The sequence below is a fragment of the Acinetobacter sp. CIP-A165 genome (genome assembly GCF_000367985.1).
GTDB lineage: Bacteria > Pseudomonadota > Gammaproteobacteria > Pseudomonadales > Moraxellaceae > Acinetobacter.
The window spans coordinates 523,354-568,837 of the sequence record NZ_KB849202.1; the positions used below are offsets into that span (position 1 = coordinate 523,354).

The following is a 45,484-nucleotide window of genomic DNA, read 5'->3' on the forward strand; positions in this document are numbered from 1 at the left end:
TGCGGTATGGCACTTGAACCCATGCAACCGACTTTAGATGAAGGTCCAAATCCTGAACTGGTTGATTTTAGTCGGCGTTTTTGGACAACCTTACCTTTAAGTTTATTGGTGATGATCTTAGCGATGGGCTCACATATTCACGCTTTTATCTCACCGCATATTCAACCGTGGATTGAGTTGGTTCTCAGTTTACCTGTGGTGTTATGGGCAGGTTATCCGATTTTACAGCGTTGCTTAATTTCCTATAAAACCGGTCATCTCAATATGTGGAGTTTGATCGGTGTCGGTGTGTTCGCGGCATTTATTTATAGTGTAGTTGCAACGGTCTTTCCCTCTGTCATTCCTGTTGAAGCCAAGACAGGACATGGGGTCGCTGTGTATTTTGAAGCGGCCTGTATGATTGTTTCCTTAAGTTTACTCGGACAGGTTCTTGAGCTTAAAGCACGTTCCCAAACGGCCAATTCATTAAAAGCACTGTTACGTTTACAACCTGCCAAAGCTAAATTGGTGCAGCACGATCAAGTTGTGGATGTTGATATTGCCATGGTCAAACAAGGCGATATTTTGCAAATTTCATCGGGTGAACAAATCCCTTTAGATGGTGTTGTGGTTGATGGAAAAACCTATGTCGATGAGTCGATGATGACAGGCGAACCTGTACCTGTGAAAAAGCAAAAAGACGATCAGGTCATTGGTGGAACAATCAATCAACAAGGTTCTATTCGTATTCAAACCACAGCTGTCGGAACCAATACCACTTTAGCCAAAATGATCCAGACCGTAGCGGATGCACAGCGTTCTAAAGCACCATTGCAACGTATCGCGGATGTCGTGGCAAAATACTTCGTGATTGCGGTACTCACGATCAGCGTGTTGACCTTCATCGCATGGATGGTTTTTGGTCAAGCACAGTTTGATTTGGCTTTGATGTGTGCGGTAGCCGTTTTAATTATTGCCTGTCCATGTGCTTTAGGGTTGGCGACACCAATGTCAGTGATGGCAACCACAGGTCGCGCAGCGCAAAAAGGGGTGCTATTCAAAGATGCTGAAGCGATTGAAGCATTAAGCAAAGTAAACACCCTGATTATTGATAAAACAGGTACATTGACTGAAGGTAAACCAAGTTTAAAAGAAATTCAGCCATTATCGACAACGTATACTCAAGCCCAAATTGAACTGTGGATTGCTTCGATTGAACAATGTTCTAGTCACCCCATTGCACACACTTTGACTAAATTGGTGGATGCAAATCAATTGCTTAATGTGACTGACTTTGAAGATGTGACTGGTTTTGGTGTAAAGGGCATTATTAATGGCAAAACACTATATATTGGCAGTCAGAAATTAGTTGAGCAGCTTGATTTAACACTCAGTGATGACTTAAGCAAAATGCTAGACCAAAAACGCTCACAAGGCGATGTGATTAGTTTCCTGATGTCAGAACAGGAGCTGATTGCTTATGTTTCGATTCATGATGCGATTAAACAAAATGCCAAAGCGGTGATCGACCAACTCCATGCCGATGGCATAGAAGTGATTATGGCGACAGGTGATCATGAGAAAAATGCACAAATGGTCGCTAATGCTTTAGGAATCAAACAGGTTCATGGCAATCTTGATCCGAAGCAAAAACTTGAAATCGTCAAACTGGCGCAAGCGCAAGGCAAGATCGTCGCAATGGCAGGGGATGGAATTAATGATGCACCCGCACTTGCACAGGCCAATGTTGGGATTGCAATGGGTACAGGCACTGATATTGCTAAACAAACGGCGCAAGTCACTTTAGTCAAAGGTGATATGCAAGGGATTGGTCAAGCGTTGCATATGGCGAAACTTGGTGTAAGAAACATGAAACAGAATCTTGCATTTTCTTTTGTTTATAATGGATTGGGTGTGCCCGTTGCAGCAGGTATCTTCTTTCCATTAACTGGGTTATTACTCACACCGATGTTTGCAGCAGTGGCGATGTCGCTGAGTTCATTGTCTGTTGTAGTGAATGCCTTGCGCCTAAACCGCTCTTAAGCTTTCTCTTTTCATTGTTGTAAGTTCGCTGTTTGGTTTTATAGCTAGACAGCTTTTTTATGGGCTAATATGACTATTCTGCCCAAAGCTAAAGTCATTGGGTCAATTTTATTTGCGTGTGATTTGCTTAGTGTCAAATGATAATTCACAGGAGTGAAAAAATGTTTGTGCGACAACAACAAAAATGGCAATACAACACTTTGATCCGATCATTCTCGCTTGCATCTACATTGGCAGCTTCATTACTGATCTCATCTACTTTACACGCTGCGCCACCAGCCGAGAAGCTTGATCTCACTTTATCTCAGCATTCGCAGAATAAAATCAAAACTTTGCTCAATGATCCAAAGATTTGGAAACAGATTCCCAAACAAGTGACTTTGTGTGTGTATTCACCGAATGGGGAACATGGTGAGGCATTTCAACAAGCCACCAGTTATATCAGTGAATTGCCACGTATTGTCAGAATCGCTAAACAATATGGGGTCAATATGAATATTACTCGACCTTCCAATTTACAGCTCAAGATTGATCTGGACTATCCGAAACTAAAGCAAAATGCATCGACCATGGTGACGCTCAAAGTTTATACCAATGAAGCTGTGTTAACGGAGGACTTTCGCAGCAAACGTTGTGATGGTGCAGGGATTAGTAATTTAAGAGCAAGACAATTTAATCCATTTGTAGGTAGTATTGATGCGATTGGCGCATTACAGAATTACAAGCAACTCACCTCAGTGATTCAATTATTAGCTCATCCTAAATTCGACGACAAAATGATCAATCATGATTATGAGGTCGTGGGCGTTGTGCCGCTTGGTGCTGCTTATATTATGGTGAGTGATCGAAATATTAATACACTCGCAAAAGCTGCTGGACGAAAAATCGCAGTATTTTCATTTGATCCAACACAAAAGAAGTTAGCTCAAAATGTCGGTGCACAAGCGATTTCAGTAGATTTAGCAACTGTTGGACCCAAATTCAACAATAGAGAAGTCGAAATCATGGCTGGCCCAGCGATTTTGTTTGATCCACTGGAATTGCATAAGGGCATGACGGATAAATCAGGAAAAATTGCAGGTGGGATTATTCGTTTTCCTGTTGTACAGGTTACAGGTACTTTGATCATGCATCGTAATAAATTCCCAGCTGGAATGGGACCGATTGCACGCGAAATCATCTCTAAACAGTTGCAGCCTGCCTTTGATTTTGTAGATAAAATTGAAAAAGATATTCCTGAAAAATACTGGATGGATATTTATGAGAGTGAAAAACCCGGTTATATGCGACTGATGCGAGAAGCACGTATTCAAATGACCAAAGAAGGTTACTACGATAAAGACATGATGAAGTTGCTGAAACAAGTCCGTTGTTCGCAGCAGCCGACGCATTATGAATGTGCATTGAATGATGAGTGATTTTTATAGTCAGAACAATGTCTAGAATTCTACGGAAAGAGTAGAGGTTATTTAGATATAAAATTTTATTAGCGAGCTGTTAGCTCATACGATCAGTAGTAATGTAAATGTTGGGATATGCCATAAAGCTTTCTGATGAGAGCTTTATGGCATTTTATTTAAGTGGTCTAGAGATTGTTGCCACTCCTTTAAAGCATGAAATTATAGCAAGACTAAGCAATCCATTGCTCAAACCATATTCGTCGCTCGTTATGATAAATTCAAGTAAAATAAGATATTAGCCAGTTTATTAATTTGACATTTTTGACATCAATTTGTCTTCCTCTTCGGTCAATTTTTTTATAGCTCTTTCTCTCATACTTAAAATGTCTTGATAAATTCAAGATGATGTTAACCCTTTAATTCGTTTTATTTTTGGTCAAATTTGTACTACAAAGCATGTTAGACATAAAGATATATGAGAGGGGGGATAGCTGAAATATTGAGTAAAGTTTAATAGAGGTTCTGAAATGTCACGATTATTCCCAAAACAAATTGTTGCTCCAAAACCATTGCATGAGATGATTGACTATTCAGGAAAAAGAAATGGTCGACCTTTTGATGTCGAAACGGAAACGCATACACCTCAAGGAAAATATACTTGTGTTCACTATGGTGTGATGATTCCTAATCTCCCTGCACCCTTTAATTTTTTGAACCTTTTAACCGTGGTTGGACAACCTCGAGTTAAAATTTTTCGAAATGAACATTTAATTAAAACTTCAAGTATTGATACAGCAAATGTATTAATTGGTACAGCTATAGGAACAAAAGACTATTTTAATGGCTATAGTGTCAAAAATGACTGTGCTTTAGTAAGTAATGGTTCATCTTTATGTTTTGGTCGAGATTTAGTGTTAGAAGGGACTTATCCTAATTTTCATGCTTATCGTGAAGGGCATGAATTTAATTTTGATTTGAAAATCACTGCAACTGATAAAGTTGCAAACTTTGCTGAGTTGACTTTCGGTTTATATAATCATTGGGCTTTACTCTGCCAATACGAAGGTTATCTCGAATATCAAGGCAAGAAAACCCACGTCGAAGGTTTGTGTACCTATGAATATGCACGTGCAATAGATATCAACTTGCATATGAACTATTTTACGTATCATATTTTAAATATCGATGAGAAAACTCAGGTTCTTTTAGTTGAGGTACTTGGTCCATTGAATCTTGTCTTACAACGCCGTGTGTATATTCGTGCGATTGATGATCATGGAAGTATTCATTCTGAAGACTTTAAATTGGAAGTTCATGAGTTTGAATCACAACGTTCTATAACGCCTAATGGTTTATCGATGCGTTTACCTCGAACTTTTTCATGGAGTGTGAATGATGAAAAAGGTAAGCTTTTAATGTGTGTTGATGGCTTAGCAAATGGCGATTTTCAGTATGGTATGGCAGGTGGTTACGCAGGAAGTTATCAATATAAAGGTACGTTTCGAGGTCAAACAATAGAAGGTACTGGTTATATTGAATATCTGGATACACGGACAAAATAATCTAAATTATGCAGCCGCAGCAAGCATTGATGAAATATCAACAGATGCTAGTTTAATCATAAGTCTAATATCTAAAGAATTGATCATTAAAATTACAGAAATGATTTATCTTATGAGAGATATTCTTTTATAAGGTAAATCATGAGTATTATTCTTGAACTCAAAAATAAACTACAAAAACAAAAGGTAATCTTGAATAAGCCTGCAACATGGCAACAAGTTTTGGCTTTTGAATATAAGTATCAAGTTAAATTATCACCAATTTTAAGAGCATACTTCTTAGAGTTTAATGGTATAGCTGACCGAGATCTGGATGATAACTATTTTACATTTTTGTCACTATCTGAATTCAGATTGGTGGAAAGTATTTTAACAAACAGTGATTCAGATAGGCTTTTATATCCTCACTGTTTTGTATTTTCAGATTATTTAGTGTGGTGTTGGGGATATGCAGTACAACTAGATCAAATAGGGTCTGATGGTGTTGTATATCAAGTAGGAGGTACGCTTAAAAGAAAAGTAGCGGATTCATTCACAGGGTTTTTACAACAATATCTGATTGATAGTGATGAAATATTATAAGAGAAAAACTATGGTGCAGAGGGAGATTTAGAAAAATAAAAAACACTCCAGAGATGCCGCTGCATGTCGTTACCCTTGAACCCTAAAGTTCAAGGTGGAGGGCGCCGCATACTTGCTGGGTTTTCTGCACGGGGCAGACATACACTCTAAATATACAGAACACCATCCTAAAGTGATGATATCGGCTCAGGGGAATCGGACCCGCTGGCGAACATCCTAGAGATAAACTTAGTATAACTGATCTTGATCTGATGACAATGCTTGCATGTAAAGATACTTACTAATTGATGAGGCTTTGTGCAATCACCATGTTTATTGAACAGTTTGCTCTACATCTTCCAAAATCGTTTGGAGTAGATGTTCACAGTGTGCGTATTGCTGTAAAGATTTATTTAAAGCAAATACTTCCTGAGCCATTTGTAGTGCAACCATAATGACTAACTTATTGTGTTCTACACGTGGCGCACTTCGACGCATGTCATGAAATTTTTGATTGAGCAATTCAGCAGCGCGTTCTAACTCTTCACGTTTATCTTCAGTCGTATTTAGGCGGAAAGTCTGTTCAATTAAACGTAGTTCAACAACGATAGGTTCACTCATGATTAAGATTCCTCGTGAGTTTCAGCAATCGGGTGGGCAAGCTGCTGAATCTCTTGTGCATGTTGATCTTGTGCTGTGCCTAAAATTGCGAGACGTTGAATAATTGCTTCAACTTTAGCCTTCGCTAATTCATTTTTTTGTAATAAGCGGTCACGATCTTGTTGTAGATCTTGGATTTCTTGCTGATTATTACGTTGCTGCGCTTGTAACTTTTCTTTCATTACTCGCAAATCATTACGCTCAGCCAAGATTTCTTGGAAACGATTTTTTAGATCAGTGGTACTTTTCTCTAAACGGCTATAGCGTTCAGCCAAAGTTGTTGCATCATTATTCAGTTGTTTAAATTGATCTTGTAACTGAGTCAGTTGTTCAGTTAAGTTATCAACTTCATCCTGTTTTTGCGTGATGATGCTATTCTTCTGCACAATTTGTGCATGATGTTCAGTTGCAGCTAATTGTTTAGCTTCAGTAAGCGATGTGTTTTCTCGCTCTATATGGCGTAGGCGTGTTTTTAAAACGCCAATATGCGCTTGTAGACGCTGTAATTGTTCTAACATAACGAAGGTCGCACAGAGTTGCAATCAAAGGTAATATATACAGCAGTATAGAGATTGGATAAACGAATGCAAGACGATATTTCAGGTTGGAACGAATGGAATGCTCATTTTAAGGGAATTGAAGAAATTTCAAGCCCAAGTGAGTTACATGGGTTGCTAACAGGTATAGTTTGTGTGACACAAGCGCCGACAACTGATGAATGGTCACAAATCTTAAACACCTTAAATGTACCTGCATTGACAGCAGAAGCATTAGAAAGTTTAACGGTTGAAGCAGAGGATGTATCGCATGCTTTATCTGATGATGAACTCGACTATTTACCAATGCTACCAGATGATGGTCATTCGCTTGAAGAACGTGTAAGCGCATTAGCAGATTGGTGTGCAGGGGTCGTATTAGGTTTTGGTTTAGCTTGCGGTCGTATTCGTGGAGATGAACAAGAGCTGATAGAACATTTACAAGAAGTTGCAGCCGTTGAGTTTGAAGATTCAGATAATGATGAAGAAGGTGAAGAAAGTTATCTGGAACTGTATGAATTCGTGCGTCTAATTCCTGTCAGTTTATCTATCGGTCGTGCAAAAACGCCTGTGGCTGAAAGTTCTTTGTTACAAAACTTTCACGCAAAGAGTCGAAATCAAGATACCGCAGTTGATCCGCAAACAGTCGTTGAAATGTTTACCCCACATCGTCCGAGTTAACTCGGGCGCTGCCTTGAAACTTTATCATTAAAGATACTTACAATCCTTCATCTTCATCAGTAGGGCGATATGAAACTCAATCAAGCAGATTTTAAACAACGCCGCGATCTTCTCGCTGAGAAAATGGGCAGTAATAGCATTGCCGTGATTGCGACCCGAGCAGAAATGTATCGTAATCGTGATGCTGATTATAAATATCGTGCAGACAGTAGTTTTTATTATCTCACTGGATTTGCAGAGCCAGAAGCAGTTGCCATTATCGAAACCTTTGAAGAAGGTGAAGAGTATAGCTATAGCCTGTTTTGTCGTGAACGTAACCGTGAAATGGAAATCTGGAATGGCTATCGTGCTGGAGTCGATGGTGCAGTTGAAATCTATGATGCAGATGAAGCTTATGCAATTGATTTATTAGATGAAGAAATTATCGAGAAGCTGTTAAATAAACAACGTCTTTACTATCGTATGGGGCAAAATGCTGAATTTGATGCGAAAGTAAGCCAATGGATTCAGAAAGTGGATGCACAACAGCGTCGTGGTGGTACTGCACCTGCTGAAATGATCCAACTTGATCGTATTGTCGATGAAATGCGTCTGAAAAAATCAGCGCAGGAAATTGAGCTGATGCAGATCGCATCGAATATCAGCGCAGAAGCCCATACTCGTGCCATGCAAACGGTTAAACCTGAGATGATGGAATACGCACTCGAAGCGGAACTGAATTATATCTTTGGAAAAAATGGTTGTGTGCCTGCATACAATAGCATTGTGGGTGGCGGTGAAAATGCCTGTATTTTGCATTATGTTGAAAATAATCAACCGTTGAAAGATGGTGATCTGGTTTTAATTGATGCAGCTTGTGAGTATGAATGCTATGCCTCAGACATTACCCGTACATTCCCTGTAAATGGTAAATTTAGTCCAGAGCAAAAAGCTTTATACAATATTGTTTTAGATGCCCAGCTTGCTGCAATCGATGCCACTTGTATTGGCAATAATTATAAATATCCGCATGAAGTCGCTGTAAAGATTTTAACTCAAGGTTTGGTTGATCTTGGTCTACTCAATGGTGATGTAGATGAGTTGGTTGAAAGCGAAGCTTTCCGTCAATTCTTTATGCATGGTACAGGGCATTGGCTTGGTATGGATGTGCATGATGTCGGTGCATACAAAATTGGGGAAGACTGGCGTGCTTATGAAGCAGGTATGGTGGTTACCGTTGAGCCGGGCTTATATGTTGCACCAGATGATGAAACCGTAGATTCCAAGTGGCGTGGTATCGGTATTCGTATTGAAGATGATGTTGTCGTGACTGAAAATGGTCCACTCGTTCTCACTAAAAACGTAGTGAAAACCGTTGAGGAAATTGAAAGTTTGATGGCAAGTCATTAAGTAGAGGTTGAGAAAAAGGCTTATCGATTGATAGGCCTTTTTATTTACCCTGGGTTTAACTTAAAATTTTTCTAACTTATTGAAAAAAATATCTTTGTGGAATCTTCTTGAGAAATTATCCAATTTTAGGATAAGCCTTCAGCTGGACCTACTTTTGTTTCGGCATGAGGAGCGAAGCTCCGCAAGGGCAACCATCTTGCGCAGCTACATCGCTGCTCACCGCAAAACTCGTTGATTGCCGTCAGCTAATTTAATGAGTCGCAGAAACAATACCTTATTAATGGAGTCCTGTCTCAAACAGTTGCGGATGACATTTCCGAGTATCATATTATTGTCGAACTCAAATTATTTAGTTTGATGCTCAAAATAACTTTTGACGATATTTTAAAAACACAGACCAAACAAAGTACAAATTCCCTTCCTGAGTTGAGTTAGAGTAAGATAGTCCCGAAACGTCAAATCATGAAAAACTGATAAGGAATAATATTATGCAGCAACAAGTCATCATTGTCGGTGGGGGTATGGTTGGACTCAGCCTTGCTTTAATGTTGGCAAAATCTAATATCGAGGTAAAGCTATTAGAAGCTGTGAAATATCCAAATTATGACGATGAAAACCTTGCGCCTTATCATTCTAGTTTTGATGCAAGAAATACTGCATTGTCACGCCGTAGTGTGCAGATTTACCAAAAACTAGGTTTATGGGATGCCTTGCAACAACATGCAACACCAATTCTTCAAGTCCATATCACTGAACAGGGCAGCTTTGGTAAGGCACGCTTAGTTGCAGAACAAGAAAAAGTAGAAAGCTTTGGACAAGTGATTGAGAACGCTTGGCTTGGTCGAGTATTGTTGACTGAAGTTCGTCAACACCCATTGATTGAATTGATTGATGGTGTCCAAGTGACTTCATTGACCCAAGATGCAGATCATGTACATATTGAAGCCATGCGTAATGGTGAATATATCCATTCATTGAAATCAAAATTAGTGATTGCTGCGGATGGTCGTGATTCGTTCTGTCGTCAAGCGATTGGTGTGGGTGTGGATGAACATGATTATGATCAAGTTGCGGTTGTCACCACCGTACAAACCTCTAAACCACATCAACAAGTTGGTTTTGAGCGTTTTAGTGCGTTAGGACCATTGGCGCTGTTACCTTTACCGGGTGAGTACCGCCGTTCAGTGGTTTTTCCAGTAAAGAAAGGCACAGAACAGCCATTCTTAGGTGAGGAAAATGATCAATATTTCCTTGATACCTTGCAACAAACCTATGGTGATCGTGCAGGAAAGTTTGAAAAAACAGGTAAACGTTTCTGCTACCCATTGTCACAAGTCTTAGCGCATAAACAAGCTGTCGGACGTGTGGTGTTGATGGGCAATGCGGCACATACCATTCACCCCGTCGCAGGACAAGGTTTTAACTTATGTTTGCGTGATGCTGATGTCTTGGTCCGCTTCTTAATGGAACAATTGGCGAAGTCTGATGATATTGGTCAGCCAGACAATTTACTCGCTTATGAACAAGCGCGTTTAAAAGATCAGCAACGTGTGATTAAGTTCTGTGATTCCGTGGTGCGTGGTTTTAGCAATCAAAATCCAATTTTAAAATTAATACGTAATACAGGATTGGTTGCCTTTGACGTGATTCCGGGAATTAAGCCCTTGGTTGCCAATTATGCAATGGGGCTGAAAGCATGAGTGAAATGTTAGATGTGGTCATTGTAGGAGGTGGCTTGGTCGGTGGCTTAACCGCCTTGCTATTGGCGCAAGGAGGCGTGCAAGCCACAGTGTTGGACGCTGCCCCTGTACTGGATCAACAAAAAACACTTGCGGTGATGAATCCTCGGGTACTGGCACTCAGTCAAGCCACCATTCATTTACTGAAAACGGTTAATGTGTGGCATGACTTGGCGCGTCAAATGCCGTATTCAGGCATGCAAGTCTGGAACAAAAATGGCTATGGTGAGATCAATTTTGGACATGCATCTGAGCAACCACCACAGCCTGATCAAGCGTTAGGTTCAATGGTAGAGCCAAGTGTTTTAAATGTTGCGATTCAACAAAAAATGCTACAGCAACTCAAAGACTACCGTACCCAAGTCAAAGTGATTCGGATTGAGCAAATTCCAAAAGGTTGGTCCATTGAATTGGCTGATGGGACTACGCTTAAAACCAAATTATTAATTGGCGCAGATGGTGCGAACTCATTTGTGCGTGAACAGGCTTATATCGATTTAGATGTACTGGACTATCAACAAGCTGCAATCAGTTGTGCGATTAAAACCACACAACCAAATCAATATGTCGCACGTCAAATTTTCTTGCCGACTGGGCCACTGGCTTATTTACCAATGGCAAGTCTTGATGCCCAAGAAAATGGCTATTGGCAGTCGATTGTCTGGACCTTGCCTGATGATTATGCCGATGAATATTCAGCATTCTCTGATCAAGAGTTTATGAAATTGCTGACTCGAGAAAGCTTACAAATGCTTGGTGAAGTGGTTGAAGTACGTTCACGCGCACAGTTTCCACTCAAAGCTCGTGCTGCACAGCGCTACATTAAATCAGGCTTGGCATTGATTGGGGATGCAGCACATGTGATTCATCCTTTAGCTGGGCAAGGCGTTAATATTGGTTGCTTAGATGCAGCAGTACTCTGTGATGTATTACTACATGATTTAAAACGTGGTGTGTGGGCAAATGAGCAGACTTTGTTGCGTTACGAGCACCAACGTAAAGGGCAGAATGACGCCATGATGCACAGCATGTCTGCGATTGGTTGGTTAGAAAGTTCAGAGTTATTTCCGTTCGTGTGGGCGAGAAACTTCGGTTTAAAACAGGTTGAGCAATTCGATTGGTTCAAAGATCGTTTTATGCAGCAAGCGAATGGTTTAAAGGCCTTACAAGCAACGAGATACGCTTGCTAAAAAATAGTAGATATTTTTTAAACAATCATTTATAAATCAGAGTGAATTTGGTCGAAAAAAATACAATTTAACAAATATTGTGCTTTGCGAAATGATGAGAGCTTGTTAAATTTCACCAAGTTCTGATGACCAAATAACGATGATGAAAGATCAGTCATTGTGGGGAGAGTAATATGACGGAAATGAATGATTACGACGAAAACACAGAAGACTCTGCTGTTGACGATGATGAGGCAAAAGCTGCCGAAAATGGTGCAGATAGTGAAGAATCTTCTGCTGCCAATGATATTGATCTTGCCGAAGCAGAAAGCCTAACCGTGACTGCCAAGCAGAAACAACGTCAAGCATTAGAGGATGAAGTTGCTGCATTCTTGGCACGTGGTGGGCGAATTGTCGAAGTGCCGCCAGGCGAACACGAAGATTAAGTTTTCATCTCCCTTGTGCTGTGGTTAACACAGTGCACCCAATCCCAATTACAGTGGGACTCCTCCCTTTCAGAAAGGGAGGTTGGGAGGGATTTCAATGGATATTATGCTTTCTTGTGTTGATGCGATTCATGTTCACACTCAAGCGGATGATTTAGTTCTTTTAAAATCCCACATTGTTCAATGGTACGATGCTGTGAACATTGCTGTTTGAGATGGGTTAAATCTTGCTTGAGATGTTCTAGGTTCTTAATTTTTTGGGAAACCTCTGCAAGGTATTGATCAATCAGATGATCAACTTCCTCACAGGTTTGATTTGGACTTTTTGCTAAATCTTTTAACTTTTGAATATCCTGTATGGTGATTCCGAGTTCTCGGCAATGTTTAACGAAAAATAAATCCGAAAGTATCTGTTCAGAATAATAACGATAATTTCCCGAGGTACGTTGTACTTTTTCTAAAAGCCCAATTTTTTCATAATAACGAAGTGTATCGACTGATACCCCTGACTTTTTTGCCAATTGTCCAATTGTAAAATTTGCCATTCTTGACTCTGGAGTTACTCTAGGGTTTTAAATCACTATAAAACATAGTGTGAGAAAAGTCATGGCAGGATGTGGATGTAATACAACACCTTCAACGCAAATCATTAGTCCAAGGTTTAGAAAAGCATTGTGGATTGCTTTGTTTCTGAATGCTGGGATGTTTTTTGTAGAAATTATTGGTGGTTCTCATGCACGTTCAGTTGCTTTATGGGCAGATGCGCTGGATTTCGCTGGTGACGCTGCAAACTACGCAATCTCTTTGGCAGTGCTTTCTATGAGTTTATATTGGAGAGCAACTGCGGCATTACTCAAAGGATTGACGATGGCGGCGTTTGGTATTTTTGTGATCGTAAAAGTACTTTGGTCATGGTGGCTTGGCGTGATCCCTGAACCGATGTTAATGGGACTCATTGGTGTGCTGGCGCTCGTGGTGAACGTAGCAGTAGCATTGATGTTGTATGCATTCCGCGATGGGGATGCCAATATGCGTTCAGTTTGGCTTTGTAGCCGCAATGATGCGATTGCGAACTTAGCGATTATTATCGCTGCAGTCGGTGTATTTGGAACAGGAACAATGTTTCCAGACTTAATCGTAGCATTTATTATTGCTTATCTAGGTGTCTCTTCAGGTTACTCTGTGATTAAACAGTCGCTGCGAGAAAGAAAGCAGTCCAAAGCTGTGTTAGGTCATAATGTATAAATCAATTTAGTCAGCAAAAAAGTATCATACCGCCATGATACTTTTTTGCTTCGAAAATGAATTAGAGCAGCAGAGATACTGCAATGCTCCACATCATACAGCCGATCATAAAATCTAAAACTTTCCATGCTTTCGGATTACTAAACAGCGGTTTCAAGAGTCTTGAGCCATAACCCAGACTAAAAAAGAAAATCCATGAAGCCACAATACTCCCGAGTGCAAAACTGATCTTATCTTCAAATTGAGTTGCAACTGATCCAATCAGTACGATGGTATCTAGATAGACATGTGGATTTAGCCAAGTAAAGGCAAGACCTGTTAAGAGGACCTGAGTCAAAGTCTGTTTATGGTTGCTCTCCAGTTGCATCGTTTGAGTCGTTTTAAATGCAGCGTAAAATGCTTTAGCACCATAAACCAATAAAAATGTTGCACCTAAATATTTGGCGATCGTAACTAAAAGCGGTGACGCCGTCATCAATTCAGCGAAACCCAACACACCAAGTGCAATTAAGATCGAGTCAGAGAGCGCGCACAGGAAACACAACCAAAAGACATATTGTTGCTTGAGTCCTTGTTTTAGAACAAAAGCATTTTGAGCGCCGATCGCAACAATGAGACCGCTGCCAATACCAAAACCTTTAAAAAAAACGCTAAGAGAGAGCATATCAATAAAACGAAAAAAACAGATGTGAGAATTATCTGACTTTTAAATACAAAATAAGTAAAATTAAGAATATTTAGGTTTAACTGAAAATAATTTAGGTTTGTCTATGTTAGATAGTAAGCAATGTGAAGCCTTTCTTGCAGTCGCAGAAGTAGGAAGTTTTGATGCTGCTGGCGAGCAATTATATATTACGCCTTCTGCCGTCTCGTTACGCGTACAGGCTTTAGAGAAATATTTAGGTCAGATTTTAATTATCCGTGGTCGACCAAGTGTGCTCACCAAAGCTGGGCAAACCCTGTTGCAGCATTTACGTCATACGCGGCTCATGGAACAAAATCTTTTACAAGGTTTGATGGGGAAAACATCTGACTCCGAATTTTATAAGATTGCGTTGGCTTCAAATGCAGATTCATTGGCAACTTGGCTTTTACCGAGTATTCAGCCCACACTGTTTAAAGAAAAAATCGTATTGGAATTAAAAATTGACGACCAGTCGCATACGCACACGTTATTAGAAACGGGACAGGTCAATGCCTGTATTTCGGCGGAAGAGCAGGTTATGTCAGGTTGTTTGGCTCAGCCATTAGGCAAAATGCGTTATAAAATGTTGGCTTCTGCAGATTTTGCTGCGTATTGGTTTCGACAGGGGGTGAATAGGGAAAGCCTAAGAAAAGCGCCCGCAGTGATTTTTAATCATAAAGATCTGATGCACTCAGAGATGCTATTGAAGTGTTTTGGATTGCCAATGCAAAGTTATCCTTATCATTTCATTCCGTCAACAGATGCATTTGTGAAAGCAATTCAACTCGGTTTAGGTTTTGGAATGGCTCCTGAAATTCAGGTTCATTCCTTATTAAGCAGTGGTGCATTTGTAGAGATCATGCCTGAAGCTCAACTCGACATTCCTTTATATTGGCATCACTGGAAACGGCAGTCTAAACAACTTGATCTGTTGACCGAAACAATTGTGCAGGCAGCTAAAAAATTATTGATATAGTTATTTGGGATTTTCTAAGAAATCTATGTTGTTTAAGAGAGATGCAAGGTAATGCTATGCAGTGTTCATCACCTTGCTCAAATCAAGACGACTACGCTTGGGTCAACTCCAAAGCACGTTGATAAGCGACTTTCTTTTTAATCCCTGTTAAATCCGCAGCCAATTGTGATGCAGCTTTAACCGAGAGATCTTGCAATAAACGCTTGAGCAACTCGTCTAATTTTTCTTGTTCCATGTCTTTAACTTCTAATGCCCCACCAACAACAACGACAATTTCACCTTTTTGTTGGTTATGATCATTTTCAATAAAGCTAACCAATTCTTTGAGGGTCATTTTCTTGATGGTTTCAAAGGTTTTAGTAATTTCACGCGCAAAACCAACGGGTCGATCTTCACCAAAGACCTGAGCCATATTTTTAATACTTTCTAAAATCCGATGTGGAGCTTCATAGAAAATCAAGGTTTGTGTTTCATTTTTAAGTTTTTCGAGTTGGCTGATGCGTTGCGATGCCTTTGACGGTAAAAATCCTTCAAAACTAAAACGATCACTTGGTAAGCCAACTGCACTTAAAGCAGCAATAGCCGCACATGCACCAGGTACAGGAATCACGCGAATACCATGTGCTTGGGCAGCGCGAACCAATTTAAAACCAGGATCACTAATAAGGGGTGTACCTGCATCACTGATTAAAGCAACTGATTCGCCTTTTAACATTTTTTGGAGAAGTTGATCAATTTTGTTACTTTCGTTGTGATCATGACACGCCGTAAGCGGAGTTGCGATATTATAGTGCTTGAATAACTGAGCAGATTGACGAGTATCTTCTGCTGCAACCACCGAGACTGATTTTAAAATATCGATTGCACGGAAAGTCATATCATCCAAGTGCCCAATCGGGGTTGCTACAACAAATAATTGAGCACTCATAAAAGGTAACTCCATAATGTATTTAAAAAAATATTGGCTGCTACTCAGTTTGGCAGCATTGATTAGCCCCGCTTATGCGGACGTGTTGGTGATTCTACCTGAATCTGGTGCAATGGCGCGAGCTGGTGACAGCATCAAACGAGGTTACTTGAGTGCTTATACAGCATCAGGCAGTAAAGAAAAAATTATTTTTGTTGATTCAGCAAAAAGTAGCATCGAACAGATTTTTAAGACAAGGGTGAATAAGAAGACGCGGTTGGTGGTTGGGCCATTGGCACGATCTGAAATTGAAACGGTGATAAAATTGAAGCCGAAAATTCCAGTTTTAAGCTTAAATGATGTCAATACGCAAGCAAACAATGTTTGGCAATTTAGCTTAGCCAAACAACATGATGCAGTGGCTTTAAACAAATTACTTGAAAAAGACCAGATCAAGAAACTATTGATCTTACGCCAAGCGGGAACAGAATCTGCTACTGAATTGCTTATGATGGCGCTGATGTCTGAATCTAGATCTGAGATCGAAGTTATCAATGAGCTGCCGAAAAAATTAGCAAAAAAAACAGGCCTGCTACTACTTGGTGATCATCAATGGATGGAGCAATTAGGTTCATTACCCAAACAAAATATTTATGCGACACCACTCAGCATCGAGCAGGGCAAGCATATACCAAACGGATTGCGTTTTTGCGATACTCCAGCTTTATACAATGGGCAATGGGCAGATTTAATTGAAGCCTATAAAGAACAACCTGAAAATATGGCATTTCAAAGACTACTTGCCTTTGGTGGAGATGCATGGACGATCAGTCAACAGTTTTTATCGAGTCCGATAGATCCGCAGTTTTCATTTGAGGGTCGGACGGGTGCAATCGATGTGAAAGCTGGGGTGATTAACAGACAGCCATTTTGTTATGAACAACAAAAAAATGGGATTCATATTTTAAAATAAGATCACTGAATGATGAAACAACAGTCAAATTTATTGGGGCAATGGGCAGAACAAACCGCCATGTCATTGCTCCGTTCACATGGTTATCAATGTGTAAATCAAAACTATCATTCACGGTTTGGCGAAATTGATTTAATTGTAAAACGTGGAAAAGAGCTTGTTTTTGTTGAAGTAAAAGCGAGGTCGGCAGGGAGTTATGCACAGGCTTTCGAAGTGATTTCAAACGCACAGCGACGTAAGATTATTAAAACTGCTCAGTTCTTTTTACAAAGATATCCGAGTTATGGAGACTTTGATTGTCGTTTTGATGTGATTTGTTTTGATTTTCCACAGAAAATTGCAAAAACAGTACAACCAGATTTTTCAAAATTGCAGTATGATCAGCAATGGATTGAACATGCATTTATTTTAGATTAATTGTGGCAATAACGGTCTGAAGATAAATGTGGAAGATTGAGAAAATGTGTGAATAGGGAGTCTGGCCAAGTGTTAAAACGTTTATCGATTACGCTGCTTTGTGCTGCAAGTTTATCGGGATGTGCAAGTTTTATTTCTGGTGGAACGGGAACGGCACCTGTTGGGACAAGTAGCGGTGAGCGTAGTCTAGGGCAGGTTTTTATTGATTCTTCAATCAAACGTACTGCAAATGTCAATTTATATAAACTCGATAATCGCTTTAGACAGTCTCGGATTAATATCGAAAGCTTCCATAGCAATGTTCTATTGACAGGCCAAGTGCCTGATCCTTATTTGAAACAATTGGCTGAAGACAATGTTCGTGCAATGACTGATGTCAAAGCAGTGCATAACTACATTACTGTCGGTGACAAAGTCGGTTATAGCACCATTATGCAAGATGGTACGGTGACTGCGAACACACGTGGTTTGCTCATGAGAGCACCAGTTGTCTCTGACAGTAAAGTTCTTGTGCATACTGAAAATGGTGTGTTGTATGTAATGGGGCGTTTAAATACTGCTGAGATCAGAGATTTAGACGACGTTTTACAAAAAGTTGGTAATGTGAGTAGAATTGTTACTCTGATTGACAATATTGACCAGTCTTCAGGAACAATGGCAAGCTCGACGGCTGCGATGCCGATGGTCGGTGCTGCGACAACACAACCTTTGGTTGAAACACCTGTGGCAATTGATCCAGATCAAGCTGAGCCAGTGACTATTACTCCAACTACTCCCTAATTTATGAAACAAATTATTCAACAAGTACAACAAAATGTAATGCGGGCGAAAAACTTTTATCAAGAGTTTCGCCTGTATGATTTTGCAAGTTATTCAATTAACTATTTGACGCCTAAAGATACCTTTGAAAAAGAAGTACATCTTGCTTATGGCTTGAAAGCGAGACAGCGTTTAGATTTATATCGCACCAAAAATCCGAAGAAACAGAGACCGTTGATTGTATTTGTTCATGGTGGTTCGTGGCAGCATGGCAATAAACGTGATTATCTGTTTATTGGAGAAACATTTGCGCGAGAAGGTTATGATGTTGCAGTCATTAATTATCATCTTGCACCTGAGCATATCTTTCCAACATTTATTGATGATATTGCACAAGCCATTCACTATTTAAATCAGAATCAAAGTAAGTTAAATATCTCTACGGAGAATTTGATTTTGATGGGGCATTCTGCTGGCGCTTTCAATGTCATGTCGGTGGTGTATTCTGCTCAAGCACAAAGTTTTAAATACAAAGATAAGATTAAAGCGATTATTGGATTGGCTGGACCTTATCATTTTGATTATGTCGGTGATCCTTTATCAGAACATGCTTTTAATTTAAATATTCCCTATCAACAAGTCATGCCTTGCTATTTTATTGAGCCAAACCAAATTAAGCATTATTTATTAATGGCAGAACAAGATCAGTTAGTCGGTAAAGAAAATAGTTATAAGCTTGATAATGCTTTAAGAGAAAAAGGCAACCATAGTCATATTGCCGTGATCCCAAAGACGGGGCATGTTACGATTTTGGCGACATTAGCAAGTCTGATGAGTCATTATTTTAAAACCAAGCGTACGATTTTACATTTTATGGAAGAGGCGTTAGAACCTTAAAGGAAAAGCATCATTAAGATGCTTTTTTATTTTCCATCATCTGCATAATCATGGCATGCGCAATACTGCCTTTGAACGGGATCTCTGGTAATTGATCAAATCTAAAGAATTGAGCATCACTGATCTCTTCAAGCTGTAATTCGATTTCACCAGAATCATATTCCGCATGGAACGCGATCATGAGATTACTCGGAAAGGGCCACGGTTGGCTTGACATGTAGCGAATATTTTTAAGTTTTAAACCCACTTCTTCAAATGTTTCTCGTTGTACTGCTTCTTCTAAGGTTTCACCAACTTCAACGAATCCTGCAATTAACCCATACATATTGCTTTTGTTATGCGCTGATTTCGCCAATAACACTTCATCATGACCTTTGGTAATGATGGTAATGATGCAAGGCTGTACACGCGGGTATTGATGATATGCACAAGCAGGGCAAACCATTGCATACTCTTTGGTATGAATATCGGTTGCGTGTCCACAATGACTACAGAATTTGTGATTGCGTCGCCACTCAAGTAGTTGAACGGCGCGACTTGCTTGTAAAAAATCTGCGGTTGACCATCTTTGGATCAGTTCCCGAATGGGGATAAGTTGATACCCTTCGGGAATTGATTCGCCGTCAAACAGATCACGTGCGACTACACGATCATTGTGGTGTATCGGCAAGTCACTTGCTAATTTTTCAACCTTGGGTAGTTGGAAGTTTTCATCTACTAAAAGTTTTTGATGTTGAAAAATATAAGCAAGTGATAGTTGAGACATTAGGCTGCTAAAGTTTGTAATTGCTGACTATTTGATAATGCCACATCGAACATAGATTGCAATACAGGCTGTTTGTTTCTTAAGTTATCAACAAGTAAATCTAAACCTGCGACGACATTCAGAATACAGTTGATTTGTTCCGCATCGAACACAAGGTTCTGTGCCAAACGATTTTCGGCAAAATGTGCTGCACCTAAGAGCGCCGTTTGTTGCGCAGAGCTTCCTAAGAATTGGGCAGCACCAGAAAGCTCTTTTAAGTATTTAGGCAAGGCTTCCAAGCTGTGCGCAGTTGGGTCTTGAACATAAAGGCTTAAAGTTTGCGTCAATGTTTCCACAAGTGACTTTGTCTCTGTCAACAAGGCTTTATGGGCTTCATCCAACCGATCTAGCGAGATATGCATATTATTGACGCGTAACTGTAGACGGCTAGAGGTGTAATTACGCTCCAAAATTCCAATTGAATTCATGGATGCTAAAATACTATTCATCAACTGCTGAACTGAGGTGGCATCAGTCAAGGTATTGGATTGGCTCAATTTCTCAGCTTGTTGTGTAAGTTCTCTTGATGCTTCATTTAAATTCAGCACCTTGAATACATTAGAAAGCTGATTTAATTTTTGCTGAATTTCTTGGGTTTTTTCATTCGACATATTTTGGTGATTGTACTCAATTTCATTGCGAATTTGAGCCATTTCATCCGTCATCAATTGGCTGATGGTATGAATGGTTTCATAGTCAGGGCCGTATAAATGACGACTTAAAACTTGAAGTTGTGTATCACTTAATAGCTCATCACCAATATTGAGTTGTTCTCGAATATGCTGTGAAATATGATCTTCTTGGCTAATACAAATCGATAAAATATCGGCGAGATCGACAATGTTACTTTGAAAAGCAGGCGGTGCTGCTAAGAACTTACCGATATTGGTTTCAATTTGAATCAGGGTACGCAGACGTGCTTCTGTAATCGAAAGTTCATCAATGAGACCTAAGCCAACATTTACCAATTGCCAGTACTGTTGACTAGGAAGGTTTGAAGCTAAGCCAGCAAGATAAACGCCAACCAGTTTAATTCCTTGCAAATCTAATGGTGTTTCGACTTGTTTAATCAGTTTATTTAAACATAGCTTATAAAGCTGATGAATATATTGGGATTGTTCTAAGCTTGGTGCTTTAGGAAGGTTGAAGCTCGGTGTGATAAATCCAAGTAAGGGTTGGATGGTTTGACCTTCTTTGGTCATCGGTTTGCCCAAAGCAAGCTCTAACCGATTGAGTGTATCCAGTAAGAATTGCGGAACTTTAACCTCGCGGAGACAGATAAACTCAATATAACGTCTCAACATCGTTGTTCCTTCACTGAGCGCAACGACATCACTGATCTTGATTTGTTCAGGTTGAGCCATGATTTTACGCATAAGCTCAGTAGAATATTGTGTAATTTGTGACAAATGCGGCATATCAATCAAGGCAAGTACTTGCGTACATTGTTCAAATTGATTGAGCGCGTCATCAATCCCAAAGGGTAGGGCTTGTTCTTCGGCAAGCGTATTTACTGCGGTTTCTACCAATTTAATCGAGTTATCGATCTCATTTTTTATTATTAATAATGCCGTTGGGTCGAAATGAATCGAGGTTTGGTAAGACATATGACCTACACCTTTCCTGAGTTGTTATATCCATGTACCTCCTTTTCAGGAGGTCTAAATCACTGACAGTTAATATAACTTAACTTTGAGCACTTAAAATATAAAAACCAACCTCGATCAAAAAAATTATTTGGCGAAAAGGCAAGCTTCTCCATGTTTTTCTTCATATTGTTTGACCCATGTCTCATGTTCATTTAACTCATGTTCTGATGGCTTGATAACAACTAAGTCAACTTGAACACTTTGACGGGTTATTTTCTTTTCATCTTGTTCTGCTTGGGTCAGGGTGTCCATATCAAATGCGACTTGCCCACCAGTCATCGCAAGATAGACATCTGCTAAAATTTCAGCATCGAGTAACGCACCGTGGAAGGTACGGTCACGTGCAGGAATCTCATAGCGCCTTACCAGTGCATCCAAGGAGTTTTTCTGGCCAGGATGTTTGTTTTTCGCTAATGCTAAGGTATCGGTGACTTCACAGACTTCTGAGAGTAAAGGCAAACCAACACGTTTAAACTCCATATTCAAGAAGTTCATATCGAATGCGGCATTGTGCGCGATAATTTCAGCACCTTTTAAAAAGGCAAATAGTGTATCGGCAATCTCTGCATATTTAGGTTTGTCTTTTAAAAAGTCATCGCTAATACCATGCACATTTTCAGAATCGCCGACAGGTTTTTCTGGGTTGATATAGATGTGAATCGAACTGCCAGTGAGTTTGCGATTGATCATTTCAATCGCGCCTACTTCGATAATGCGGTCACCATCTTGAAAATAAAATCCCGTGGTTTCTGTATCGAGAATAAGCTGACGAGGGCCTTGAAGATGTACTTTCGCCTCAGTAATCACAATATGTGGGTGCTGATTTGTGGATGGGGCATCCATTACAACTTCAGTAAATACTTCAGTTTCCTCTCCATTGTCTATAATTTCCTCAGATTCTGACGCTTCGATCATCTCATCTGTATCAGCTTCTAGATCTAAGCCAAAAGGATCATTTAAGAGCCAATCAGCTTCAGGCTTTTTTATATCAGCGTTAGCCTGTGTAGGTGATTTGAGTTGTTGAGCAATTTGTTCAGCACCTTGATTGGCTAACTGGTCTGCCATTTCATTGCCTTCATGTCCAGCATGACCTTTAATCCAGTTCCATTCGATATCACGATTGGCACAAACTGCATCTAATTTTTTCCACAAATCTGGATTTTTTACGTCTTTCCAGTTTTTCTTTTTCCAACCATGAATCCACTCGGTAATGCCTTGTTTGACATAGTTAGAGTCTGTCCAAATAATAAGATGAGCATCCATTGGACAAAAAGAAACGCCTTCAATGGCTGCTTGAAGCTCCATACGATTATTTGTGGTTTCAGGCTCACCACCATAGAGTTTATGTTCACCTTGTTCAGTAATGATGTATGCCCCCCAACCCCCGAGACCTGGGTTACCTTTACATGCGCCATCAACATAAAGCGTGATTGTCTGTGACATATTTGAACCTGAACAATAAAACGGATGAAAAGCTTGATGTCTTTCTCATGCAAATACGCAGAAGTAGACATTCAAGTGGATAGAGAATATTAGCATTCCCTCATGATAACTTGCATTGTAAATGCTAAATTTTGCTTGTGAGCGTTACAAAACTCATCTTTTTTAATTTCTTGTAACATTTCCATGCAAATCACGTTAAATTATTGCCTTGTCTAAGTGACATGCTTTACTACAATGGCAAATCAAAGTAATAAACTCGCGTAAGTGGACTGGAAGATTTTATGTATAAATCGAACACATTGGTGTGGCAAGCATCTGCAACATCATTATTCAAAATTACTGTACTTACTTCTGCTCTGGCTGCGTTGGGAATTACAACGGGGTGTTCCTCAACACCTCAATCAAATAAGGCTTCGTCTTCTAAGCAACTTGGCTCGGGTTATTTAGACGCAAGTAGTTTAGATTCACTTGAAGATTTACTTTCTGCGACGGACATGAGAGCAGTAGAAGGTGATCGTCTACTGGTGTTGAAACACGGTGATGTGTGGAAACGAATGACCGTAGGTTTCAAGATGGATTTGAATCGTCGGGACTCTCGAATTGAAGCACAACGTGGTTGGTTTATTTCTCGTCAGCCTTATCTAGATCGTCTAAGTGCACGCGCCAGCCGATATTTATATCACACTGTGAAAGAAGCAGAACGCCGGGGCATGCCAACCGAACTCGCATTATTGCCTGTGATTGAAAGCTCTTACGACCCTGCGGCGACCAGTAGTGCAGCAGCAGCAGGTTTATGGCAGTTTATTCCAAGTACGGGACGTATTTATGGTTTACAACAAACTAGTTTATATGATGGTCGCCGTGATGTTGTGGAATCTACACGTGCTGCATATGAGTTCTTAGGTAGCTTATATAATCAATTCGGTTCTTGGGAATTGGCTTTAGCCGCTTATAATGCAGGGCCAGGACGCATTCAACAAGCGATTAACCGTAATAAAGCCGCAGGTTTGCCAACTGATTACTGGTCTTTGAAACTTCCACAAGAAACCATGAATTATGTACCTCGTTTCTTGGCGGTCGCACAAATTATTAAAAATCCAAATGCTTATGGTGTTGCGTTACCACCGATTGCCAATCGACCTCACTTTCGTGAAGTTAACTTAGCTGCACCTTTATCATTGAATGAAATTTCATCGATCACAGGTCTAAGCCGTTCGGAATTATATGCCTTAAACCCTGCGCATCGTGGCGAGACGATGGATCCGATGAGTCCATTGCGAATCTTAATTCCAGCAGATCTAAGCCCTTCAATTGATGCAAGATTGCGTTCTAATAAAGCTGGTTCAGGTGGTTTTTGGGCAAGTAAAACGCCACCACCTGTGATGAACAATTCATCAGGTGCTTCAACCACGATTCGTACTACAACCAATCCAGCACAGACGAGTAGCACCACACCAAAGTCCTCAGCACCTTTGACCGCGAGTAATACCTCACGTCCAAGCTCAACGACAGCAGCAACTAATGTTAAGGTGAACACTCCGCGTGGATCTGATGCGTTGGCCTCGTTTGCTGCATCAGCGAATGTGCCAAGTGCGCCACGTATTCCTGTTGCCATCACTCCAGCGGCAAATGTAAAGCCTGTAAATATAGAGCCGCCAATTTCAAATCAAGAGCGTGAGCAAATTGTTGCAGCGATGAAAATCGAAGGTGAGCCGAAGTCTGCTACACAGGTATTAGAACCTCAAGCAACACAAGCTGAAAAGGATCAGGTTGTTGCTGAAATCAAAGCGATTGCGCCAAAAGGTACTGAAATCGTAGATCCATTTGACGGCAAGATTAAATTAACCGCGATTCAGACTAGCCAATCAGTTTCCGACGAAAAAGGTCAAGAAGTCAGTAAAGGTTTTGCTTATCCGAAAAACTTGGTTGAGGACAAAGCGACGGCGAATAGTGATGATGCCAAACGTAATCAGGGTAAACCATATATCAGCACTGACAATGATGTGGTCGTGGTTGCACCAAAAGGCAAGCGTAGTACCTATGTGGTCATGCCGGGTGATACTTTAGCTGTGATTGCCCAAAAAAATGGTGTGAGTTGGCGTGATATTGCCAAATGGAACCAAGTTGATCCAGCAGGGACTTTATTTGTCGGCACAAGCTTATATTTATATGATGCGAAGCCTCAAGCCGAGGCTGTAAAAGCAACTGAAGCTAAACCTGAGAGCTATGTTGTACAATCGGGTGATAGCCTAACCACCTTAGCGGCTCGTTTTGATTTAACGCTTAAGCAACTGGCTGATTACAATAACTTGTCGGTGACAGATGGTTTGTTTGTTGGGCAACGATTATCGCTTAAAGAGCCAAAGAACAATACACGCACCACTCAGCAAAGTGGGTCACAAACAGCCCGTGCGACTGATGCGAAAGCAACGACCACGCAAAAAGTTGCCACTACATCTTATACGGTTAAACGTGGCGAATATTTGAAATTGATCGCTGATCGATATGCGCTATCTAACCAAGAACTCGCTGATCTAACCGCTGGCCTAACTGCGAGTAGTAGTTTGTTGGTCGGGCAAAAAATCAATGTTCCTCTGCAAGAAGTTGCTGAGCCTAAAAATACCGTTAAATATGAAAATGTAACTGCATCAACCAGCTATAAGACTGAAAATTATACCGTGCAACGTGGCGATACATTATCCAGTATTGCTGCTAAGTCAAAAATGACATTGAGTGAATTAGCTGAGCTGAATAATTTGAAGTCAAATAGCGGTGTGCGTTTGGGTCAAAGTTTAAAGATTCCTGCGGGTTCAACGACACCTGATCAGTATGTGGTTCAGTCTGGCGATAGTTTGAATGCGATTGCAAGTCGATACAACTTGCAAGTGAGCTATCTGGCGGACTTGAATGGTTTGCAACCAACTTCAGGTGTGCGTATCGGTCAACGTTTAAAATTAACTGGCGAAGTGGCTAAAGCAGAAACACCAGCTCAACCAGAAGTTAGCAGAGCTAGTAACGCCGCAGCAAACCGAAATACTGCAAATACAGAACAATACACCGTTAAAGCAGGTGAGTCATTGAATAGTATTGCAAGCCGTTTGGGGATGACTGGGCGTGAGTTAGCAGATTTAAATCAATTGCGCGCCAATACAGGTTTACAACGTGGTCAAACCATTTTGATCCCTAAAACTGTGACGGAATATAAAGTTAAGCGGGGTGATACTTTAATCGGTCTAGCCAGTCGATATGGTTTACAAACCAACGCACTTGCGGAAATGAATGATTTAGCTCCAAATACTCAATTACGTATCGGTGACGTCATTAAAGTTCCAAATTTATAAGGATAAATATGAACTTGTCTCATGGAAGAGCACAAACTCTCATCCTTTTGCTTGGTTTGGGGTTGAGTAGTCAATTCAGTTTGGCTGCTCAACAAACCACGCCTTTTTTGGCTGTGCATGCAATACCTCAATATTCGCATTTAAAAGTGATGCCTTATGCAAATGCAAATGCACCTAAAGGTGGGATGCTGAGCCAGTCGAGTAATGGAACATTTGATAACCTGAACAGTATGAATGGCAAAGGCAGTTCAACCGATGGGGTCAATTATTTATTTGATACCTTGATGGATTCTTCCTTAGATGAGCCGAATGTCATGTATCCATTGCTGGCGGAAAGGGCCACATATGATCCACATAAGCCTAAATTTGTTATTTTTCATCTGAATCCGAAAGCGCGGTTTAGCAATGGCGATGTGTTGACTGCTGATGATGTCAAATTCACTTTTGATACCTACCAAGAAAAAGCCAACCCAGGCTTGAAAATGTATTTGTCAGATTTAGAAAAGACTGAGGTGTTGTCGAAATACCAAGTCAAATTTACTTTTAAATCTGATGACAATGCTGAAATGCCATTAATCGTCGCAAGTTTACCGATCTATTCCAAGCAAGAATGGCAAAATAGAGATTTTACCCGTGTCACCATGCAGCCGATTTTGGGATCAGGGCCATACTTGATCGATCGGATTGATGCAGGTCGAAGTATCACTTATAAACGTAATCCAAATTATTGGGCGAAGGATTTACCTGTCAATCGGGGACGTTATAACTTTGATCACCTCAGATATGTGTACTATCGTAATTTGGATGTGACCTTTGAAGGATTTAAATCTGGGCAATTTACCTTGCAGGAAGAAAATATTTCGCGCCGTTGGGTAACTGAATATAAATTTCCCGCAGTTCGAGATGGCTTGGTCAAGAAATATAAAGTGAATTTAGCGAAGCCCTTAGATTTTCAGAGCTTTGTATTTAACACCAGACGAAAACCATTCGATGATATTAATTTACGTAAAGCACTAAGCTATGCCTATGATTTTGAGTGGCAAAATAAAGCCCTGTTTTATGGACAATATCAACGTTTACAAAGTTACTTTGCCAACAGTGAGTTAGCCGCAGTTGGAAGACCATCCGCAGCAGAAATGTCAGTAATCAATCCTTACTTATCTAAATTAAATCCATTGATGCAAAAAGGTGTCTTGGCGGATTGGAAATTTCCAGCTTCGGATGCCAGCGGTTTCAATCGACAAAATTTATTGTCTGCTCGCCAAATCTTGCAAGATGCAGGTTATACAGTCAAAAATGGTCGCTTACTTGATCGTCAGGGTAAGCCGATTGAGATTGAACTTTTAATTCACCAAGATGGTCTGCAACGGACATTAATGCCTTTTGTTCGTAATTTGAAACGTTTGGGCATTACAGTCAATATTCGGCATGTCGATGTGCCGCAGTATATTGAGAGAATGCGACGCAGCGATTTTGATATGACCACCATGCGGCTACCACAATCGATTTCTCCGGGTAAAGAGCAAGCACAATTCTGGGGAACTAAGGCCGCTGATGAAGAAGGAAACTATAATTTCGCGGGTATTAAAAACCCAGCCATTGATCAAGTGATCCAAAAAATTATTGCTGCTGAGAGTCGTGAACAAGTGGTACTGCATACACGGGTATTAGATCGGTTATTGCGTGCAGGCTACTATCATATTCCAACGTATGGAAAGCCCGAAACATGGTTGGCTTATTGGGATATGTACCAACAACCAACGCAAAAACCAAAACTATCGATTGGTGTTGATTACTGGTGGGTGGATACTGAAAAAGCAAAGAAAGTAAGTCAATATTTGCGGAAAAAATAATCAGTCTGGACAATAGGGATAAGATTGATGGGAACATATATATTAAAACGGCTACTCCTGATTATTCCAACTCTGTTTTTTATTTTGTTGATTAATTTTGCAGTGATTCAAATTGCACCAGGCGGACCTGTTGAGCAAGCGATTCAGCAAGCGCAAAATTTCCAAGGTGTGGGGTTGTCTGGAGGGGAAACAGCACAACAAAGTTCCCAGACTCAATATCAGGGCGCCAGAGGGCTGAGTGCGGACATGGTGGAGCAAATCAAGGCGCAGTATGGCTTTGATAAATCAGCGCCCGAACGCTTTTGGCTTATGCTCAAAGGTTATCTATCTTTTGATTTTGGCACCAGTTTTTTTAAAGATAAGCCTGTTACCCAACTACTCTATGAGAAAATGCCCGTGACTATTTCATTGGGTTTATGGAGTACGCTTTTAATTTATCTGGTGTCTATACCCCTTGGCATACGCAAGGCTAAACAGCATGGTTTAATCTTTGATAAATCGACCTCGTTATTATTGGCAGTAGGCTATGCCGTCCCATCTTTTGTGTTTGCCGTGTTATTGATTGTGTTCTTTGCGGGTGGCAGTTATTTCCAATGGTTCCCACTGCAAGGATTGGTATCAGAGAATTTTTCCCAACTCAGTATGCTCGACAAAATTAAAGATTATTTTTGGCATATGAGTTTGCCATTGTTGAGTATCGTGTTGGGTGGTTTTGCAGGTTTAACCTATCTGACTAAATATTCCTTCATGGAAGAATTAAACAAACAATATGTACTTGCGGCACGTTCTAAAGGACTGACTGAAAATCGCGTGTTGTATGGTCATGTCTTTCGTAACGCCATGTTGATTGTGATTGCTGGATTGCCTGAAGCATTGGTTGGAATCTTTTTCGTTGGTAATTTATTTATTGAGATTATTTTTAATCTTGATGGACTTGGGCTGCTCGGCTTTGAAGCAATTGTTCAGCGTGATTATCCTGTGATTTTTGGTACATTGTTCTTATTCACTTTACTTGGACTGATTCTACGTTTAGTCAGTGATGTGCTGTATCAGGTGATTGATCCTCGTATTAACTTTGATGCGCGAGGAGTGAAATAATGTCTCCCGTGATGCAAGCACGTTTAAACCGCTTTAAGAAAAATAAACTCGGTTTCCGCTGTTTTATTCTATTTATGATCATTTTTATTTTGTCATTGGCTGCTGAGTTTATCGCCAATGACAAGCCTTTGATCGTGAAGTATCAAGACAGTTTTTATTTTCCTGTCTTTAAAGATTATCCAGAAACCACTTATGGTGGTGTGTTTGAGACCGCAACCGACTATCAAGACCCAGCAGTGCGTGAGTTGATTTCTGCTCATGGCTGGATGCTCACACCTATCGTTCCTTTTTCATTTCAGACACCAAACCTTGATTTAACCGTACCTGTACCCTCTAAGCCGACTGCACAAAACTGGTTGGGGACGGATGATCAAGGACGGGATGTACTGGCGCGGGTACTGTATGGTTTACGTGTGTCCTTGCTATTTGGTTTTGCTTTAACCATTTGCGCGGCAGTATTAGGCATTATTGTTGGTGCAATCCAAGGTTATTATGGCGGTTGGATTGACTTAATTGGACAGCGTATTCTCGAAGTTTGGGGGGGATTGCCAATGTTATTTATGGTGATGATCCTTGTGAGTATGTTCACCCCCAACGTTTATTGGCTATTTCTAATTATGTTGTTATTTGGCTGGACGGCATTGGTTGGATTGGTTCGTGCAGAATTTTTACGCGCCAGAAACTTTGATTATGTTCGGGCCGCACGTGCGCTTGGGGTGACTGATCGAACCATTATTTTTCGGCATATTTTACCCAATGCCATGAGTTCGAGTTTGTCGCAACTCCCATTTATGTTGACTGCAAATATCACGGCATTAACGGCATTAGATTTTTTAGGCTATGGTTTACCACCAGATGCGGCTTCTCTTGGTGAATTGTTATTACAAGGAAAAAATAATCTCAACGCCCCGTGGTTAGCATTGTCAGGCTTTTTTACGCTTGCAATTGTGTTGTCATTATTGATTTATATTGGGGAGGCGACACGTGATGCATTCGATCCAAGACAGTGATTCTATAAAAAATGATGTGCTCAAGGTCAAAGCACTCACCGTTTCCACAGCGACGGGTCAGGTTTTGGTTGATCAATTGAGCTTTGATTTATGTGCTGGAGCTACTTTAGCAATCGTGGGTGAGAGTGGTTCAGGAAAATCTGTGAGTAGTTTGGCTTTGTTGGGGCTATTGCCTAGCCATTTAAAAATACAAGGGCAAGCATGGCTACATGATCAAGACTTATTGGCTTTAGATACGCCAGCTTTACGACAAGTTCGCGGACAAAAAATTGCCATGATTTTTCAAGAACCGATGACGGCATTAAATCCTTTGCATCGGGTTGAGAAAATCATCGGAGAAAGTTTGTTGTTGCAAGGTTGGTCTAAAGCCAAAGTGCAAAAAAAGGTCATTGCCTTATTGAACGATGTGGGTATACCTGAACCAGAACAAAAATTACGTCGTTATCCGCATGAGTTATCTGGCGGACAACGTCAACGGGTGATGATTGCAATGGCATTAGCGCTTGAGCCAGATATTTTGATTGCTGATGAGCCAACAACGGCATTGGATGTCACTTTACAAACTCAAATTTTGAATTTGCTAAAACAACTGCAACAGCAACGCAATATGGCGATGATTTTGATTAGCCATGATTTAAATTTAGTCAAACGCTATGCTGATGATGTGATTGTCATGAATAAAGGGCGAGTGGAGGAGCAAGGGGCGGTGAGTGAGATTTTTACTCGTCCACAAGCGGCTTATACCCAGCATTTACTGGATCATGATTTTGGTCAGGCACTCTCATATACAGAGGGTCAGGTCATTCTTGAATTAGAACAGTTAGGGGTTAGATTTCCGATTAAACAAGGATTGTTGAATCGAGTGAAAGATTATTTTACTGCGGTTGAACCATTGGATTTGACGCTAGAGCAGGGTGAGTCCTTAGGTATTGTCGGTGAAAGTGGATCAGGGAAATCAACTTTGGCTTTAGCAATTACCCGTTTAATTGATAGTGAGGGGGAAATTGTTTTCTTAGGACAAGATCTAAATCAACTGAATGAAAAAAAATTACGGCCTTTGCGTACAGATTTTCAGATTGTGTTTCAAGATCCATTTAGCAGCTTAAATCCTCGTATGACGATTGGACAGATTATCGGTGAAGGATTGGCGCTTAAAGCATTAGATCAGGTTGTTGTAGAGCGACAGATTGAGCAAACGCTTGAGAAAGTGGAATTGCCGATTGATTTTAAAAATCGTTATCCACACGAACTGTCAGGAGGACAACGGCAACGTGTCGCATTGGCACGCGCATTGGTTTTACAACCGAAATTGATGATTTTGGATGAACCAACTTCAGCCTTAGATCGAACAACACAACGTGCGATCGTGAAGTTGCTCAGACGATTGCAACAGCAAGAGCAGATTAGTTATATTTTTATCAGTCATGACTTGCAAGTCGTCAAAGCACTCTGCCAAAAGGTCATGGTATTGCGTCATGCAAAAGTAATGGAATATCAATCTACTGCGTTACTTTTTTCACAACCAAAAACAGAATATACCCGTCAGTTGATTGCTGCCAGTCAGTACTAGCTTGTAATTAAGTTGACATGTGGTATTGTCAAGTGGTCAGATTATAATTGAATAAGTACTCTAAATTTGTAGCAGAGGATGACCATGAGTCAGATTGCAGACAGTATCACCATTCGTAATACCACATTTAAAAACCGCATTATTAAAGGTGCGATGAGTGAAGCATTGGCCAATCATGAAGGACAACCTAATGATTTGCATATCGGGCTATATGAAGCATGGGCGAAAGGTGGTTTGGGCTGTGCTATTACAGGTAATGTCATGGTTAATATCGCTGCCAAGAATGAGCCTGGTGTCGTTGCAATAGAAAATGAACGTGATTTGGCAAGACTACAACAATGGGCTGCAGTCGGTAAAAAATACGGTATGGTACAGTTGATTCAATTGTCTCATCCTGGTCGTCAGTGTCCTAAAGGTTTGAATAAAGAAACAGTTGCGCCTTCTGCTGTTCCATTTAGTCCGATGTTGGCGACGATGTTTGGTACACCGCGTGAACTCAAACATGAAGAAATTTTAGATATTATTCAACGCTTTGCCACTGCTGCTGCGATTTGCGAGAAAGCGGGTTTTGAAGGTGTGCAGTTACACGGTGCACATGGCTATCTGATTAGCCAGTTTTTATCACCACTGACCAACAAACGTACTGATGAGTGGGGAGGTTCGGTTGAAAATCGTATGCGTTTCTTGGTTGAAGCATATAAGGCTGTTCGTGCTGCAACCTCAGAAAACTTTATTATTTCTGTAAAACTTAACTCTGCGGACTTCCAACGTGGTGGGATTACTGAAGAAGATGTGATTACGGTATTTAAGGCTATAGATGCTGCTGGTATTGATATTATTGAAATCTCGGGTGGTACTTATGAAGCCCCGGCAATGGCTGGTGCTAAAGCGAGTTCTCGTAAGGCAAGCACGATTGCACGTGAAGCATATTTCTTAGAGTTCTCTGAAAAAATCCGTCAGCATGTTTCTTGTAAGTTAATGGTGACAGGTGGTTTCCGTACAGTTGCTGGTATGAATGCTGCGCTTGAAAGTGGTGCCTGCGATTTTATTGGTATTGCTCGTCCATTGGCTGTTGAAACAGATTTAACCGATCGTTTAATCGCAGGTCATGATGTACGTTATGCGGTAAACCAAATCAAAACAGGTATTCCTTTTGTCGATAAAATGGCAATCATGGAAATTATTTGGTATGCGGCACAGTTCAAAGCAATTGGACAAGGTAAAAAACCAAATCCTAAATTGTCGCCGTTATTGGTATTCTTAAATTATGCAAAAGGGAATATCAAAGCAGTGGTTAAAGGGCGGGTTAATTCTCGAAAATCAGCCTAATGCTTTTAAGGACTCTTCGGAGTCCTTTTTATTTAGGTAATAAAAAAGCCACTGTCTTAAAAAGATGCAGTGGCTTTTCCAAATTTGGCGTCCCTACGGGGATTCGAACCCCGGTTACCGCCGTGAAAGGGCGATGTCCTAGGCCTCTAGACGATAGGGACTTCTTGAGGTGGGTGTATATTAGGGTTCTGTCACCAAACTGTCAAGAAGATGCGGAGACAGTTTGTTCAAAATATAGCAAAACAGTTCAGCAGTCTTCTGGGTATCGTATAAAGCAGAGTGCGCTTCTTTACCATCAAATTCGATTCCAGCCTGAATACAAGCTCTTGCGAGGACGGTTTGCCCAAACATCACTGCACTAAGCGTAACGGTATCAAACACCGAGAAGCTATGAAACGGATTCTGATTTTTAGTGCCAGTACGTGCAATAGCAGCTTGCAAGAAACCCAAATCAAAGTGCGCATTGTGACCAACCAGTACGGCATGGGTACAATGTTGAGCTTTGCGTACTTCAGTGAGTGACTTGAAAATACGGCGTAAAGCACTGCGTTCATCTTCAGCCATCGCAACACGCATTGGGTTGAAAGGATCAATACCAATGAAATCTAATGAACGGCGATCAAGATTAGCGCCTTCAAAAGGATTGATATGCGCTTGAAAAGATGGGCCGGGTACAAACTGACCTTGTTCATCATAGACAATCGGAATGCATGCAATCTCAAGTAGTGCATCGGTCTGACAGTTAAAACCTGCTGTTTCAACATCAACAACAACAGGTAAAAAACCGCGAAAGCGCTGCCCTATGACGGGAGCTTTATTTTCTTGTGTCACACTTTTCTCCATTGCAGTGTTTTACCTGCATGAAGTGGAATGATTTTCTGGTCAGCAAGATAATCAAGCGACTCAGGAACGGTGTGTTCTTCTTTGACTAAGGTGATCGTCGTCGTATTACGTGGTAATCCATAAAAATCAGCACCAAAATGGCTGGCAAAGCCCTCAAGACGCTCTAATTTTCCGACTTGATCAAATGCTTGTGCATAGAGTTCAATTGCTGATGGCGCACTATAACAACCTGCACAGCCACATGCATTTTCTTTGGCATCTTGGGCATGCGGTGCGCTGTCCGTACCTAAGAAAAATTTAGGGCTACCACTAGTGGCAACTTCTAACAAAGTCGTTTGATGTGTTTGACGTTTTAAAATCGGCAAGCAATAGAAATGCGGTTTCACACCACCTACCAACATATCATTACGATTAAATAATAAATGTTGAGGTGTAATTGTCGCAGCAACATTACGATCTTGTTCAACGACAAAATTCGCTGCATCACTGGTGGTAATATGTTCTAACACCACTTTTAATTTTGGGAATTGTCTCAGTAAAGGTGAAAGTACCTCATCTAGAAATCTTTTTTCACGGTCAAAAATATCAACATGATTATGCGTGACTTCGCCATGAAGTAATAGAGGCACTTGATGCTCTTCAAGTTGCTCAATCACTGCATACACTTTACGAATATCACTTACACCGTTATCAGAGTTTGTTGTTGCGCCAGCAGGGTAAAGTTTGATGGCATTTACATGATCTGATTCTTTGATTTTACGAACTTCATCAGGTGAAGTGAAATCGGTAAAATAAAGCACCATACGAGGGTCAAAATTGAGCCCTTCTGGAACATGGGCAAGAATACGCTCGCGGTACGCTAAAGCCTCTTCTACAGTTTTGACTGGTGGAACAAGATTTGGCATACAAATCGCGCGGGCAAATTGTTTTGCCAAATCGGGTACTGTGCGTTTTAAAGCTAAACCATCACGTAGGTGAGCGTGCCAATCATCTGGTTGTAAAAGTGTAAGAGTATTCAAGGTGTACTTCAAACTTAAAAATAATACAAATAATAATGCATAAAGTGTGAAAATGGTAACTACAATTACGGATAAGTGGTTAAGTAAAGTGCACGACGGGATGTGGATTTGTGTTATTTTTATCCAGCATAAAAATACCGTATTATAAGAAGAGTAAAAAGGATGGAAAATCAATATGATCTTGAGCGGTTAAGGCGGTCTAAAGAAGCACTCGAGCAGCTCGTTGTCCAGCATTTTAAGTCAAAAAAAACCCATCAAGCTTTACCTGAAAAATTAGAAAATGAGTTCTGGCGGTTTAATATTGATCGAACACGCGTAAATGCGATCCAATTTTTTGGTCAAGGTGTGATCACCTATGCGATTTTTGTGTTGTTGATTTTGCCTTCTAACTTTATCGTGATTCGTGAAAGTGCAGATTTTGTCTCAGATTTTATCTATAGCATTTTGAGTTTAATTGTGGTTGGCATATCACTGTTTCTATTTTGGGTGTTTGCGCGTTTTAGAAAATTGAATGCTTTATTTTACCCAGCATCCTGCACCATTGTTTTTTACACTATTTTTCTGACCTCATTACTGATGATGAGCGTTTCCAATGTTGTTCTTCAAAATCAGGCAATGGTCTTGATTGCTTTCTTATATATGTTGGGTTTTATTCTAAGTGGTATTAAACCACTACACATGTTGGTGATCGGTACACTTGCCGCCATCGCGATTTTACTATTTCTGTATTTATTTAAAATTCCTTGTGATTTCCTCATGATCGGGCGAACCTTGATTGGCAGCATATTACTTGGTTTTTCGATTAGTGTGATGCTCAACTCTAAAGAGCGACGAATATTTTTAAAGTCAAAAATCTCAGAAATAGATGAAAAAATTCTACGTTTACAAGCATCTGAGTTATTGCATCTGAGTCAGCATGATGAACTTACTAATGTTTCAAATCGGCGTACTTTTGAAGAGATGTGTTCTTATTATTATGATTTAGCATGTCAAGAGCAGACATCTTTATCCGTATTGTTCATCGATATTGATTATTTTAAAAACTATAATGATTTTTACGGTCATCAGATGGGTGATCAAGTTATTTCTGAAATCGCTAAAACTATAAAAGGTTCGATTAGGCATATGGACTTCGTTGCACGTTATGGAGGAGAGGAGTTTGTGGTCCTTTTACCGCAAACGTCTGCGCAAGGTGCTTATGCTGTTGCTACGAATATATATCGTGCCATCGAGCGACAGATGATTCCGCATGAAAAGTCTTTAGTTTCAAATCATGTCACCATTAGTTTGGGGATTACCGTTTTTAATGGAAATCCAAAAATTAGCCAAGAGGTGTTAATCCATACTGCTGATAAAGCGTTGTACCGCGCCAAACAATTGGGGCGCAATCAGATTTATTATCAACCATTACCGAATATCGAAGAAAATATTAAGAATTAAAAAAACCGAAGATCAACTCAATGATATTCGGTTTTATTTTATGCAAACGATTTGAATTACTCTAAGAATCTTACCGTTACACCAGAACGTACTTTATTACCCAAATCATTGGCATCCCAGTTGGTCAAACGGATACAACCGTGTGATGCAGTCTTGGAAATAAGTGATGGGTTTGGTGTGCCGTGAATACCAAATGATTTCTTGCTTAAACCAATCCAAATATTACCTACAGGACCATTTGGACCCGGTGGAAGTGATAATGGCTTAAGATTTTTTCCTTGTACAAAGTTCGATGGCGAATAGCTGTACCAAGGGTTTTTAGCAACACCTGTTACTTTATAAGTACCCGTCGGAGAAGGCGTACTTGTACTGCCAATTGTTGCAGGAAATGACGCAATCATTTGGTTACGGCTATTAAATAGATAAAGTTGTTTTGCGCCTTTGTGCGCCACAATTAAATGAATATCTTCAGGTAAATCGTTGCGTACATTTGCAACAACAATTTTTTGGCCCACTTTATTAAAGTTTGCTTTAGGGTTCAGTTGTCTAAGGAACCGTTCATCCATGTGAAACTTTTCACCTAACATTTCTGTTACGCGAGTGTAGTGCAACCCTTTCATTTTCGCTTGGTGAGCATAGTCTGAAGGAATTGAGTCAACATAAGGACCTTTTAAGTCCGCTTCAGTGATGGTGTATTCAACATATGCAGGTTTAGTTTGTTTCGCAACTAATGCATCCCACGTTTCTTTGGTGAGCTGACCTGTTGGTGTTAAACCATTCATTTGCTGGAATGAAGCAATTGCTTTTAACGTGTTTTGACCATTTGAACCATCAATTGCACCTGGTGAAGCATGCGCATTGTTTAACATGACATGTGCACGTGCATAAGCAGGCAATTGGCGTCTTGGCATATCTTCATACCATTCAGCGGCGTTAATGGCATCCATGGTCCAAGATGCAGGAACTTCTGGGGCTTGTGATGGCGTTTTAGATATAGTTGTTGCTGTATCTAACGTTGCTTCACGCGCTGGCGCTGCTGTTACAGCAGTTTCAGGTGTATTTTCTATTTTTTGAGCAACATCTGCTGCTGGGTTTCGACTAAGCTGAGGTTCAGATGCAGCAGATGTAACAGCACTACTACTTGGTGCTGCGTAATCAATTGCCAAAGGATCAATCGGATCTTGGACTGCAGAAATCTTTTGGGGATTTAATGCTTGCTCAGTTGTTGGCGCAGCAAAAGCAACATTAGCAAGAATACAACTTAAACTCATAGCGAGTAATGAGCGAACAAACATGTAATTCAACCTTAAGAATTATTCATTTAGGAATATAAGACTTTGCAAGTATTACAGAAAATGATCAAGCTTGCAGTAGCAATTTTGTGATCAAGCGTTTTTTTCGTCAGTTAAAGTCATGTACCGCATAGCATTATATATCTGGGACGATTTTTGCTATCATGCTTGCCACCTGAAAAAATTTAGAGATTGGTAATGACAACGTTGAAAAATGATCGTTTTTTACGAGCTTTGTTACGTGAACCTGTAGACACCACACCAGTATGGATGATGCGTCAAGCAGGGCGTTATTTACCAGAATATCGTGAAACTCGTGGGCAAGCAGGGGATTTCCTTTCCTTATGTAAAAATGCAGAATTTGCTTGTGAGGTGACTTTACAGCCTTTGCGTCGTTATGAGCTTGATGCTGCGATTTTATTTTCAGATATTCTCACTGTGCCTGATGCTTTAGGTTTAGGGCTGTATTTTGAAACTGGAGAGGGTCCAAAGTTTCATAAAACTGTGCGTACTGAACAGGATGTCGCAAATTTACCAAAGCTAAATGCAAAATCTGATCTCGCTTATGTGATGAATGCAGTCTCTACGATTCGATCAGCATTAAATGGACAAGTTCCTCTGATTGGATTTTCAGGTAGCCCTTGGACTTTAGCAACCTATATGGTTGAGGGTGGTTCGAGCAAAGAGTTTCGTTTCCTTAAGCAAATGATGTATGCCCAGCCAGAAGTGTTACATGCTTTACTTGATCATCTTGCTGATTCAGTCATTGATTATCTCAATGCGCAAATTGATGCGGGTGCACAAGCGATTCAGATCTTTGACAGTTGGGGGGGAGCGCTTGCTCACCGTGAGTATGTTGAGTTCTCGATGAATTACATGACTAAAATCATTGCTGGGCTGCAACGTGAAAAAGACGGACGCCGTATTCCAATTATCGTGTTTACTAAAGGTGGTGGGCAATGGTTAGAAACCATCCTCACGACGGGTGCCGACGCAGTTGGTTTAGATTGGACCACACCGCTTTATACAGCGCGTGATGTGGTTGCTGGTCGTGCCGCTTTACAAGGAAACTTGGACCCAGCTGTACTTTATGGTTCAGCAGCATCGATTGAAAAAGCAGTGAAAGCAATGCTTGACGATGCATATGCCAATGGTGAAAAAACAGGTTATGTTGCAAACTTAGGTCATGGCATTACCCAATGGGTTGACCCTGCACAACCTAAAATCTTTGTTGATACTGTACATGAATACAGCCACAAATATTTAGGCTGATATTTTTAAACGCATTTGAAGGGCGGATTTTGTGCAGTTAATTGGATTGGTACTCAGTTTTTTGACTAAGGCAGTTTCGGCTGCTTTATTCGGTATATTGCTTTTAATTGCATTTGCATTAACCGCTCCGATGGGTAGCCATGAATATTATGGCTTCTTTCGCTATGACTATCTGTTGTTTTATGCCTTAGTGATTCAGGTTTGCTTGTTGTATTTAAAGTTCGAATCATGGGAAGAAGCCAAAGTTATTGCTTTGTTTCATCTCATGGCAATGGGAATGGAAGTTTTTCTAACACATCCTGCCATTGCCTCTTGGCAATATCCGCAACCTGCCGTTTTTAAATTATTAACTGTGCCTTTATTTGCTGGTTTTATGTATTCGGCTGTAGGCAGTTTCTTTGCTCGATCATTGCGGTTATATCAAGTTTCATTCGAGAATTTACCCACTTTCGGCAATATGCTGTTATTGGCGGTGTTGTCGTATTTTAATTTTATGAGCAAATTTTTTATTCCAGATATTCGTATGGGGCTGTTTATTTGGAGTATGTTGATTTTTTGGAAAACCAAAATATATTTCCAACTAGATCAGCATCGTTTTAAAATTCCGATGTTGCCTGTTTTACTGTTGCTCGCATTTCTCATATGGATTGCGGAAAATATCAGTACTTTTTATAAAATTTGGCTTTATCCGAGTCAGGTCAATAATTGGCATATGGTGGGGTGGGGAAAACTTGGTTCTTGGTATTTATTGCTCCTGTTAAGTTTGGTATTGGTACTTAAAATCTTAGGTGCTAGGGACAAAAATGGAACTTGGCGATTGAAATAAATCGGTGTCCATTTTTATTTAATCCGTTTATGTATAAACGGATCTGTATAAATATTTCAGCGATATGTCAAATTTCATTTGCTAAAAAAGTTGAACCTCGCTATTTTATTTTGTGTGTGTGACTTTCACTGCACGATAGCAATAACAAATATTGAAGAATAATTGATACTGGAGACTTTCTTATGTTAAAAAAAATTGCATTAGCTGCATTACTCGCTGCTGGTTCAACCATGGCAATGGCTGATAATGATGTTGGTTGTGGTGTTGGTACACAGGTATGGGCTGGTAAAAAAGGTGTTGGACCTAAAATTCTTGCTGCGACCACCAATGGTATTTTTACTAACCAATTATTAGGTATTACTTTCGGTACTTTAGGTTGCCGTCAAGGTGGAACTGTTACAGCACAAGTTGTGACGTTTACCAATGAAAATGCTGAGTCTTTAGCGCGTGATATGGCGGTAGGTCAAGGCGAAAGCTTAAATGTACTTGCTGAACTTATGCAAATTAAATCAGAAGACAAGGCACGCTTCTTCGCAGTATCTAAAGCAAACTTTGCTGAGATTTACTCAAGCGAAAATCAACACACACTTCAAGTTCTAGATTCATTACAAAGTGTAATGGCAAATGATGACGTATTAAAAGCTTACGTTTAATCAGAAATGGTAGTGAACCCTGTCTTTTTGACAGGGTTTTCTTATATGGAAATTCTAAAAATATATTGTTGATGTGAATGAAATTAGCTACTTTTGTGATTGCGACTTTGATGTGCCATTTTGCACATGCGACTGTTACACCAAATATTCAAAACTATCTTAACCTTGCTGAACAAAAACAATTAGATCAACAAATCACTTGGCAACGCTTAATGTATGCAGACCAATCTGGAAAAAGTGAAGTTGGCTATCAAGGTTATTTTTATGCAGAAGATGGTAAAACTGATTTAAATCACGAATTAAAAGCGGATATAAAAGCATTATTTCTAGAGTCAGCAGATAATCAGTCTTTTCGATGCAAGTTTCCTGCGCGTAGTCGTTGGTTGATGCAACAGTTAAATATTGATGTCAAACAACTACCAGCGGCGAATTGCCCTGAATTTGACGAATGGATCAATCAGATTAATCCTTATAAAGCGACATTGATTTACGCAACCGATTTTATGGGCAATCCAAGCTCAATGTTTGGACACACCTTATTGCGTTTAGACCCAAAAGATCAAAAAGAATTAAATTTGGTTTCTTATGCCGTCAATTATGCTGCAACAGTAAATAATCAAGATAACTGGTCTTATGCGTGGAAAGGTTTAACTGGGCAGTATCCAGGTGAATATTCATTGATGCCATATTATCGAAAAGTAAAAGAGTATGGTGACTTTGAAAGTCGAGATTTGTGGGAATATGAGCTGAATTTAACCGCTGAAGAAACGCGCTTCTTGGTTGAGCATATGTGGGAAATGCAGCATGTGAGCTTTCCTTACTATTTTGTCAGCGATAATTGTGCGTATCGCTTACTCGGTTTAATTGATTTGGTTCGTCCAAATTTAAACTTAAAAGCTCAATTTAATTATGCCGCGATTCCAATTGAGACGCTTAAAGCTGTAGAGCAGCAGAAGTTGGTTAAAGACATTGTTTATCGTCCTGCATTAGAAACGCAATTGCTTGCTCAAGCAAAACAACATGGCACAGCTTTAGCCAAAGTCGCACATCAAGTTGCATTTTCACCGATCGAACAAGTCTCCGCTGTCTTGGCATCATATAGCCCCCAAGATCAGGCTAAAATCCTAGAAATGGCATACGATGATTTGTACTTGCAATATATTAGCAATAAAGCAGACGGTGATGTCGCCCAAGTTCATTTGCGACAATTATTGGCTAAACGTAGCCAGATTCAGATCGATAAACAACGTCAAGAACCTGCACGACCAAAGATTCAACCTGTTGAAGGGCATCATGCTCGAAATCTATCTATAAATGTAGGTGAGGTGCAAGGACAAAAGTTCGTTGAGTTGGGGCATCGTCAAGCCTATCACGACCTTATTGATCCATCTGGTGGCTATCGATTGGGTACACAGCTACTGTTTTTAAATGGTGCACTACAATACCGTGATGACCAACTGAAACTTGAACACTTAGATCTATTGGCTGTGAATTCTTATAACCCGATTCAGCCGTTTAAAGCACCACTCACGTGGGGATTTAATTTAGGTTGGAAGCAAGAAGCCGTCGAAAAAGGACAGTTTAGCCAAGATCAGCAACATGGTGTTATGAATCTGAATATGCAAGCGGGCTATAGTTTGGCGGATTATGATCGTCAACATCTATGTTATGCACAATTGCAAGGGCATCTGCAAGCTGGAAACGCATTAGACAAAGGTTGGCGTGTTGGAGTAGGACCAACATTGGGTTGTATGAATCAATGGTCTGATCGGTGGAACAGTTTGCTACAAGTTGAGTTGCCTTACTGGCAGGATCAAAGTCAATGGAATCTAAGAATAGGGACGCATGTTCAGTATAGTTTGAATGCGAATAATGCGCTGCGTTTGAATTGGCAATATGAACAGCAAGATCGTAAGGACTGGACGAAAGTAGGGTTGGGGTATGTTCGCTTTTTCTAGATATTGGGTTGAGATGGCGTGGTCATAAGTGATCACACTTCTACAATGACATAGTATTTTTTAACTGCTTCTACCACTTCAAATGGGCTTTGTTGCACAAAGATTTGAAATGCAAAGCGCCCCTAATTGAGCCAAATTTAAGGCGTAACTTGGGTAAGTGGTCGACCTAATTCCGTAAATCTGTTAAGGACTGCCACACGTGCATGGATCTCATTGACTTGGCTATCAAAACTCCTTGCACTGAGTTTATCTCCTAATAATTTGATGCAATGCATCTTAGTTTCAACCAAACTTCGCCGATGATAGCCTGACCATTTTTTCCATAGTGTCCTGCCTAAACGTTTAATTGTTCGAAGTAATTCATTTCGCTCTAGCGAGCTACTCTTTGTATCTTTCCATGGTTTCGCATTTTTTCTAGGTGGAATCACCGCATGCGCTTGCCGATCTGCAATGACCTGACGGCATTGCTTGGTGTCATAAGCTCCATCGGTATAAACAGAGTTAATCTGCTCATCTTGTGGAATCTGATTAAGTAAATCACCAAGCACCTGTGAATCACTGACATTATTGGTTGTAAGCTGAACTGCTCGTATTTGTAGGGTTTTAGCATCTATACCAATATGAAGTTTACGCCATTGGCGACGATATTCAGGTCCATGTTTCTTGCGTTTCCATTCGCCCTCACCTAGAAACTTCATGCCTGTAGAGTCCATGAGTAGATGCAGCCCATCGCTACTTTTTTGGTAGCTGATTACAATATCAATATGCTTTTGTCTTCTACAAAGCGTGGTGTAATCTGGAGCTATCCAATTTAATCCGCAAAGTTTAATCAGACTTTGCACAAAGCCAGTGACCATACGTAAAGACAGACGGAATAAGGATTTAATCATTAAGCAGCATTGGATGGCTGCGTCGGAGTAGGTTTGATTTCGCCCTTGTTTACCGATGGACGGAGCATACCATTGCGTAGCAGGATCAAACCAAATGGCAATATTTCCGCGACTCATGAGTGCTCGGTTATATGCGGGCCAATTGGTTGTGCGGTAGATTTTGTGTGCAGGCTTCTTCATTTGAAAATTATATCGCTGAAAAACCCTTTACAGATAGGTTTGTGCAACAAAGCCCTTCAAATGTACCAACAAATGCAGGAGGAATAATCCCTGCATTTCCCGCAGTCACCTCAGTAAACGAAGCTGTTTTTGCATCATGAATGCGCACCACACCTTCAATAACCTGAAAAAATTCTTGTTTGTTGTCCGCAAACTGGATATTCCATGCACCTATTTCACATTGCCAAATCCCGCAGCTCATATGCGCATGTTCATATAGGCTATAAGTCAGACGTTCAGGATTACCTTTAACTAAGCGGTCAGGGCGAGGGTAGTCTACACTGGCTTGATTCGGTGTTAAATCACCATGACCCGCTAAGTAAATAGATGACATGTTCTTCATGCTCAGATCGGTTATTAATAACTTTCAGGAACTGCACTCAAAAACTCACGACGTGCATCTTTATCTGTTTTAAACTCACCTACGAAAGAAACGGTACGCGTGGTTGATTCTTGTTTACCCACACCGCGCATCATCATGCACATATGCGCGGAATCGATGACCACAGCTACACCACGTGCTTCAGTAACTTCGGCAACGGCTTCTGCGATTTGCTGGGTCAAGTTTTCTTGAATCTGCAAACGACGTGCGAACATTTCAGTAATCCGCGCAAATTTTGATAAGCCTAAAACCTGACCTTCAGGTAGATAAGCAATATGCACGCGACCATAGAATGGGAGAAGGTGGTGTTCACAAAGCGAGTAAAACTCGATGTTCTTCACCAATACCATTTCATGGTTATCGGAAGGGAAAACCGCATTATTGGTTACTTCTTCAAGCGTTTTACTATAACCAGAGGTTAAAAAAGAAAAAGCTTTAGCCGCACGCATAGGGGTATCTTGTAAGCCCGGGCGAGTTAAATCCTCACCAACGGCAGTTAAGATGTTTGCGTACGATTGCTGCATAGACATAACAATGTTCACTTAGGTGGATTGAACAAAACGGGAATTGTATCAGAAAACGATTGAAAAAATTAATTTTGAACCAAATGCCGATTATTGTTTGTACTTTGGGTTCTTTTCTGCGCGTTTAAGCAGCACGAGAACCGCGCCAGTACCGCCTTGGGTCTCAGGTGCACTGACAAAAGCGAGTACATCGCGATGTTGTCTGAGCCATCCATTGACATAGGTTTTTAAAATCGCTTCTGGGCCTTTGCCGTGTACAATTTTAATGACATTTTGGTTTTCATCTTTTGCCATTTGGATAATCTGTAACACCGCAGCGCGTGCTTGTTCAACGGTACAACCGTGTAAATCGACCGCTTCAAACCAGCGAATTTTACCTGCTTTGAGGTCTTCAAAAACCTTGTGCTGCAAAGTGGCGATGCGATAGCTGAGCGTGGCTTGGCTTGCGACAGGGTTTAAGATGGCTTGGGTATCAGAGATTTCTGCTAACTCATGTTCAGTTGAGCCTTCAGCCGCAGCGCGTTTTGCTAAAGTTTGTGCATCTACTTTTTTGCGACGAGCAGGTTTAACATCAGCAATATTGTCATTGGCGATCGGTTTTACACCCTGTAGTGCTTTTTTAAAAAGCTCAGTGTCTTCTAATTCTTCAGCAACGGCTTGTACCTTTTTCGATTCGGCTTGTTGCTCGATCTTGCTCGTTTGTGGCTGAGAGATTTGCTTTTTAAATTGTTTCAGTAAATTAAACTGATCTTTAGAAAGCGATGAATCATGTTTGCTCATAATTTCAGTTAAATATGCGAGATAGGAGATAGGTGCAAAATTATAGTCTGAATCTGTTGAGATTTGAACTGAATTGCAATTAAGTAACGGATTTGATGCAAAGGTAGGGCTCTTCAATATGCTTAATATTTCGAGTAGGCTTTAAACATTATTTAAAATAATAAAATAAAAGGGCTTTGTTGCACAAACCTATCTGTAAAGGGTTTTTCAGCGATATAATTTTCAAATGAAGAAGCCTGCACACAAAATCTACCGCACAACCAA

Annotated in this window: 41 protein-coding genes, 1 tRNA gene and 1 other RNA gene (1 of these 43 cut by a window edge); 26 read left to right on the forward strand and 17 right to left on the reverse strand. The window is 40.4% G+C overall.

Annotated features, from left to right (window positions below; all coding sequences use genetic code 11):
* The 4 genes from F991_RS07990 to F991_RS08005 form a co-directional block, all read left to right on the forward strand.
* On the forward strand, positions 1-2,022 hold the 3' portion of the coding sequence (locus F991_RS07990) for a heavy metal translocating P-type ATPase (protein ID WP_004670482.1). The gene continues 498 nt to the left of window position 1, outside the view; 2,022 of the gene's 2,520 nt are visible here — the last part of the coding sequence; the start codon falls outside the window, past its left edge; it ends in the stop codon at positions 2,020-2,022.
* Between the two features lie 161 nt (positions 2,023-2,183).
* A complete protein-coding gene (locus F991_RS07995) occupies positions 2,184-3,440 on the forward strand; it encodes a putative solute-binding protein (protein ID WP_004670483.1) in 1,257 nt (418 codons plus the stop codon).
* 509 nt (positions 3,441-3,949) lie between these two features.
* Positions 3,950-4,984 (forward strand): DUF6670 family protein, encoded by a 1,035-nt coding sequence (locus tag F991_RS08000; protein ID WP_004670484.1) that lies wholly within the window; start codon positions 3,950-3,952, stop codon positions 4,982-4,984.
* Positions 4,985-5,125: 141 nt separating this feature from the next.
* Complete coding sequence (locus F991_RS08005) at positions 5,126-5,566, forward strand: SMI1/KNR4 family protein (RefSeq protein ID WP_004670485.1); 441 nt, start codon at positions 5,126-5,128, stop codon at positions 5,564-5,566.
* Between the two features lie 40 nt (positions 5,567-5,606).
* On the opposite strand, the gene ssrS is transcribed toward F991_RS08005, so the two are convergent.
* The 3 genes from ssrS to F991_RS08015 all read right to left on the reverse strand — a co-directional run bounded on the left by ssrS (position 5,607) and on the right by F991_RS08015 (position 6,723).
* Positions 5,607-5,792: non-coding RNA, 6S RNA (gene ssrS / locus F991_RS17160), on the reverse strand.
* 86 nt (positions 5,793-5,878) lie between these two features.
* Complete coding sequence (locus tag F991_RS08010) at positions 5,879-6,166, reverse strand: cell division protein ZapA (RefSeq protein WP_004670486.1); 288 nt, start codon at positions 6,164-6,166, stop codon at positions 5,879-5,881.
* A gap of 2 nt (positions 6,167-6,168) precedes the next feature.
* The gene (locus F991_RS08015; protein WP_004670487.1) at positions 6,169-6,723 is read right to left on the reverse strand and encodes a hypothetical protein; all 555 of its coding nucleotides are present in this window, start codon (positions 6,721-6,723) and stop codon (positions 6,169-6,171) included.
* Between the two features lie 66 nt (positions 6,724-6,789).
* On the opposite strand from F991_RS08015, the gene F991_RS08020 reads away from it, so the two are divergent.
* The 5 genes from F991_RS08020 to F991_RS08040 all read left to right on the forward strand — a co-directional run bounded on the left by F991_RS08020 (position 6,790) and on the right by F991_RS08040 (position 12,165).
* Entirely contained in the window at positions 6,790-7,422 is a 633-nt protein-coding gene (locus F991_RS08020; protein WP_004670488.1) for a UPF0149 family protein, read from the forward strand.
* A 69-nt stretch (positions 7,423-7,491) separates the two neighbouring features.
* Entirely contained in the window at positions 7,492-8,811 is a 1,320-nt protein-coding gene (pepP, locus tag F991_RS08025; RefSeq protein ID WP_004670489.1) for a Xaa-Pro aminopeptidase, read from the forward strand.
* A gap of 488 nt (positions 8,812-9,299) precedes the next feature.
* The gene (gene ubiH, locus F991_RS08030) at positions 9,300-10,511 is read left to right on the forward strand and encodes a 2-octaprenyl-6-methoxyphenyl hydroxylase (protein WP_004670490.1); all 1,212 of its coding nucleotides are present in this window, start codon (positions 9,300-9,302) and stop codon (positions 10,509-10,511) included.
* Positions 10,508-11,740, forward strand: a complete 1,233-nt coding sequence (locus tag F991_RS08035) for an FAD-dependent monooxygenase (RefSeq protein ID WP_004670491.1) — start codon at positions 10,508-10,510, stop codon at positions 11,738-11,740. The genes ubiH and F991_RS08035 overlap by 4 nt, the downstream gene beginning before the upstream one ends.
* Before the next feature lie 173 nt (positions 11,741-11,913).
* Positions 11,914-12,165, forward strand: coding sequence for a hypothetical protein (locus F991_RS08040; protein WP_004670492.1), 252 nt, complete (start codon positions 11,914-11,916; stop codon positions 12,163-12,165).
* Between the two features lie 104 nt (positions 12,166-12,269).
* On the opposite strand, the gene F991_RS08045 is transcribed toward F991_RS08040, so the two are convergent.
* Positions 12,270-12,710, reverse strand: coding sequence for a MerR family transcriptional regulator (locus tag F991_RS08045; RefSeq protein WP_004670493.1), 441 nt, complete (start codon positions 12,708-12,710; stop codon positions 12,270-12,272).
* A 61-nt stretch (positions 12,711-12,771) separates the two neighbouring features.
* On the opposite strand from F991_RS08045, the gene F991_RS08050 reads away from it, so the two are divergent.
* A complete protein-coding gene (locus F991_RS08050) occupies positions 12,772-13,410 on the forward strand; it encodes a cation efflux transmembrane domain-containing protein (protein WP_004670494.1) in 639 nt (212 codons plus the stop codon).
* Positions 13,411-13,471: 61 nt separating this feature from the next.
* Here the strand turns inward: F991_RS08050 and F991_RS08055 are convergent, their stop codons facing one another.
* Complete coding sequence (locus F991_RS08055; RefSeq protein ID WP_004670495.1) at positions 13,472-14,074, reverse strand: LysE/ArgO family amino acid transporter; 603 nt, start codon at positions 14,072-14,074, stop codon at positions 13,472-13,474.
* 106 nt (positions 14,075-14,180) lie between these two features.
* On the opposite strand from F991_RS08055, the gene F991_RS08060 reads away from it, so the two are divergent.
* Positions 14,181-15,071: a LysR family transcriptional regulator ArgP gene (locus F991_RS08060; RefSeq protein WP_004670496.1), complete on the forward strand. Its 891-nt coding sequence runs from the start codon at positions 14,181-14,183 to the stop codon at positions 15,069-15,071.
* Positions 15,072-15,162: 91 nt separating this feature from the next.
* Here F991_RS08060 and rsmI read toward each other — a convergent pair whose 3' ends face one another.
* On the reverse strand, positions 15,163-15,999 hold the full coding sequence (rsmI, locus tag F991_RS08065) for a 16S rRNA (cytidine(1402)-2'-O)-methyltransferase (protein ID WP_004670497.1): 837 nt from the start codon (positions 15,997-15,999) through the stop codon (positions 15,163-15,165).
* A gap of 16 nt (positions 16,000-16,015) precedes the next feature.
* On the opposite strand from rsmI, the gene F991_RS08070 reads away from it, so the two are divergent.
* The 4 genes from F991_RS08070 to F991_RS08085 all read left to right on the forward strand — a co-directional run bounded on the left by F991_RS08070 (position 16,016) and on the right by F991_RS08085 (position 19,024).
* On the forward strand, positions 16,016-16,951 hold the full coding sequence (locus F991_RS08070; protein ID WP_004670498.1) for a penicillin-binding protein activator: 936 nt from the start codon (positions 16,016-16,018) through the stop codon (positions 16,949-16,951).
* Between the two features lie 12 nt (positions 16,952-16,963).
* Positions 16,964-17,368 (forward strand): YraN family protein, encoded by a 405-nt coding sequence (locus F991_RS08075; RefSeq protein WP_004670499.1) that lies wholly within the window; start codon positions 16,964-16,966, stop codon positions 17,366-17,368.
* A 69-nt stretch (positions 17,369-17,437) separates the two neighbouring features.
* Positions 17,438-18,148 carry a BON domain-containing protein gene (locus F991_RS08080; protein ID WP_004670500.1) on the forward strand — a complete coding sequence of 237 codons (711 nt, stop codon included), beginning with the start codon at positions 17,438-17,440 and terminating at the stop codon, positions 18,146-18,148.
* 3 nt (positions 18,149-18,151) lie between these two features.
* A complete protein-coding gene (locus F991_RS08085) occupies positions 18,152-19,024 on the forward strand; it encodes an alpha/beta hydrolase (protein WP_004670501.1) in 873 nt (290 codons plus the stop codon).
* Between the two features lie 13 nt (positions 19,025-19,037).
* Here F991_RS08085 and nudC read toward each other — a convergent pair whose 3' ends face one another.
* The 3 genes from nudC to dnaQ form a co-directional block, all read right to left on the reverse strand.
* The gene (gene nudC, locus F991_RS08090; protein ID WP_004670502.1) at positions 19,038-19,790 is read right to left on the reverse strand and encodes an NAD(+) diphosphatase; all 753 of its coding nucleotides are present in this window, start codon (positions 19,788-19,790) and stop codon (positions 19,038-19,040) included.
* Entirely contained in the window at positions 19,790-21,436 is a 1,647-nt protein-coding gene (locus F991_RS08095; RefSeq protein WP_004670503.1) for a hypothetical protein, read from the reverse strand. The genes nudC and F991_RS08095 overlap by 1 nt, the downstream gene beginning before the upstream one ends.
* A gap of 126 nt (positions 21,437-21,562) precedes the next feature.
* A complete protein-coding gene (gene dnaQ, locus F991_RS08100; RefSeq protein WP_004670504.1) occupies positions 21,563-22,921 on the reverse strand; it encodes a DNA polymerase III subunit epsilon in 1,359 nt (452 codons plus the stop codon).
* Positions 22,922-23,202: 281 nt separating this feature from the next.
* Between dnaQ and F991_RS08105 the strand changes: the two genes are divergently transcribed.
* The 6 genes from F991_RS08105 to F991_RS08130 all read left to right on the forward strand — a co-directional run bounded on the left by F991_RS08105 (position 23,203) and on the right by F991_RS08130 (position 33,122).
* Complete coding sequence (locus F991_RS08105; protein ID WP_004670505.1) at positions 23,203-26,262, forward strand: LysM peptidoglycan-binding domain-containing protein; 3,060 nt, start codon at positions 23,203-23,205, stop codon at positions 26,260-26,262.
* A gap of 8 nt (positions 26,263-26,270) precedes the next feature.
* The gene (locus F991_RS08110) at positions 26,271-28,115 is read left to right on the forward strand and encodes an extracellular solute-binding protein (RefSeq protein ID WP_004670506.1); all 1,845 of its coding nucleotides are present in this window, start codon (positions 26,271-26,273) and stop codon (positions 28,113-28,115) included.
* A gap of 27 nt (positions 28,116-28,142) precedes the next feature.
* On the forward strand, positions 28,143-29,213 hold the full coding sequence (locus F991_RS08115; RefSeq protein ID WP_004670507.1) for a microcin C ABC transporter permease YejB: 1,071 nt from the start codon (positions 28,143-28,145) through the stop codon (positions 29,211-29,213).
* On the forward strand, positions 29,213-30,223 hold the full coding sequence (locus F991_RS08120) for an ABC transporter permease (RefSeq protein WP_004670508.1): 1,011 nt from the start codon (positions 29,213-29,215) through the stop codon (positions 30,221-30,223). Before F991_RS08115 ends, F991_RS08120 begins: the two co-directional genes overlap by 1 nt.
* Complete coding sequence (locus tag F991_RS08125) at positions 30,201-31,793, forward strand: ABC transporter ATP-binding protein (RefSeq protein WP_004670509.1); 1,593 nt, start codon at positions 30,201-30,203, stop codon at positions 31,791-31,793. The genes F991_RS08120 and F991_RS08125 overlap by 23 nt, the downstream gene beginning before the upstream one ends.
* A gap of 84 nt (positions 31,794-31,877) precedes the next feature.
* Positions 31,878-33,122, forward strand: coding sequence for an NADH:flavin oxidoreductase/NADH oxidase family protein (locus tag F991_RS08130; protein WP_004670510.1), 1,245 nt, complete (start codon positions 31,878-31,880; stop codon positions 33,120-33,122).
* An 85-nt stretch (positions 33,123-33,207) separates the two neighbouring features.
* On the opposite strand, the gene F991_RS08135 is transcribed toward F991_RS08130, so the two are convergent.
* The 3 genes from F991_RS08135 to pyrC all read right to left on the reverse strand — a co-directional run bounded on the left by F991_RS08135 (position 33,208) and on the right by pyrC (position 34,984).
* Positions 33,208-33,283: transfer RNA gene (locus F991_RS08135), tRNA-Glu, on the reverse strand.
* A gap of 19 nt (positions 33,284-33,302) precedes the next feature.
* Positions 33,303-33,965 (reverse strand): ribonuclease T, encoded by a 663-nt coding sequence (rnt, locus tag F991_RS08140; protein WP_004670511.1) that lies wholly within the window; start codon positions 33,963-33,965, stop codon positions 33,303-33,305.
* Entirely contained in the window at positions 33,950-34,984 is a 1,035-nt protein-coding gene (gene pyrC / locus F991_RS08145; RefSeq protein ID WP_004670512.1) for a dihydroorotase, read from the reverse strand. The genes rnt and pyrC overlap by 16 nt, the downstream gene beginning before the upstream one ends.
* Before the next feature lie 162 nt (positions 34,985-35,146).
* Here pyrC and F991_RS08150 point away from each other — a divergent pair, with 162 nt between their 5' ends.
* Positions 35,147-36,424 (forward strand): GGDEF domain-containing protein, encoded by a 1,278-nt coding sequence (locus tag F991_RS08150; RefSeq protein ID WP_004670513.1) that lies wholly within the window; start codon positions 35,147-35,149, stop codon positions 36,422-36,424.
* A gap of 56 nt (positions 36,425-36,480) precedes the next feature.
* On the opposite strand, the gene F991_RS08155 is transcribed toward F991_RS08150, so the two are convergent.
* Positions 36,481-37,719, reverse strand: a complete 1,239-nt coding sequence (locus F991_RS08155) for a L,D-transpeptidase family protein (protein WP_004670514.1) — start codon at positions 37,717-37,719, stop codon at positions 36,481-36,483.
* Between the two features lie 195 nt (positions 37,720-37,914).
* On the opposite strand from F991_RS08155, the gene hemE reads away from it, so the two are divergent.
* From hemE to F991_RS08175, 4 genes are all read left to right on the forward strand, one after another.
* Entirely contained in the window at positions 37,915-38,988 is a 1,074-nt protein-coding gene (hemE, locus tag F991_RS08160; protein WP_004670515.1) for a uroporphyrinogen decarboxylase, read from the forward strand.
* Between the two features lie 31 nt (positions 38,989-39,019).
* Entirely contained in the window at positions 39,020-39,814 is a 795-nt protein-coding gene (locus F991_RS08165) for a DUF817 family protein (RefSeq protein ID WP_004670516.1), read from the forward strand.
* A 182-nt stretch (positions 39,815-39,996) separates the two neighbouring features.
* Positions 39,997-40,467 carry a DUF3015 family protein gene (locus F991_RS08170; RefSeq protein ID WP_004670517.1) on the forward strand — a complete coding sequence of 157 codons (471 nt, stop codon included), beginning with the start codon at positions 39,997-39,999 and terminating at the stop codon, positions 40,465-40,467.
* Positions 40,468-40,544: 77 nt separating this feature from the next.
* Positions 40,545-42,425 (forward strand): Lnb N-terminal periplasmic domain-containing protein, encoded by a 1,881-nt coding sequence (locus F991_RS08175; protein ID WP_004670518.1) that lies wholly within the window; start codon positions 40,545-40,547, stop codon positions 42,423-42,425.
* A 137-nt stretch (positions 42,426-42,562) separates the two neighbouring features.
* Here the strand turns inward: F991_RS08175 and F991_RS08180 are convergent, their stop codons facing one another.
* From F991_RS08180 to F991_RS08195, 4 genes are all read right to left on the reverse strand, one after another.
* Complete coding sequence (locus tag F991_RS08180) at positions 42,563-43,495, reverse strand: IS5-like element ISAba12 family transposase (RefSeq protein WP_051064200.1); 933 nt, start codon at positions 43,493-43,495, stop codon at positions 42,563-42,565.
* A 7-nt stretch (positions 43,496-43,502) separates the two neighbouring features.
* Entirely contained in the window at positions 43,503-43,868 is a 366-nt protein-coding gene (locus F991_RS08185; RefSeq protein ID WP_004670519.1) for a cupin domain-containing protein, read from the reverse strand.
* Between the two features lie 23 nt (positions 43,869-43,891).
* On the reverse strand, positions 43,892-44,440 hold the full coding sequence (folE, locus tag F991_RS08190; RefSeq protein ID WP_171063466.1) for a GTP cyclohydrolase I FolE: 549 nt from the start codon (positions 44,438-44,440) through the stop codon (positions 43,892-43,894).
* A gap of 90 nt (positions 44,441-44,530) precedes the next feature.
* Positions 44,531-45,220: a Smr/MutS family protein gene (locus tag F991_RS08195; protein WP_004670521.1), complete on the reverse strand. Its 690-nt coding sequence runs from the start codon at positions 45,218-45,220 to the stop codon at positions 44,531-44,533.
* Between the last annotated feature and the right edge of the window lie 264 nt (positions 45,221-45,484).

What these genes read in the sequence shown, in the direction of transcription:
- F991_RS08130 (WP_004670510.1), top strand. Translation starts at nt 31,878, where the DNA reads ATGAGTCAGATTGCAGACAGTATCACCATTCGTAATACCACATTTAAA.
- F991_RS08115 (WP_004670507.1), top strand. Translation starts at nt 28,143, where the DNA reads ATGGGAACATATATATTAAAACGGCTACTCCTGATTATTCCAACTCTG.
- F991_RS08155 (WP_004670514.1), bottom strand. Translation starts at nt 37,719, where the DNA reads ATGTTTGTTCGCTCATTACTCGCTATGAGTTTAAGTTGTATTCTTGCT.
- F991_RS08000 (WP_004670484.1), top strand. Translation starts at nt 3,950, where the DNA reads ATGTCACGATTATTCCCAAAACAAATTGTTGCTCCAAAACCATTGCAT.
- rnt (WP_004670511.1), bottom strand. Translation starts at nt 33,965, where the DNA reads ATGGAGAAAAGTGTGACACAAGAAAATAAAGCTCCCGTCATAGGGCAG.
- rsmI (WP_004670497.1), bottom strand. Translation starts at nt 15,999, where the DNA reads ATGAGTGCTCAATTATTTGTTGTAGCAACCCCGATTGGGCACTTGGAT.
- pepP (WP_004670489.1), top strand. Translation starts at nt 7,492, where the DNA reads ATGAAACTCAATCAAGCAGATTTTAAACAACGCCGCGATCTTCTCGCT.
- F991_RS08185 (WP_004670519.1), bottom strand. Translation starts at nt 43,868, where the DNA reads ATGTCATCTATTTACTTAGCGGGTCATGGTGATTTAACACCGAATCAA.
- F991_RS08045 (WP_004670493.1), bottom strand. Translation starts at nt 12,710, where the DNA reads ATGGCAAATTTTACAATTGGACAATTGGCAAAAAAGTCAGGGGTATCA.
- F991_RS08180 (WP_051064200.1), bottom strand. Translation starts at nt 43,495, where the DNA reads ATGAAGAAGCCTGCACACAAAATCTACCGCACAACCAATTGGCCCGCA.
- F991_RS08005 (WP_004670485.1), top strand. Translation starts at nt 5,126, where the DNA reads ATGAGTATTATTCTTGAACTCAAAAATAAACTACAAAAACAAAAGGTA.
- F991_RS08195 (WP_004670521.1), bottom strand. Translation starts at nt 45,220, where the DNA reads ATGAGCAAACATGATTCATCGCTTTCTAAAGATCAGTTTAATTTACTG.
- F991_RS08015 (WP_004670487.1), bottom strand. Translation starts at nt 6,723, where the DNA reads ATGTTAGAACAATTACAGCGTCTACAAGCGCATATTGGCGTTTTAAAA.
- F991_RS08170 (WP_004670517.1), top strand. Translation starts at nt 39,997, where the DNA reads ATGTTAAAAAAAATTGCATTAGCTGCATTACTCGCTGCTGGTTCAACC.
- F991_RS08070 (WP_004670498.1), top strand. Translation starts at nt 16,016, where the DNA reads ATGTATTTAAAAAAATATTGGCTGCTACTCAGTTTGGCAGCATTGATT.
- F991_RS08060 (WP_004670496.1), top strand. Translation starts at nt 14,181, where the DNA reads ATGTTAGATAGTAAGCAATGTGAAGCCTTTCTTGCAGTCGCAGAAGTA.
- hemE (WP_004670515.1), top strand. Translation starts at nt 37,915, where the DNA reads ATGACAACGTTGAAAAATGATCGTTTTTTACGAGCTTTGTTACGTGAA.
- F991_RS08085 (WP_004670501.1), top strand. Translation starts at nt 18,152, where the DNA reads ATGAAACAAATTATTCAACAAGTACAACAAAATGTAATGCGGGCGAAA.
- F991_RS08120 (WP_004670508.1), top strand. Translation starts at nt 29,213, where the DNA reads ATGTCTCCCGTGATGCAAGCACGTTTAAACCGCTTTAAGAAAAATAAA.
- F991_RS08040 (WP_004670492.1), top strand. Translation starts at nt 11,914, where the DNA reads ATGACGGAAATGAATGATTACGACGAAAACACAGAAGACTCTGCTGTT.
- F991_RS08010 (WP_004670486.1), bottom strand. Translation starts at nt 6,166, where the DNA reads ATGAGTGAACCTATCGTTGTTGAACTACGTTTAATTGAACAGACTTTC.
- F991_RS08125 (WP_004670509.1), top strand. Translation starts at nt 30,201, where the DNA reads ATGCATTCGATCCAAGACAGTGATTCTATAAAAAATGATGTGCTCAAG.
- F991_RS08105 (WP_004670505.1), top strand. Translation starts at nt 23,203, where the DNA reads ATGTATAAATCGAACACATTGGTGTGGCAAGCATCTGCAACATCATTA.
- nudC (WP_004670502.1), bottom strand. Translation starts at nt 19,790, where the DNA reads ATGTCTCAACTATCACTTGCTTATATTTTTCAACATCAAAAACTTTTA.
- F991_RS08050 (WP_004670494.1), top strand. Translation starts at nt 12,772, where the DNA reads ATGGCAGGATGTGGATGTAATACAACACCTTCAACGCAAATCATTAGT.
- F991_RS08035 (WP_004670491.1), top strand. Translation starts at nt 10,508, where the DNA reads ATGAGTGAAATGTTAGATGTGGTCATTGTAGGAGGTGGCTTGGTCGGT.
- F991_RS08150 (WP_004670513.1), top strand. Translation starts at nt 35,147, where the DNA reads ATGGAAAATCAATATGATCTTGAGCGGTTAAGGCGGTCTAAAGAAGCA.
- F991_RS08110 (WP_004670506.1), top strand. Translation starts at nt 26,271, where the DNA reads ATGAACTTGTCTCATGGAAGAGCACAAACTCTCATCCTTTTGCTTGGT.
- F991_RS08075 (WP_004670499.1), top strand. Translation starts at nt 16,964, where the DNA reads ATGAAACAACAGTCAAATTTATTGGGGCAATGGGCAGAACAAACCGCC.
- F991_RS08095 (WP_004670503.1), bottom strand. Translation starts at nt 21,436, where the DNA reads ATGTCTTACCAAACCTCGATTCATTTCGACCCAACGGCATTATTAATA.
- ubiH (WP_004670490.1), top strand. Translation starts at nt 9,300, where the DNA reads ATGCAGCAACAAGTCATCATTGTCGGTGGGGGTATGGTTGGACTCAGC.
- folE (WP_171063466.1), bottom strand. Translation starts at nt 44,440, where the DNA reads ATGCAGCAATCGTACGCAAACATCTTAACTGCCGTTGGTGAGGATTTA.
- F991_RS08020 (WP_004670488.1), top strand. Translation starts at nt 6,790, where the DNA reads ATGCAAGACGATATTTCAGGTTGGAACGAATGGAATGCTCATTTTAAG.
- F991_RS07995 (WP_004670483.1), top strand. Translation starts at nt 2,184, where the DNA reads ATGTTTGTGCGACAACAACAAAAATGGCAATACAACACTTTGATCCGA.
- F991_RS08055 (WP_004670495.1), bottom strand. Translation starts at nt 14,074, where the DNA reads ATGCTCTCTCTTAGCGTTTTTTTTAAAGGTTTTGGTATTGGCAGCGGT.
- dnaQ (WP_004670504.1), bottom strand. Translation starts at nt 22,921, where the DNA reads ATGTCACAGACAATCACGCTTTATGTTGATGGCGCATGTAAAGGTAAC.
- F991_RS08175 (WP_004670518.1), top strand. Translation starts at nt 40,545, where the DNA reads ATGAAATTAGCTACTTTTGTGATTGCGACTTTGATGTGCCATTTTGCA.